This window comes from Chryseobacterium daeguense DSM 19388, assembly GCF_000430825.1.
In the GTDB taxonomy this organism is placed as follows: Bacteria; Bacteroidota; Bacteroidia; order Flavobacteriales; family Weeksellaceae; genus Chryseobacterium; species Chryseobacterium daeguense.
On sequence record NZ_KE387263.1, the window covers coordinates 57,672 to 115,342 of the forward strand.

The 57,671-nt window shown below is 35.7% G+C and carries 61 protein-coding genes (2 of these 61 cut by a window edge); 11 read left to right on the forward strand and 50 right to left on the reverse strand.

The genetic code is table 11. From position 1 onward, the window contains the following. The 34 genes from H560_RS0119675 to H560_RS0119855 all read right to left on the reverse strand — a co-directional run. Positions 1-425, reverse strand: partial view of an MFS transporter gene (locus H560_RS0119675; protein WP_027381558.1) — the 5' end (the start) only. The gene continues 1,060 nt to the left of window position 1, outside the view; the window shows 425 of its 1,485 coding nt (coding positions 1-425); its start codon is at positions 423-425; its stop codon lies beyond the left edge, outside the window. A 211-nt stretch (positions 426-636) separates the two neighbouring features. Then, positions 637-1,818, reverse strand: coding sequence for an acetyl-CoA C-acyltransferase (locus H560_RS0119680; protein ID WP_027381559.1), 1,182 nt, complete (start codon positions 1,816-1,818; stop codon positions 637-639). A 49-nt stretch (positions 1,819-1,867) separates the two neighbouring features. Beyond that, a complete protein-coding gene (locus H560_RS0119685; RefSeq protein WP_027381560.1) occupies positions 1,868-2,317 on the reverse strand; it encodes a hypothetical protein in 450 nt (149 codons plus the stop codon). 12 nt (positions 2,318-2,329) lie between these two features. Next, positions 2,330-2,713 (reverse strand): hypothetical protein, encoded by a 384-nt coding sequence (locus H560_RS0119690; RefSeq protein ID WP_027381561.1) that lies wholly within the window; start codon positions 2,711-2,713, stop codon positions 2,330-2,332. Positions 2,714-2,860: 147 nt separating this feature from the next. Then, a complete protein-coding gene (locus H560_RS0119695; protein ID WP_051289406.1) occupies positions 2,861-3,946 on the reverse strand; it encodes a hypothetical protein in 1,086 nt (361 codons plus the stop codon). A 79-nt stretch (positions 3,947-4,025) separates the two neighbouring features. Then, the gene (locus H560_RS0119700; protein WP_027381563.1) at positions 4,026-4,730 is read right to left on the reverse strand and encodes a hypothetical protein; all 705 of its coding nucleotides are present in this window, start codon (positions 4,728-4,730) and stop codon (positions 4,026-4,028) included. Beyond that, on the reverse strand, positions 4,696-5,247 hold the full coding sequence (locus H560_RS0119705) for an RNA polymerase sigma factor (RefSeq protein ID WP_027381564.1): 552 nt from the start codon (positions 5,245-5,247) through the stop codon (positions 4,696-4,698). Before H560_RS0119705 ends, H560_RS0119700 begins: the two co-directional genes overlap by 35 nt. Before the next feature lie 114 nt (positions 5,248-5,361). After that, the gene (locus tag H560_RS0119715) at positions 5,362-6,744 is read right to left on the reverse strand and encodes a nucleoside permease (protein ID WP_027381565.1); all 1,383 of its coding nucleotides are present in this window, start codon (positions 6,742-6,744) and stop codon (positions 5,362-5,364) included. Positions 6,745-6,767: 23 nt separating this feature from the next. Then, a complete protein-coding gene (locus H560_RS0119720; protein ID WP_027381566.1) occupies positions 6,768-7,367 on the reverse strand; it encodes a bifunctional nuclease family protein in 600 nt (199 codons plus the stop codon). Between the two features lie 200 nt (positions 7,368-7,567). Then, complete coding sequence (locus H560_RS0119725; RefSeq protein ID WP_027381567.1) at positions 7,568-8,515, reverse strand: electron transfer flavoprotein subunit alpha/FixB family protein; 948 nt, start codon at positions 8,513-8,515, stop codon at positions 7,568-7,570. A 100-nt stretch (positions 8,516-8,615) separates the two neighbouring features. Beyond that, complete coding sequence (locus H560_RS0119730; RefSeq protein WP_027381568.1) at positions 8,616-9,362, reverse strand: electron transfer flavoprotein subunit beta/FixA family protein; 747 nt, start codon at positions 9,360-9,362, stop codon at positions 8,616-8,618. 192 nt (positions 9,363-9,554) lie between these two features. Then, positions 9,555-10,262, reverse strand: a complete 708-nt coding sequence (locus H560_RS0119735) for an SDR family oxidoreductase (RefSeq protein WP_027381569.1) — start codon at positions 10,260-10,262, stop codon at positions 9,555-9,557. Positions 10,263-10,667: 405 nt separating this feature from the next. After that, positions 10,668-11,477, reverse strand: a complete 810-nt coding sequence (locus tag H560_RS0119740) for a T9SS-dependent choice-of-anchor J family protein (protein WP_027381570.1) — start codon at positions 11,475-11,477, stop codon at positions 10,668-10,670. Positions 11,478-12,179: 702 nt separating this feature from the next. Then, the gene (locus H560_RS0119745; protein WP_027381571.1) at positions 12,180-13,112 is read right to left on the reverse strand and encodes a T9SS type A sorting domain-containing protein; all 933 of its coding nucleotides are present in this window, start codon (positions 13,110-13,112) and stop codon (positions 12,180-12,182) included. Positions 13,113-13,233: 121 nt separating this feature from the next. Continuing rightward, on the reverse strand, positions 13,234-14,619 hold the full coding sequence (locus H560_RS0119750) for a dipeptidase (protein ID WP_027381572.1): 1,386 nt from the start codon (positions 14,617-14,619) through the stop codon (positions 13,234-13,236). 167 nt (positions 14,620-14,786) lie between these two features. Continuing rightward, positions 14,787-15,080, reverse strand: a complete 294-nt coding sequence (locus H560_RS0119760) for a hypothetical protein (protein ID WP_027381573.1) — start codon at positions 15,078-15,080, stop codon at positions 14,787-14,789. Between the two features lie 55 nt (positions 15,081-15,135). Beyond that, a complete protein-coding gene (locus tag H560_RS0119765; protein ID WP_027381574.1) occupies positions 15,136-16,284 on the reverse strand; it encodes a class I SAM-dependent methyltransferase in 1,149 nt (382 codons plus the stop codon). Positions 16,285-16,327: 43 nt separating this feature from the next. Continuing rightward, positions 16,328-16,708, reverse strand: a complete 381-nt coding sequence (locus tag H560_RS0119770) for a GxxExxY protein (protein WP_027381575.1) — start codon at positions 16,706-16,708, stop codon at positions 16,328-16,330. 124 nt (positions 16,709-16,832) lie between these two features. Beyond that, positions 16,833-17,276, reverse strand: coding sequence for a DinB family protein (locus H560_RS0119775; RefSeq protein ID WP_027381576.1), 444 nt, complete (start codon positions 17,274-17,276; stop codon positions 16,833-16,835). Beyond that, positions 17,276-18,427, reverse strand: a complete 1,152-nt coding sequence (locus tag H560_RS0119780) for a methylmalonyl-CoA mutase family protein (RefSeq protein WP_027381577.1) — start codon at positions 18,425-18,427, stop codon at positions 17,276-17,278. Before H560_RS0119780 ends, H560_RS0119775 begins: the two co-directional genes overlap by 1 nt. 104 nt (positions 18,428-18,531) lie before the next feature. Next, the gene (locus tag H560_RS0119790) at positions 18,532-18,888 is read right to left on the reverse strand and encodes an FtsB family cell division protein (protein WP_027381578.1); all 357 of its coding nucleotides are present in this window, start codon (positions 18,886-18,888) and stop codon (positions 18,532-18,534) included. A 1-nt stretch (position 18,889) separates the two neighbouring features. Then, a complete protein-coding gene (udk, locus tag H560_RS0119795; RefSeq protein WP_027381579.1) occupies positions 18,890-19,504 on the reverse strand; it encodes a uridine kinase in 615 nt (204 codons plus the stop codon). Between the two features lie 119 nt (positions 19,505-19,623). Next, positions 19,624-19,941: a T9SS type A sorting domain-containing protein gene (locus H560_RS22110; protein WP_051289407.1), complete on the reverse strand. Its 318-nt coding sequence runs from the start codon at positions 19,939-19,941 to the stop codon at positions 19,624-19,626. A gap of 39 nt (positions 19,942-19,980) precedes the next feature. Next, positions 19,981-21,441, reverse strand: coding sequence for a M36 family metallopeptidase (locus tag H560_RS22115; RefSeq protein ID WP_081414016.1), 1,461 nt, complete (start codon positions 21,439-21,441; stop codon positions 19,981-19,983). 136 nt (positions 21,442-21,577) lie between these two features. Beyond that, positions 21,578-21,883, reverse strand: coding sequence for an ATP-dependent Clp protease adaptor ClpS (locus H560_RS0119810; protein ID WP_027381580.1), 306 nt, complete (start codon positions 21,881-21,883; stop codon positions 21,578-21,580). Positions 21,884-21,894: 11 nt separating this feature from the next. Beyond that, positions 21,895-23,253, reverse strand: coding sequence for a hemolysin family protein (locus H560_RS0119815; protein ID WP_027381581.1), 1,359 nt, complete (start codon positions 23,251-23,253; stop codon positions 21,895-21,897). Positions 23,254-23,352: 99 nt separating this feature from the next. After that, positions 23,353-24,216, reverse strand: coding sequence for an ATP synthase F1 subunit gamma (gene atpG / locus H560_RS0119820; RefSeq protein WP_027381582.1), 864 nt, complete (start codon positions 24,214-24,216; stop codon positions 23,353-23,355). A 74-nt stretch (positions 24,217-24,290) separates the two neighbouring features. Further along, positions 24,291-25,868: a F0F1 ATP synthase subunit alpha gene (gene atpA / locus H560_RS0119825; protein ID WP_027381583.1), complete on the reverse strand. Its 1,578-nt coding sequence runs from the start codon at positions 25,866-25,868 to the stop codon at positions 24,291-24,293. Positions 25,869-25,884: 16 nt separating this feature from the next. Continuing rightward, a complete protein-coding gene (locus H560_RS0119830; protein WP_027381584.1) occupies positions 25,885-26,316 on the reverse strand; it encodes a hypothetical protein in 432 nt (143 codons plus the stop codon). Position 26,317: 1 nt separating this feature from the next. Then, on the reverse strand, positions 26,318-26,857 hold the full coding sequence (atpH, locus tag H560_RS0119835; RefSeq protein ID WP_027381585.1) for an ATP synthase F1 subunit delta: 540 nt from the start codon (positions 26,855-26,857) through the stop codon (positions 26,318-26,320). Positions 26,858-26,859: 2 nt separating this feature from the next. Continuing rightward, the gene (locus H560_RS0119840; protein WP_027381586.1) at positions 26,860-27,357 is read right to left on the reverse strand and encodes a F0F1 ATP synthase subunit B; all 498 of its coding nucleotides are present in this window, start codon (positions 27,355-27,357) and stop codon (positions 26,860-26,862) included. A gap of 87 nt (positions 27,358-27,444) precedes the next feature. After that, positions 27,445-27,639, reverse strand: a complete 195-nt coding sequence (gene atpE, locus H560_RS0119845) for an ATP synthase F0 subunit C (RefSeq protein WP_002979108.1) — start codon at positions 27,637-27,639, stop codon at positions 27,445-27,447. Between the two features lie 43 nt (positions 27,640-27,682). After that, positions 27,683-28,786, reverse strand: coding sequence for a F0F1 ATP synthase subunit A (atpB, locus tag H560_RS0119850; RefSeq protein ID WP_027381587.1), 1,104 nt, complete (start codon positions 28,784-28,786; stop codon positions 27,683-27,685). Positions 28,787-28,845: 59 nt separating this feature from the next. Continuing rightward, on the reverse strand, positions 28,846-29,217 hold the full coding sequence (locus H560_RS0119855) for a hypothetical protein (protein WP_027381588.1): 372 nt from the start codon (positions 29,215-29,217) through the stop codon (positions 28,846-28,848). 380 nt (positions 29,218-29,597) lie between these two features. On the opposite strand from H560_RS0119855, the gene ffh reads away from it, so the two are divergent. After that, complete coding sequence (gene ffh, locus H560_RS0119860; RefSeq protein ID WP_027381589.1) at positions 29,598-30,959, forward strand: signal recognition particle protein; 1,362 nt, start codon at positions 29,598-29,600, stop codon at positions 30,957-30,959. Between the two features lie 166 nt (positions 30,960-31,125). Here ffh and H560_RS0119865 read toward each other — a convergent pair whose 3' ends face one another. From H560_RS0119865 to H560_RS0119885, 5 genes are all read right to left on the reverse strand, one after another. Next, positions 31,126-31,770, reverse strand: a complete 645-nt coding sequence (locus H560_RS0119865) for an OmpW family outer membrane protein (protein ID WP_027381590.1) — start codon at positions 31,768-31,770, stop codon at positions 31,126-31,128. A 94-nt stretch (positions 31,771-31,864) separates the two neighbouring features. Further along, the gene (locus H560_RS0119870) at positions 31,865-32,521 is read right to left on the reverse strand and encodes an outer membrane beta-barrel protein (RefSeq protein WP_027381591.1); all 657 of its coding nucleotides are present in this window, start codon (positions 32,519-32,521) and stop codon (positions 31,865-31,867) included. Positions 32,522-32,732: 211 nt separating this feature from the next. Next, positions 32,733-33,242: a hypothetical protein gene (locus H560_RS0119875; RefSeq protein WP_027381592.1), complete on the reverse strand. Its 510-nt coding sequence runs from the start codon at positions 33,240-33,242 to the stop codon at positions 32,733-32,735. A gap of 139 nt (positions 33,243-33,381) precedes the next feature. Then, positions 33,382-34,044 carry a porin family protein gene (locus H560_RS0119880; RefSeq protein ID WP_027381593.1) on the reverse strand — a complete coding sequence of 221 codons (663 nt, stop codon included), beginning with the start codon at positions 34,042-34,044 and terminating at the stop codon, positions 33,382-33,384. Positions 34,045-34,189: 145 nt separating this feature from the next. Further along, complete coding sequence (locus H560_RS0119885) at positions 34,190-35,152, reverse strand: PhoH family protein (RefSeq protein ID WP_027381594.1); 963 nt, start codon at positions 35,150-35,152, stop codon at positions 34,190-34,192. Between the two features lie 134 nt (positions 35,153-35,286). On the opposite strand from H560_RS0119885, the gene H560_RS0119890 reads away from it, so the two are divergent. The 6 genes from H560_RS0119890 to rplI all read left to right on the forward strand — a co-directional run bounded on the left by H560_RS0119890 (position 35,287) and on the right by rplI (position 40,635). Continuing rightward, positions 35,287-36,114: an SAM hydrolase/SAM-dependent halogenase family protein gene (locus tag H560_RS0119890; RefSeq protein WP_027381595.1), complete on the forward strand. Its 828-nt coding sequence runs from the start codon at positions 35,287-35,289 to the stop codon at positions 36,112-36,114. Positions 36,115-36,177: 63 nt separating this feature from the next. After that, entirely contained in the window at positions 36,178-37,491 is a 1,314-nt protein-coding gene (locus H560_RS0119895; RefSeq protein ID WP_027381596.1) for a dihydrolipoamide acetyltransferase family protein, read from the forward strand. Positions 37,492-37,805: 314 nt separating this feature from the next. Continuing rightward, positions 37,806-39,164 (forward strand): chloride channel protein, encoded by a 1,359-nt coding sequence (locus H560_RS22120; protein ID WP_034753386.1) that lies wholly within the window; start codon positions 37,806-37,808, stop codon positions 39,162-39,164. Between the two features lie 100 nt (positions 39,165-39,264). Then, the gene (gene rpsF / locus H560_RS0119905; protein WP_027381597.1) at positions 39,265-39,606 is read left to right on the forward strand and encodes a 30S ribosomal protein S6; all 342 of its coding nucleotides are present in this window, start codon (positions 39,265-39,267) and stop codon (positions 39,604-39,606) included. A 31-nt stretch (positions 39,607-39,637) separates the two neighbouring features. Beyond that, a complete protein-coding gene (rpsR, locus tag H560_RS0119910; RefSeq protein ID WP_002979091.1) occupies positions 39,638-39,940 on the forward strand; it encodes a 30S ribosomal protein S18 in 303 nt (100 codons plus the stop codon). Between the two features lie 179 nt (positions 39,941-40,119). Continuing rightward, a complete protein-coding gene (gene rplI, locus H560_RS0119915) occupies positions 40,120-40,635 on the forward strand; it encodes a 50S ribosomal protein L9 (RefSeq protein ID WP_027381598.1) in 516 nt (171 codons plus the stop codon). A gap of 94 nt (positions 40,636-40,729) precedes the next feature. Here the strand turns inward: rplI and H560_RS0119920 are convergent, their stop codons facing one another. After that, on the reverse strand, positions 40,730-41,299 hold the full coding sequence (locus H560_RS0119920; RefSeq protein ID WP_027381599.1) for a thioredoxin family protein: 570 nt from the start codon (positions 41,297-41,299) through the stop codon (positions 40,730-40,732). A 79-nt stretch (positions 41,300-41,378) separates the two neighbouring features. On the opposite strand from H560_RS0119920, the gene H560_RS0119925 reads away from it, so the two are divergent. From H560_RS0119925 to H560_RS0119935, 3 genes are read left to right on the forward strand one after another with little or no spacing between them, the layout of a single operon-like run. Further along, positions 41,379-42,263 carry a lysophospholipid acyltransferase family protein gene (locus H560_RS0119925; protein WP_027381600.1) on the forward strand — a complete coding sequence of 295 codons (885 nt, stop codon included), beginning with the start codon at positions 41,379-41,381 and terminating at the stop codon, positions 42,261-42,263. Positions 42,264-42,269: 6 nt separating this feature from the next. Then, positions 42,270-43,241 carry a glycosyltransferase family 2 protein gene (locus H560_RS0119930; protein WP_027381601.1) on the forward strand — a complete coding sequence of 324 codons (972 nt, stop codon included), beginning with the start codon at positions 42,270-42,272 and terminating at the stop codon, positions 43,239-43,241. A 59-nt stretch (positions 43,242-43,300) separates the two neighbouring features. Beyond that, the gene (locus H560_RS0119935; protein ID WP_027381602.1) at positions 43,301-43,855 is read left to right on the forward strand and encodes a 3'-5' exonuclease; all 555 of its coding nucleotides are present in this window, start codon (positions 43,301-43,303) and stop codon (positions 43,853-43,855) included. 93 nt (positions 43,856-43,948) lie between these two features. Here H560_RS0119935 and apaG read toward each other — a convergent pair whose 3' ends face one another. The 7 genes from apaG to H560_RS0119970 all read right to left on the reverse strand — a co-directional run bounded on the left by apaG (position 43,949) and on the right by H560_RS0119970 (position 53,153). Next, positions 43,949-44,338 carry a Co2+/Mg2+ efflux protein ApaG gene (gene apaG, locus H560_RS0119940; protein WP_034753389.1) on the reverse strand — a complete coding sequence of 130 codons (390 nt, stop codon included), beginning with the start codon at positions 44,336-44,338 and terminating at the stop codon, positions 43,949-43,951. A gap of 80 nt (positions 44,339-44,418) precedes the next feature. Next, the gene (odhB, locus tag H560_RS0119945) at positions 44,419-45,681 is read right to left on the reverse strand and encodes a 2-oxoglutarate dehydrogenase complex dihydrolipoyllysine-residue succinyltransferase (protein WP_027381604.1); all 1,263 of its coding nucleotides are present in this window, start codon (positions 45,679-45,681) and stop codon (positions 44,419-44,421) included. A gap of 99 nt (positions 45,682-45,780) precedes the next feature. After that, a complete protein-coding gene (locus tag H560_RS0119950; RefSeq protein ID WP_027381605.1) occupies positions 45,781-48,597 on the reverse strand; it encodes a 2-oxoglutarate dehydrogenase E1 component in 2,817 nt (938 codons plus the stop codon). A gap of 124 nt (positions 48,598-48,721) precedes the next feature. Beyond that, positions 48,722-49,762 carry an SRPBCC domain-containing protein gene (locus H560_RS0119955; RefSeq protein WP_027381606.1) on the reverse strand — a complete coding sequence of 347 codons (1,041 nt, stop codon included), beginning with the start codon at positions 49,760-49,762 and terminating at the stop codon, positions 48,722-48,724. A 60-nt stretch (positions 49,763-49,822) separates the two neighbouring features. Continuing rightward, entirely contained in the window at positions 49,823-50,962 is a 1,140-nt protein-coding gene (locus H560_RS0119960; protein WP_027381607.1) for a hypothetical protein, read from the reverse strand. Between the two features lie 39 nt (positions 50,963-51,001). Then, positions 51,002-51,586 carry a DUF6705 family protein gene (locus H560_RS0119965; protein WP_027381608.1) on the reverse strand — a complete coding sequence of 195 codons (585 nt, stop codon included), beginning with the start codon at positions 51,584-51,586 and terminating at the stop codon, positions 51,002-51,004. A gap of 10 nt (positions 51,587-51,596) precedes the next feature. Continuing rightward, the gene (locus H560_RS0119970; protein WP_027381609.1) at positions 51,597-53,153 is read right to left on the reverse strand and encodes a hypothetical protein; all 1,557 of its coding nucleotides are present in this window, start codon (positions 53,151-53,153) and stop codon (positions 51,597-51,599) included. A gap of 117 nt (positions 53,154-53,270) precedes the next feature. On the opposite strand from H560_RS0119970, the gene H560_RS22125 reads away from it, so the two are divergent. Beyond that, positions 53,271-53,501 (forward strand): helix-turn-helix domain-containing protein, encoded by a 231-nt coding sequence (locus H560_RS22125; RefSeq protein WP_051289409.1) that lies wholly within the window; start codon positions 53,271-53,273, stop codon positions 53,499-53,501. A 3-nt stretch (positions 53,502-53,504) separates the two neighbouring features. On the opposite strand, the gene H560_RS0119980 is transcribed toward H560_RS22125, so the two are convergent. From H560_RS0119980 to glgB, 3 genes are all read right to left on the reverse strand, one after another. Further along, positions 53,505-54,773: a glucose-1-phosphate adenylyltransferase gene (locus H560_RS0119980; RefSeq protein ID WP_027381610.1), complete on the reverse strand. Its 1,269-nt coding sequence runs from the start codon at positions 54,771-54,773 to the stop codon at positions 53,505-53,507. Positions 54,774-54,944: 171 nt separating this feature from the next. After that, on the reverse strand, positions 54,945-56,351 hold the full coding sequence (locus tag H560_RS0119985) for a glycogen synthase (protein ID WP_027381611.1): 1,407 nt from the start codon (positions 56,349-56,351) through the stop codon (positions 54,945-54,947). A 7-nt stretch (positions 56,352-56,358) separates the two neighbouring features. Then, positions 56,359-57,671 carry the 3' portion of a 1,4-alpha-glucan branching protein GlgB gene (gene glgB / locus H560_RS0119990; RefSeq protein WP_027381612.1) on the reverse strand. It continues 634 nt past the right edge of the window, so the window shows 1,313 of its 1,947 coding nt (coding positions 635-1,947); its start codon lies beyond the right edge, outside the window — the gene reads right to left on this strand; the stop codon is at positions 56,359-56,361.

Consider the following 57,671-nt stretch of genomic DNA (forward strand, 5'->3'; position numbering starts at 1 on the left):
AAAACATTGTGCATTCCCGTAAACATGGCCAATCCCATACACGAAGTAGCTCCCAAGTAGCAGAAAAACTGCAGGAAAGATTTTTTGTTTCCAATAGTATCCGCAAGAGAAGATAAAAAGGGAGACAATAAAACCACTATAAAAAAGGAGATCGTTAAAGAATATCCGTAAACCGCATCGGGCTGGTATTCTTTTCCGAAAATCTTAATCATGTGACGTACAGGAACATCTATCCAGGATTTTGTTTCCGCGACATATTCCTTCTTTTCGTAGGCCGTTGTAAGAATGGAATAATAAATCGGGAAAATGGTAGATGTAATTACCAGAGAATATACAGAATTTGCCCAGTCATAAACCGCCCAGGCTTTCATGATCTTTGGATTGTTCTTTATATTTTGAGGTTGTTGATTCTCAATTTCAGACATTTCAAATAAATATTAGTAGCACAAAAATAAAAAAACCATTGAATATTCGGCTGTTTTTATTTTCTTTCGATGAAATTTTATTGTTTTGTTAATTTTAAAATCTTTTTAAGACAAGAGGCGGCTTGAATCAAACCTGTTAGGTTTCTAGCGTGAAAATTACTAAAAAATCCGAAAGCAGAACTTCCGGATTTTGATATTTATTTAAAAAATATTATTGCATATTTTCAATAACAATGGCTGAAGCACCGCCACCACCGTTACAGATGGCTGCAGCTCCTAATTTTCCGTTATTTTGTTTCAAAACATTGATTAAAGTAACGATAATTCTCGAACCAGAACTTCCCAGCGGGTGGCCAATAGCCACTGCTCCACCGTTTACATTCACTTTAGAAGCGTCTAATCCTAAGATTTTATTATTTGCTAATCCTACAACAGAGAAAGCTTCATTAAACTCGAAGAAATCTATATCTGTAAGTTCCAATCCTGCTTTTTTAAGGGCGATCGGCAATGCTTTTGAAGGCGCTGTCGTGAAATCTTCCGGTGCCTGAGCAGCATCAGCATAAGAAATGATTTTTGCTAATGGCTTAAGCCCTAATTCTTCCATTTTTTCTTTAGAAACAAGGATCAACGCAGAAGCTCCGTCATTCAAGGTAGAAGCATTTGCTGCTGTTACCGTTCCTTCTTCTTTTTTGAAAACTGTAGGAAGAGTCGGGATTCTGTCGAAATTTACCGCTTTATATTCTTCATCTTCAGCGAAAACTACCGGATCCCCTTTTCTCTGAGGAATAGATACAGGAACAACTTCTTCAGCAAATTTCCCTTCACTCCAGGCTTTTGCGGCTCTTTTATAAGATTCAATAGCGAAATTATCCTGCTCTTCTCTTGAAATGCTGTAGTCAGTGGCACATTTCTCAGCACAAACTCCCATGTGAACTTTGTTGTAAACGTCTGTAAGACCGTCTAAAACCATTCCATCCTGCATTTTTATGTCACCTAATTTGGTAGCATTTCTTGCATTATAATAGTGAGGAACGGAAGACATATTTTCCATACCTCCAGCAACGATTACATCTGCATCACCAGCTTTAATAGCCTGTGCAGCCATCGTAACAGCCTTCATCCCTGAAGCACAAACTTTATTTACCGTAGTGGAAGGCGTTTCATTGGAAAGCCCCGCCCCCAAAGCTACCTGACGGGCCGGAGCCTGTCCTTCTCCCGCCTGTAAAACGTTCCCCATATAGATTTCCTGAACCAATTTCGGATCAAGACCGATTTTATCTAATGCTCCCTTTACGGCAACAGAACCCAACTTAGTCGCAGGAACCGTTGATAAACTTCCCATAAAACTTCCCATCGGAGTTCTTACTGCGGAAACTATGAATACTTCTTTCATGTTATACTTTAATTTTAATTTGAAAGCCTTCCGGCTTTACCTTATATTTCTATTTTTTGTTTTCTTTTGCTTTAACTAAAATCAAATCGTAGTTATCTCCTTTTACCTTTGTTTGTAATTTAATATAATTGTCTTGAGTGGCAACAATTTTATTTGTAAAAACGTCATCCACTTTTATACGGTCATTTCCTTTTACTTCAAGAACAATGGCTTTATAATTACAATCATCAAGGAAAATCATGTTTGATTTTACATAACCTTTACCATCATTGTAAAATTCCGTCTGCACATTATCCTTTACGGTCATATACCAAAGGTTTTTAGGATAATTGGTGCGTAAAAATGTCCCTTCTTTAATATTGCTGCATTTTGTAGGATTATCTACAGCCTTTTGTTGAGGAACTGTTTTCTTTTGAACAGTCTCTGTCTTTTTTTGAGCATTGAATTGGGAAGCTCCTAAAAATAATACCGCTACTGAAAATAGTTTAAAAAAGTTCATATCTGTGTTGATTTATTTATTGTTATTTTTTACAAAGATAATAATGAAAGCACCCAGAAATTCTACAATCCAGCCCCATTTCAGCTTTACAATTCCGGCCAGCTTTTCCTGCCATGATTTAAATGGTAAAAAGCTGAAGTACTGAAAAGCCTGAACCTTCACAGCAAATAAGGTAAAGATAAACAGCAGAACTAAAAGAATTCCAAAAATTTTTGCTGTTTTTGCACTGTTATTCACAATTCCGGTAAGAGCGCCTGCAGAAAAGATCCAGCAGGTAATGGCCAGATAATGGTCAAGCTTCCAGTAGTTCCAGTTTCCGATAACAGGAACATGAACCAATGGCAGGAAACTTCCTACAACCACTAATAATAAACCTAATAACTGAATATTTTTCATATTTCTAAAGTACCAAAATACAAAAAAAAACACACTTAAAATCAGTGTGTTTTAAAAATTGAATTTTATAGACAATCAATTATTTATATTAAAAAATCAATAATAATTTTAAAAATTTCGTAAGATATCATTAACATTATTACTAAATTAAAAATTGACATTTGCTATTTCGATACCTATCTGGAGTCCGTATTTCTTCTTCAGCATGGCATTATCATTGAAAGCGGGAGTAAAATCTTTTTGGATGAATAAATTGAGCCCTCCGTACCCGATTCCCAGCTTAGCACCGAAAATAAGATCATTTACTCCATGCATCAGCCTTTGGCGTTCTGTAATTCTTTTTGTAAACTCAGTAGAATACTTATTATATATCACACTTCCAGCTCTTACACCACCGTAAATACCTGCAATAATACTCAGCTGGCTTTTCCTGTTGTCTAAATATTTCACACCTTCATAGTCAGTATATTTAGGATTTAATACAAATCTGAGATCTACAGGAATGTAAATGTAAGTGTTATTCAGACGGGTATCGCGGAGATTTCCCCGGGTAAAATCTGTTACCTCCAGCTTGTTGTTTTCCTGAGTAAAAACTTTATTATATTTTGGTCTGAAGTTATCTGAGCGTACACCAAGTCCTATTTTATAAAAAACCGGACTTCTGAAGCCCCCCAACTGATATTCATAAGTAAAAGCAAAGCTATAGGAATTATAAACCGTAGTTCTTACATCAGAATCTTTGCTGTAAAACCTGAAAGGTTCATTTTTGGAAGTGAGGTTGGCACCAATAAAGCTGATGGTTAAATCCCGAACGGTAAGGTAATCTTTTGGAGTTTTTTTATCGGCATTAAGTTTCATTTTTACGCCGCCTAATCCCAGCTGCAATTGGTTTTTTCCTTTTTCTTTTATAGAATCATTTGCTCCCAGAACTGCATTTTTCACCATTACTTTTGTAGCATCTTCAAGCTCAGACTGCTGCCCGTCTACCTTTTCATTAATAATTTGCTCATATTTAGAAGCAATTTCGGATCTTTTTTGCTGTTTCTCTTGTGCAGTTATTTTTTTATCCTTAAAATTCCGGTCTACTTCATCCAGCTCAGCATTCATTTTTAATTTTTCTGAAACCACAATGCTGTCGATCCTTTTGGAATAGGTTTCCAGATGTGGATTTTCCTGTGCAAAAGTGTAGGAAAAAGCCATTACAGCGGTTATTAAAGTAATTTTCTTTTTCATATTTTAGATTTAAATTTTAGACAATATTTTACCTCTGTCCGTTTTCAGAACAGTCTTATTTACGTTAAAGAATTAAGATTTATTTTGAATCCAAAGAATCGGAAAACACCGTCATTCCAAGAATTTTGAAAGAATTGGGACTTTTAATTTTGATTTTATCCATATCCAAAACACCAAAGCTTCTGCCATGATTCCGGCTTTCTTCACGGGTCTTTTCGAACTCCCTTCCCAGCAGCAAATCGTCCGCTTTGATGTAGCTTGATCTTTTCTTTTCAGTTATTGCCGGTTTTTCAGTATGCTGAGTAATTACTTCCTGAATTTCAGGATTTTTATTAATTTCAGCTACTTTTTCCTCTTCATTCATAATTAACTGATTAATAGTTACCTGCAAAGGATGATATTGGATTATTTCTATTTTCCTCTCCCGCTTTTCTTCACTGATTTCGGTGGAAGAAATTGTATTATTTTCGGGCTGATTTATATTTGAATTAATAATTTCTATTTTCCGGACAGTTTTCTTTATATTTTTAATTGCGCCTGTTTTGTTTACTGCAATTGCATTTTTTTTATCAAAATTTTCATTTGAACTAAAATAAAAAACAGCTCCAAAAGAAATTAACAGCAATACGACCGCAGCATATTTCATCCACTCAAAAGACTTTTTAGAGCTCAAAACAGGCTTATTATTAAGCTCAAGCTCCATTCTGTCCCACAGATCGGCGGAGGGCTTTATTTCAAGCTTATCATAATCAGATTTTAACTGATTCAGTATTTCTTTTTTCATTTTCTTTCGTTTTTAAATAGTCCGCGATCCATTTTTTAGCTTTACTGAGCTGGCTTTTACTCGTGCCTTCAGAAATGTTAAGAATTTCCGCAATTTCCTGATGCTTTTTCTCTTCAAATACATACAGATTAAAAATCAACCTATAGCCAATCGGCATTTGAGAAAAAATTTCTTCGATATTAACCTCATCAAAATTCGCATTAAAATCATCATCTGAATAATCTGCAATTTCCACATCCACATACAGCAGGTTTTTATTCTTCCGGATAAAGTTTATCGCATCGTTCACCACTATTTTTCTGAGCCAGAAAGGAAAGCTTTTCCACTCCCTGCATTCATCAATCTTTGTGAAACATTTCATGAATGAATTCATTAAAATATCTTCCGCATCCTGAAGATTGTTTGTATAAGAATTTGCAATCGCGAGCATTTTTGCCGAAAACATATCGTAAAGAGCCTTTTGCCCTTTCCGATCCTGCCTTTTTGCTAATTTAAAATACTCTTCTAAATGCCTCATGTATCAGTTTCTATCTATAAGACGGAATAATTTTCAAATGGTTGCCTGGAAAACAAAAAAATTGCACTTTTTTTTGAAAGTGCAATTTAATATTTTAAAAATCATTAAATAATATTAATGTTTTACATCCGAAACTTCGTTAGGGTCATGCTTATGCTGAAACAGAATAGCAAAAAGTACAGCCAGAACCAAAGCATAGGCTGCAAAAGAAAGCCAGATATTCGGCCAGTCTTTTACCATTACAATGGATGAAAGCGTTCCGTCTGGATTTACCGCAGCATTGAAACTCTTTTTAAGAATTTTCAAAAATATAGGATTATCTGGCGTAGTTTCAAGATATGTAGATAAGGATGAAGCTGTTGTAAACTGATGCGTGAAGAATTTATCAATTGCCCAACCTGCAATATAACTACCGAAAACCGCTCCGAAACCGTTCGTCATCATCATAAATAAGCCCTGAGCTGAAGAACGAATCTTCTTATCTGTAGTAGTTTCCACAAAAAGAGACCCGGAAATATTGAAGAAATCGAATGCCATTCCGTAAACGATACAAGACAGGATAATAAGGCTTAATCCCCAACCATCCGGAACTCCATAGGCAAAAAATCCGAACCTTAATACCCAGGCCAGCATGGATATCAACATTACTTTTTTAATCCCAAACTTCTTTAAAAAGAATGGAATGGCCAAGATGAATAATGTCTCGGAAACCTGTGAGATAGACATGATTATTGTAGATCTCTGCACCACAAAAGAATCTGCGTATTTAGGAAAATGCTCAAATTCGCTTAAGAAAACATCTCCGTATGCATTCGTAAGCTGTAAAGCCGCACCCAGCAACATTGAGAATAAGAAAAATAAGGCAGTCTTATAACTTTTAAAAAGTTTAAAAGCATTTAAGCCCAATTGCTCAGATAAAGGAGCCTGTTTATCAATTAATTTTTGCGGAGGGCATTTTGGCAGCGTCAAAGCATAAATACCCAAGAAAACAGCCATTGCTCCTGCAATATAAAACTGCCCTTCCGTGGCCTTGCTACCTGTAAGATTGGTAATCCACATGGCTACAATAAAACCTACCGTTCCCCAAACACGAATCGGAGGAAAATCTTTTATCACATCCAGATTGCTGTTTTTAAGAATGGTATAAGAAATAGAATTACACAGGGCAATAGTAGGCATGTAACAGCACATGGCAATGAGCATTACATAAAAGAAGGAATTAGGATCTGCGGAATTCGGTAAAACAAAAAGTACGATTCCGTAAAGAATATGCAAAACCGCAAAAATCCTTTCAGCATTCACCCATCGGTCCGCAATAATTCCCGTAATGGTCGGCATAAAAATGGAAGCAATCCCCATTGTTCCAAAAACAGCACCAAACTGTGCACTGTCCCAGTGTTTTGTCCCGAACCAAAAATTAGCCATCGTAATCAGCCATGCTCCCCAGACGAAAAACTGGAGAAAACTGAGGATGGTAAGTCGTAATTTTAAATTCATAGTTATTATTAAATATCTCTACTTTAATCAATTCTTTTTTTCCTTCTTTTGATTTCCTCCTGAATCTCCAGAGCAGTGTCGTAATCTTCTTCTTTTACGGCTTCTTCAAGTAATTTCTGAAGCTCTTCCATAGAAACAGATTTCAGATTATCTTCTGCAGGAACAGATTCTGAAAACGGCTCTTCCTCTTTTGAAACATCTTCCAGCTCTAGTAAGATCCCTGCTTCATTCAGTACCTGCTGGGTAGTGAAAATAGGTGCATCAAATCTTACTGCCATAGCGACAGCATCTGAAGTTCTTGCATCAAGAATCAGCTCTTCGTCGTTACTTTTATTTTTAAAATTGATATTAGAAAAGAAAACGCCGTCTACAATCTGATAGATGATCACAGAGACCAGCTCATAATTGGCAGAAACTATAAATTTTGTGAATAAATCGTGGGTAAGAGGACGGGGCGGATGAATATCTTTCTCAAGCCCCAGAGAAATGGATTGAGCCTCGAAGTTTCCTATAACAACAGGCAATTTAATATGTGTCTCTTCATGTTCCAATAATAATGCGTACGCTCCTGATTGTGTTTGGCTGTACGATATCCCTCGAATGATTAGCTGTTTATAATCCATAGCTACAAATATAGATTAAATTTTTGTTGTGTTTTCACTTTTTTAGACAAAAATAAAAGCCCGAAATGGGGCTTTTATATGTGAATTGTATGATTTGTGAATTGTGAATATATTTCATAAGTGATTTTTGCTTTGCAAGTGAATTTTTAGATAAATTAATTAACAAGCGAAGCGGATTAACCATTCACAATTTACTTTTCTTATCCTTTAATTGCTTTGATTTTCTCTGTAAGCGCAGGAATAATCTGGAAAGCATCTCCTACTACCCCATAATCTGCAGACTTGAAGAATGGAGATTCCGGGTCATTATTGATCACAACAATCGTTTTAGAAGAGTTTACCCCAGCCAGATGCTGAATAGCTCCGGAAATACCTACCGCGATGTAAAGGTTTGGTGAAATTGCTTTACCAGTCTGCCCTACGTGCTCTGTGTGAGGTCTCCATCCTATATCCGAAACCGGCTTAGAACAAGCTGTTGCAGCGCCTAATACGTTTGCCAGCTCTTCGATCATACCCCAGTTTTCAGGACCTTTCATCCCTCTTCCTGCAGAAACTACAATCTCAGCCTCTTTTAAATCTAATTTTCCTGAGCTTTGCTCATGAGAAATCACCTTAGTATCTTCATTGGCCACAGATAGATTTTTCACTTCTTCTGAACCTGAAACCGTATTTTCTTTAACACCGAAAGCATTTTGAGAAACTGTGATGATCACGCCGTTTCCTTCTGCTTTTGCAAGCATAAAACCTTTTCCGGAGAACGCTTTTCTTTTGATCTGAATCGGAGAAAGGCTTTCCGGTGCCGCCAATACATTGGTGATTAATGAATAGTTTTTCATTACTGCCAACATGGGAGCAATGGATGAAGCGTCTGTAGTGTGAGGGAAAACGATGATGTTTCCGTCTGCCACTTCATTTACAGCCTGAGCGAATGCCTTAGCCGAGAAATTTTTAAGACCTTCATCTTTAATATTGATTACATTGGATGCTCCATATTTATATAATAAATCTGAAGAATCTGTAGGGTTTACCGCAATTGCAGTTACTGTTTCACCAGCCTGATCTGCCACAGCTTTAGCATAAGAAACTGCTTCAAAAGCCGCTTTTTTGTAAACTCCGTTTATATTTTCTGCGTATACGAATACTGCCATTTGTTTTAAATTTAAAAATTAAAAGATTTAATGATTAAAAGATTAAAGTGGATTTAGATGTCGGATTAAACTTCCGTTTTCTGACCTCCAACTCCAGCTTTTAAATTACTTTTGCTTCTTCGTGAAGTAATCTTACCAATTCATCCAGATTATCAGGAGAAACTAGCTTAACAGCTGCTCTTGGAGGTACACTGTCGTAAGAAACTCCCTGAACTTTCACTTCAGAAGATGAAGGTTCTACTACCTGCAAAGGTTTTGTTCTTGCAGACATAATCCCTCTCATATTTGGAATAATAAGATCTTTTTCGTCCACCAACCCTTTCTGACCAGCGATTACAGCAGGTAATTTTACAGAAATGGTTTCTTTACCACCTTCAATTTCTCTTACCGCAGTAGCCTCGCTTCCATTCACGTCAAGACCTACGGATGCGTTTACGAAAGGCTGGTTCAGCAGCTGAGCCACCATTCCCGGAACAGATCCTCCATTATAATCGATAGATTCTTTACCACAAAGTATTAAATCATATCCTCCGTTTTGAGCCACAGCAGCAATTTCTTTTGCTGTAGAATAGCTGTCTTTCGGGTCAAGATTTACTCTTACCGCGTCATTTGCTCCTATTGCCAATGCTTTTCTGATCACAGGCTCTGTTACAGCATCACCTACATTGATTACCGTTACAGTAGCACCCTGAGATTCCTGAAGTTTAATCGCTTTTGTTAACGCAAATTCATCTAACGGGTTGATTACCCACTGAATTCCGTTTTTGTCGAAAGCAGATTTATCTGCCGTAAAGTTAATTTTGGAAGTAGTATCCGGAACACTACTGATACAAACTAATATTTTCATATGTTGTTCTTATTGTTTTAATGGTCATACGCAACCTTTCGGTTACATGTGTACTATTTATTATTCGTTTTGTATAAAATTAGGGTTATTTTATACGGAGATTTTGTTTAATTAATTTTTGCTAATATAATTAAAAAATATATTATGCATGCATAATACTTATTAATTTACTATTCAGCGCATTAGATGTGTTTATTTGCCTGGTTGTGATGCCCTAAACTCAATCTTGCTTGGTAAAACACGGGGATTCATTTTTAAAATATCCAAAACGAGATTCCCCATATCCTCCGGCTGAATCTTCCATGCGTCTTTTTCCGAAGGTATATTTCCGTTGAAGTTTGTCGCTACCGAACCCGGCATGATCACAGTGGACTTAATATTATATTTTCTCAGGTCAATCATAGCGGCCTGAGTGAAGACTACTACCCCGAATTTTGATGCATTGTATCCTGTCCCGTTTTCAAAGAAATTGGCTCCTGCAAGGCTTGAAATGGTGATATAATACCCTTCCGTCTTTTTTAATTCTTCTACTGAGGCTTTTAAAGTATAGAAAACGCCGGTTAAATTAGTTTCAATCATATCATTCCACTCTTCGGCTGAAAGCTGATCTACAGGTTTGAAAATCCCCAGACCTGCATTAGCAATTACAAAATCCAGCCTCCCGAATTTCTGGATGATGTACTTTACGGCTTCTTCTTCGCTTTCCAGGCTTCTTACATCAGAAACAATTCCCAGTACATTTTGAGAATACTGCTTTAATTCCTGTTCAGCTTTTTCCACATCATCTCTTTTTCTTCCCGAAAATGCTACCGAAATATTATTTTGAAGTAAAATTTTCGCAATTCCGAATCCTATTCCTTTTGTTCCTCCTGTAATATAGGCAACTTTATTATCAATCATAGCTTTAGAATTAAAGCTTTAAAGATAACAAAAAGCCCTGTTATATTTTTTATTTATAAGCTAAGATTTATCATTCCGGACAATAAAAAAAGCGTTCCCAAAAAAGAGAACGCTAAAAAAATTTAAATTTAACTTGCTGATGATATTGAATATTAAAAAATAATTCAACAAACTGGGATAACAAATTTCTTACTAAATCTAATTAAATCAAAAATTAATTGATGAAAAAACATTTTAAACCTTAAAATATGCTTATAATTAAACTTTTAACAATAATTTTTAACCTATATCGCAAATTTTATTTATGTTTTACATAGCCTGATTTTCAATTAATCATTTAATAAGAAATAAGCACTCCCAAATGGGAGCGCCTAAAAAATATTAATCCAGTATATTTTTATTTTATTATTTCTTTATAAACTTAGTGGAAGTCTTGCCTTCTTTTGTATTTACATTCAAAATATAATTACCCGGCTTAAGATTTCTTACGTTTACATTTTTCCCCTGCTGATTGTCTAGTTTTCTTCCGGAAAGATCATAAATTTCTGTACTAATGACATCTGATTTTGATTTCACCGTCAAGGATTCTGTAGCAGGATTAGGATAAATACCAACCTGTTCTTTTGTAAGCGTTTCAGCAGTTCCTAATACAGTAGGAGCCATTACTTTTACGTCATCTAAGAGTACAATTACGGCTGTACTGTTAAAATGCCTAAAATAAAGTTTAATGTTTTGTCCCTGATAAGCAGTAAGGCTAATTGTTTTAGCTAGTGCAGTATCATCTGTAGCAGTTGTTTCTTCAAGTATCGGAGTTTCAGTTCCTGTGAAAGTACTTGTTGAGGGAAGTGCATATACTGCATAGTGAGCGTTACCAGGAGACATACTTCCTCCTGTAAATGTTCCTATTTTAAATGATAAAACGGATGCCCCGCCTGATGGCAAGCTGATAGCAGGAGAAATAAGCAAGTCCGCAGGATTTGAGGAATCTAAAAAAGATACAGCCACCTGACCCGAAAATCCCATAGATAGAGTAAGATCATTTGCATTAGTCATGCTAGTATACCATTTCTGATCTGTATCAGGAGATGACCATCCAGCTGGCAGGCTTTGATCATCTGCTGCTATAGTAAATGTTTCGTTTAAAAGTGTAGTCTGAGCATTCATGTTAACAGCTGCAGCTGCTAATGCTCCCAAAAGTAAAAATGATTTCATCATAATGTATTGATTAAAAGATTAAGTAAATTAATAATTCATAAAAAACAGAAAATAAAAGTCTTTGACTTTAATAAATTCCTACTTCTATTATTTAATTCGCAATGCAAATTTATTTTAGGACAATGTAAAAACAAATTTTTAATTCAAAAAAAAGTGACATTATTGTAAATCCGTTATTATACAAAAAATATGTAGTTTTTTTTTAACCTTTCCTTTTTCTTTTAATTGAAAAAATAAATAAAAAGCGCTCTATTTTTTGGAGCGCTTTTCATAGGATTGTCTATTTTTTAATGATTTTCCAAAGGTTTTACCTTGCTTAGTATTTATATTCAGAATATAGTTTCCGGACTGCAAGCTTCTAATATTTACTGTATTACCTTTTTGCTGGCTTCCTACCTTTCTTCCATTATATCATAAATTTCGATACTTATTATTTCAGATGCCGTTTTTTAATTCAAGAAAAAGGAGAATTTTTTTGAATCTTCAGTTTTCACAAAATAGTGTAGGCTTATTTTAACCCTTTCATTTTATTTTATTTTAATTAAAAAATAAACAGAGCAGTCTGTATCCTAATTGTTTACAATTCCATATCTTTTAAAAGAACTTTTATTTAATCAGATTTATGGAATTAAATACTTTGGAAAATAGTATATAAAAAAAACGCCCCGGTTGGAGCGTTTAAATTATTGTAAAATGATATATTTATTTCTTAATGAATTTTTCCGAATAATTTCTTCCTTCAGTCAATACATTTAATAAATAAGAACCGACAGGAAGATCACGTACGTCTACTTTATCTCCTTTCAGCTCAGCATTCATTTTTCTTCCTGAGATATCAAATACTTCAATACCTTTGATTTTAGAAGAAGATTTAATGTTGATAACTTCTGTTGTAGGGTTTGGATAGATCGTGATTTCTTTATTTGTTAATTCTACATTTTCTTGAACAGCTAATACAGTCTCATTGTTTATCGCTATTCTGTCAATATATGCACTTCCTGAGAAATTATCATGAACAAAACGTAATTCAGTGAATGGATAATTTTGGAAGAAATTCCCTGTGTATATCTGGGTTCCATTTAGATAATAAGTTAATCCCGTTGCTGAACCTACGATTTTAACTCTGTACCACGTATTTGGACTCCAAGTCCCGGTAGTAGTGGCAAAATTAGATGTAGCTCCTGTAGTTTGTGCAGCTAAAATAGTACCCGTTTCTGTAAATCTAAGACGTATCACATACACCCCTCCGGTAGGACCTGTTCCTACAGTTTGGAATTCATAAAGGGAAGAATTGGCAGTCTGCTCCGTGATTTTAATATCAAAAGATAAAGTAAAATTATTATACGGAATTGAAGAGCCTATTTGCTTAAACGCTCCTACAATTGGATTAGCCTGGCCTGGAAAAGCTGTCTCCCTCGTTATTTTAAGAGATCGTGTTCCACCCACTGCCTGTTCTGTAGACACCACTTGGTTTGCAATATTAGGCTGGCCTGTCGCAGTTCCTGTTGTTGTCCATCCTTGCTGCCCGTCAATATTCGCAGCTGTATATCCCTCGCTTGTCTCAAAAGAAATTAGCTGTTGAGAAAAGGCTAATTGAGACAATCCCAATAAAATAGAAAATAAAACTTTTTTCATAAAATTTAATTATTATAATGATATAAATATAATAAAGTTTTAGATTACTAAAAAATTTTAACCATTAAAAAAGTCCTCAAGAAAAAAATTCTTAAGGACTTTATATAATTTGAATATTTTTTTACATTAATTTACTGTAATTCTCAAAAAACAAAGGTATACTCTCAATCCCTTTATAGAAATTGAATAATCCGTAATGTTCATTCGGTGAGTGAATAGCGTCAGAATCTAACCCGAACCCTATTAAAACAGATTTCGCCCCCAAAACTTGCTCAAACATGGCTGTAATAGGAATGCTTCCACCGCCTCTGTACGGAAGAACCTCCTTCCCGAATGCTGTTTCCATTGCTTTTTTTGCAGCCAGAAACTCTTTTGTATCCGTTGGCAAAACATAAGGCATACCTCCATGGTGAGGCGTAACTTTTACTTTTACATTCTGTGGAGCAATTTTCTTAAAATAGGCTGTGAATTTCTCAGTAATTTCCTCAGGAGTCTGATATGGAACCAGACGCATAGAAATTTTAGCAAAAGCTTTTGAAGGAATTACCGTTTTTGCGCCTTCCCCTGTATATCCACCCCAGATTCCGTTACAGTCAAGAGTTGGACGAATAGATGTTCTTTCAAGAGTCGTATAGCCTTCTTCACCTTCCACTCCACTCAGCCCGATTGATTTTTTAAATTCTTCAGGATTGTCCTTTAGCTTGTTCATTTCAGCTCTTTCTTCGTCTGAAACATCTTCTACATTGTCATAGAAACCATCAATAGTGATCTGCCCGTCTTCATCAATAAGCTTGGCGATCATTCTTGAAAGTACGTGGATCGGGTTTGGAACAGCTCCTCCGTAAAGCCCGGAATGCAAGTCTCTGTTTGGGCCCTCCACCTCTACTTCCACATAGCTTAAGCCTCTCAAACCTGTTGTAACAGTAGGCTGCTCATTGCTGTAAATATGAGTATCTGAAATTAAAATGCAATCGCAAGATAATTTTTCTTTATTTTCATTAACAAAATCCCCAAGGCTCACGGAACCTACCTCTTCTTCTCCTTCCAGAATAAATTTTACATTACAAGGCAGGGAATTCGTTTTCATCATTGCTTCAAATGCCTTCAAATGCATAAAAAACTGTCCTTTATCATCTGCAGAACCTCTTGCAAAGATAGCTCCGTCCGGATGAAGCTCAGTTTTTTCAATATAAGGCTCGAAAGGAGGTTTTGTCCATAATTCCAAAGGATCGGCAGGCTGAACATCATAATGGCCATATACCAATACCGTCGGCAGGCTTTTATCTAAAAACTTTTCCCCGAAAACAATAGGATATCCTTTTGTCTGGCAGATTTCCACATTATCAGCTCCTGCATTTTTAAGGAAGCCCGCTACCACATCCGCACACTTCAATACGTCATCTTTATAGGCCGGATCGGCAGAAATAGAAGGAATTCTCAATAATTCGAATAATTCATCCACGAAACGCTGTTTGTTTTCGTTAATGTAGTTTAATGTCTCTTGCATTATAAATTTTGTTTCGTTAAAAGTAAAAAAAATGACCTGCAGGAACAAACAAAAACATATAATTTTCCTCAGGTTTATTATCAACTGAAAATTAATTCTTTATCCGGTTTATTCCATAAAAAAATGCCCTACAGCGTTTGCAGGGCATTTTTATATTGTTCAGATAATTAGTGTTCAGCTTTTGGAGTCTGAGCTTCCGCCGGTTTTACTTCACCTTCTGCATGTGCAGCTTCATGTTTTGCAGCAGCAGCCGTATCTGTTTTTGCAGGCGCTTCATGTCCTCCATGAGCATCTCCTCTGTATTCAGAAAGCTTGTCCTGCTCTCCGCTGGTCTGCTCATCATCAGAGTATCTTTCTACTCCTTCTTCCAGCTTCAATGTACCTTTATTACCACCAGCCTGAATTTTTTTGCAGCTTACAGCAACAGTAGCAACAGCTAAACATATAATTAATTTTCTCATGCTTAAATTTTTGATTGCCCAAAATTAAGAAATCCTACATTTTTCGGCAACATTTTTATACTGATTTTAAAATTATTTTACCTTTTTTGGATTGTGTAAAAATAAGATAGCTTTCTCCGCCGTCTTTTAAGCCATATTTCTTTTTGATTTCATCCGGTTTCAGCGGATAGTTTTTTGAAATAATATTGTACTGGGTTTTCTTTTTAATCTGTTTAGCATCAATTACTTCCGTCTCAAACATTCTGCCCGGAAAATTTTCCATCCTTTTTTCCGAAGTGTAAATATGAGTATTGGGGTGCAGTTTTTTCACACCAAATTTTTCTGAAACTAAATTAAAGCTCCCCGCCTTTAAAATCGAATTATTCGGAATATAGATGAACTTTTCCGGTTCAGAATATTCCGGACAGGCATTTTCTTCTTCTCCAAAAGCAAAACTAAAAGCCGGTTCTTCAGTTTCAAGATTCACACAATTGCATGTAATTTCACCCGAATTTTGGTTTGATAAAAACACAACTACCTCTTTTACATCATTTTTTATCGCAATAATCTCAATTCTTGAAATATTTTTTACCACCGAAACAAGATATTTTAAATCGATCAGCGGTGAAAGCTTGATCACCACTTCTTTCGATATGGACAGCAGCTTTTCCTGAATTTCAAGAATATTGGGCGAAAGATCTTCGAGAAGGAAAACTTTGTTTTTATTTTGGTCTCTCCTCGCCGGATCAAGGTAAATTACATCAAATGTCTCTTTATTTTCGTCAAGAAAATTTTCAAGTTTTTCATTGATGAATCTTGCTTTTCTACCTAAAATATTCCAATTATGCGCTACAATTTCCAACAGCTCAGCGTTCTGCTCAATTAAAGTAATTTCATTAAAATTTTGAGATAAATAATAGGCATCAATCCCGAAACCACTGGTAAGGTCGATAAACTTTTCACCTTTTAGAATTCCGGATTTATAAGCCGCTGTTTTTTCAGATGAAGATTGCTCCAGATTGAGTTGGGGAGGAAAAATAATTTCTTCCTTCAATAAAAAAGGAAATTTTTTCTGTGCAATAAGCCTTCCTTTGATCTGTTGTACAATTTCCTGCATGGAAACTTCGGGAAATGGGGATTTTTTTAATAATAAAGTATGCAAATCTGTGTTTAGATTTGCTTTGATGTATTCTTGAATTTTTGCTTTTAGAATTTCTTTGACCACAGATTTTCTCAGATTTACACAGATGATTTCTTTTATTTATCAGCTATAAATATCCATTTATTTTTCTAAAAATACTTTTATCAATATAATCAGTATTAAAATTTACCAAAATACCTAATTTTAAACCTGTTAATTTTAGATAGGTCAATAACTGCTGATGGTGAATATTTTTAATTTCTGATACAGCTTTAACTTCAATGATAACTTTATTTTCCACAATAATATCTGCAATAAAACTTGAATCAATAAAAATTTCTTTATATTTAACTTTCATCGGAACCTGAGCTTTTACATTCAGCCCGTTGGTTTGCAGTTCGTGAATTAAAACATTCTCATAAACCTTCTCTAATAAGCCAGGTCCAAGTTCATTGTAAACAGAAAATATTGATTTTCTGACATAAAAGCTTATCTCATTTTCTTTCATCTTAAGTGTGTTTTTATTTAATTATGCTCTGTTCCAGCACAGTCATCTGTGTAAATCTGAGAAAATCTGTGGTTTTAACTTTTGACCACAGATTTTCTCAGATTTACAGATATTAATCCTTCATTTATCTTTTATAAAAAATATAATCTGTCAATATTGGGTTAATACCGGTTTGCTTTAAAAGCGAATTGATCTGCCCGCGGTGATAGGTTGAGTGATTGATCGCCTGAAACAGCATTTCAAAAATACTGTTTTCAAATTTTGTCCCTCTTAAATTATGATATTCAATTCTTTGATCAAGATCAAAATCCTGAACAATTTTAATGCTTTTCTCAAAGTTTTGTTTATTAATTTCTTCCAGAGCTTCAAAAGGGTTAATCTGCCACACCTCAAACGTCGGTTCTTCACCCAAAATTCTGGCATTCCAGATTTGCTGTGCGTTTAAAGTATGATTAATCAAACTCATTGTTTTTTCATCAACTTTTTCTAAGTTTTCAGAGATGAGCTTTATCATCTCTTTATTGAAGTGATAAGTATATTCAAATAAATCAACTAGCTTTTCTTCCATTATTCAAACATTTCAGCCCAGCGAACCGCTTTAATTTCTTTCTCGTTGTATAATTCCTCGACAGACTTTTTAACGTCTAATTTCGGATATAAATTAACTCCGATCAGCTTTATTCTCCCTTCTTCCACCCATTTTTGCTCTTCAATGGCATGATCGTAGATTTTTTTCTGAATAATTCCCTTTTTTAAAAGCTCAAGATAACCTCCGGCTTCTTCAATTTCAACAAATAATGCCCAGGACTTTTCAGCGATCTGCTGGGTAATATCTTCTACATAATAGCTTCCGTTTGAGGCATCTTCAAAAACATTGATAATACTTTCATAAGCCAGGACAATCTGTTGTTTAAAGGAGATTTCTTCAGAATTTTCCGTGCTTCTGTCTACAAGATAATTGTTGCTGAAAACCGCATCAGCACCGCCAATCATTGCGGAAGCCAACTCTAAAGTAGAACGAATCAGGTTATTTTCATTGTCAGAAATTGCTTTATTTCTTAAAGAAGTTTCTGCAAAAATATATGGAATCTGGTCTGAATTATATTCTTTTGAGAGCTGGTTAAATACAATTTTAAAAGCCCTCAATTTTGCCATTTCGAAGAAATAATTTCCTCCAACAGCAATTCTGAAAATAAGTTTGTTCAAAATCCCTTCACCATAAACCTCCACCAGTTCTTTTGTTTTTGCCAAAGCAATTCCCAACTGCTGATAAATGGCCGCCCCTGCATTCTGGTGAAGTGAAATATCTACACAAATATTTCTTCTGAACTGTTTAGCCAGTAATTCTTTCACTAATTGATCATTAATTACGGCCTCTTTTTCGTCAAAAACATCAATTAATGAAAAATATTGATCTTCTTCTTTCGGGCTGATATGCCCTGCTAAATCTACATTGTCAACAAAAATAGTTTTCTGCTCAAGGTTTTCTACATTGTGATTCAAGATAAATGCAAAAACATCTTCTTCCAGGCTTTCATGATATCTCGCCACCAAATGCGTATTCTCTTCCACTTTCGGCAGATTGGCCAAAGGTTTTAAAACCGTATTGTAAAAAGGCTTTACTTCAATTCCTTCAAGATTTTCTTTTTTAAGGATTGCGTAAATATCGTCTGTTTTAAGTTGTTTCTGTACTAAATTTTCCCAGGCTGTATGTGACATAGTTTTATTTTGAGTTGTGAATTGTGAATAGTCAATCCGCTTTGCTTGTCAATTTAAAATTCATTTGCGAAGCAAAATTTACAATTGCCCCATTCACTTTAAAATTATTTTTTAGCCACATTCGTGCTATCGGCTACCAAGATGAAAATCTCTTCATTTGGTTTTTTCATGAAATAATTTTCTCGGGCGTATTTTTCTTTTTCAGATTTATTATTCATCAGTTTTTTATAAAACGCATCATTTTTTTCGTATTCGGTTTTATAATATTGAAGCTGTTCTTCATATTTGTTGATCTCACCATTCAGTTCATTGATCACCAAAAACGAAGTTTTATCAAAGAAAATCATCCAAACCAGGAATAAACATATAGTAATGGTATATTTATTCAAAACATACTTCTGAATTAGTCTTAAAGTCTCAGACTTTGGCTGGATATCTTTAATAAGCTTATTTTCTTTCATTTTAATGTTTTTTCAACGAGTTTCTGATAACAGTAGTTAAAAAATCAATCGCCACGGAATTTTGCCTCATATTTGGGATGATAAGATCCGCATCGTTTTTGGAAGGCTCTATAAATTCCTGATGCATCGGCTTGAGAGTAGTCTGGTAACGGTGCAGAACTTCGTTAAGATCCCGGCCTCTTTCCTGGGTATCTCTTTTAATTCTTCTGATCAGTCTTTCATCTGAATCAGCGTGTACAAAAACTTTTAAATCAAATTCCTTCAAAAGTTCCTTGTTGGTAAGCACCAAAATCCCCTCTACTACCAATACATTTTTAGGTTCTACAGTGACATGGTCTCCGGTTCTGGAATGGGTTACAAAGCTATAAATCGGCTGTTCTATCGGCTCATTTCTTTTCAGAGCTTTTACATGTTTTATCAATAGATCAAAATCGATGGATTTTGGATGATCATAATTTAAAGCTTCTCTTTCTGTAAGCGTAAGGTTATGATTATCATGATAATAATTATCCTGCGATAATATGTTCATTCCTTCGATATCGAGCTGCTGAATAATCTTATCAACAACCGTAGTTTTGCCGGATCCGGTACCTCCTGCAATTCCTATTACAAGCATTCTTTTTTTGTTTCTTTATAGTTTTTACAAATATACTATTTTAGATGAATGCAAATAAAATATAAAGATCGATTTTATTCTCACAAAAAAATCCGATGTAGAAACACCGGATTTAATTTTTATTTTTTGATGAATTTCGTAGACAGTTCCAGGCCTTTTATCTTTAAGATATAATCTCCGACCTGCAAATGTGAAACACTGATTGTATTTTTTCCTTTATCTATCGTTGTTTCCATTACTTTTCGTCCTTCCATATTGTAGATTTCCACTTTTTCTTCTTTGCTGATTTTCATGGAAATATTTAAAATATCAGATACCGGGTTAGGATAAATGGCAATTATTTCCTTTTTATAGGCAGGCAAAACATAGCCTGTTGCAGTAAATTCCTGTGTAATCTGTGTAATGTCATTACAGTTGAAACCGAAAGTTCCCAACATATCAATTGCCGCCTGTCTTACTGCGATTGCCGCCTGCTGCTAATTGGTAGCTGAGCTGGTCATGCTTAAGCCTTCCAAAAACGCTCTGTCTGTCTTTTCTTTACCGATTTTGTTGTAAATCCTCATTAAAGCGGTTGCCCAGATCTGTCCGTTTGAGTGTATGCTTGAAGTAAGCCCTCCCGGATACGTTGCTGAATAATTTGTAGTTCTTCCGGCCCAATATTGGTTATGCCCATCCCAGCTGAACATCCAATGGTAAGCCGGTGCAGATGATGGCCACTGATTAAGGCTTCTGCTATAAGACTGAGCCCAATAATCTCCACATCCTTCACTCAGTCCCTGAACCTGAGACAGATTCCCGCCTGTAAGCCAGTCATGAATTCCGTGGCCTAATTCGTGCAGAATAACATCAGCATCTTCTGCATCATCCACCCCTCCTTCTCCGAAAACTAATCTGCCGTTGCTGTAGTAAGAATTATCATCGCCATCCAATCCGTGCGGATCAAACCATAAAATTCCGGCATTTGTTAATGGTATACATGCAATTCCCAATGTCTGATTAATGTATCTAAAGCTGTTATCAATATGCCAGTAAGCATTTACAGCTTCAAATCCCTGGTCATTTCTATTAAATAAGAACTGATTAGTTGCCTGTGTAAAAAGACCGGTAGAAGGTGTTTCTAAGTCTTTAATCTCGGCATAAGAGCCTTTTAATTTGTAAACTCCTCCGCTAAAATCTACTTCCGGGATGGTAACTAATGTTCTCGCAGCATCAAAGCTTGCATTATTAATATCATTATTATCAACATACTGCCCGGAATAAGCTACCTGCATTTTCGAAAGAGGGTCCGGATTGAAAATATATCCAGAGCCTGTAACCAATACTTTCTTAGTCTCCTTTTTCTCTACAGATTTTTTTTTAGGTTTCGGATTTTCTTTTGTTTTATGGTGATAAACTGCAATATCCTTTACGCTGATTACGTTTCCGGTTTGTGCATCTATTATAGTCTCCCAGTTTCCGGGATTATCAAAAGAGCTTGTCAATATTCTGTAAACCAGTTTTGTTTCGTTCTGGTCCGTAACATAAACAAAAAGTTTATTTTCTTCATAAGTAACCTCTCCTTTTGAATTTGATGCAGAATGAGCCTTTTTCAATGCTTCAGCAGACGAAAAAGAAGGAATGGTATTTATTTCTGCGATATTTCTTTTTAAGCTTTCTGTGGAAGTATGGGTAATCTTACCTTCTCTATTAAAATGTACTACGATTTCAGACTGAAAAACAGGTACATTTTTCATCATTTGCTGAAAACGTAATGTTTCCCCCGCATTTCCTTTTTTTACAAAATTTAATTTAAGATTTGTAAAATTCTGAACTCCAAGATTTCTGGAATTTTCTGTAATCCATTTTCTTGCAGGATTTTCAAAGGAAGATTCCTGACCCATGAGCGCAGAACATGACAATACGCAGCCAAGAAATAACGAAGTAATTTTAATTTTCATACAATATTATTTTTAATACATAAAAGTATTAAAACAATATTAAAGTATCAAAAAAAATTAAATAATTTCAAATACAATTAAGTGAAAAGTGAAAATATATTAATAAAAAAGCTCCAACTATTGTCAGAGCTTTAAATTATACTATTTCGCTTGTTAATTCCCTTGAAAGCAATTTTTCATGCATCGGCTTGAGAAGTTCCATTGAGCCGGTTTTTACTGTGCACTTACCTTTAAAATGTACTAAAATGGTACATTGTTCCGCTTGCTCAAGCGTATGTTTGCAAATTTCTATCAGACAGTCGATCACATAATCAAAGGTGTGGACATCATCATTATGTAAAACCAGCTTGTAAACTTCATCAGTATCATCCATGACAAGTACTTCTTCCTCATACTGCCGTTTTGGATCTTCGTAATCTTTTATATTGTTATAAAAAATCATTGTTAAATGTTTTAAACTTCGCCTAATTTTTCTGCTAAGTCATTGATATTATTTGGCTGTTCGTAAACCAATTCCACGAGCTCAACGCTTTTATTATTCATTTTTAAAATCTTAAAATGATAATTTTCAAGGTCAAATTCATCATTTTCTTCCGGGATGTCTTCCAATTCGTGAAGAATGAATCCGGCTAAAGTATGATATTCACTATCTTCAGGAAGAGGCAGTTTTTTAGGTAGAAATTCATTAATCTCATCCAAAGGCTGTGTTGCCTGCACCCAATAAGTGTTTTCTGCAATTTTATCTACCACCTTGTCTTCATCATCTTCTTCATCCTGTATCTCTCCCACCAGTTCTTCCAGAATATCTTCAAGCGTGATAATTCCTTCTGTACCTCCAAATTCATCAATTACAATCGCTAAATGCTGTTTTTTCTGCTGGAAAGTTTTCAATAAATCTGATATCTTTTTACTTCCAACCACAAAAAAGGTATCCCTCATCAATTCTTTAAGATCCTCATGGTTAAGCTCTCCTTTTCTTTTAACGAATTCTCTTATAATTTCTTTTGTATATAAAACACCAATTACATTATCAATGGAATTTACATAAACAGGAATTCTGGAATATCCGCTGTCCATAATTTTATTGATAATTTCATTGATATCTTGTTCAAAATCAATGGATGTAATATTCTGACGTGGAACCATGATCTGTTTTGCAGAATGATCTGTAAAATCGAACGCATTTTTAATGATCTCATAGTTTTCCTCTTCAATTTCACCGCTGTCTGCACTTTGTTTTACCAAAAGCTGCAGTTCTTCAGTAGAATGGATTTCCTGCTCGGATGCCGGATGAATTTTAATTAATCTTAAAAAACCGTTTGACATTAAATTCATGAGCCAGATAAATGGCTTGAATACAGTATAAAAAACCCTCAGAGGAACCGCAGTTGCCATGGTGGTGGATTCTGATTTCCTGATCGCTATTGATTTAGGGATAAGCTCACCGAATACGATATGCATTACTGTAATAATCAGAAAGCTAAGAACCAATGAAATAGTAGTAACCGTTGCTTCGCTAAAGCTGAGATTTAGAGAATGGAAAATATTATCAATTACATGATGCATTGCACTCTCTCCCACCCAACCTAATGCCAGGGAAGCCAATGTAATACCAAGCTGTGTTGCAGATAAATATTCATCAAGATGCTTAATAATGTGCTCTGCCTGCTTTGCCATAGAATTTCCTTCTGCGGCTTTTAGCTGTATTTGCGAGTAACGAACTTTAACAATTGAAAATTCTGCGGCTACGAAAAAGCCATTAAGTAAAACAAGTAATACGGCTAGCAAAAGCCTGACTATGTCCGAGTCCATTTAGAAGTGTAAATTTATTTACTACAAATATATACAAAATAAAAATAACAAAAAAAGCATCGTGGTATGCGATGCTTTAATATTATGTTAAAATAATTCTTACGAATTTTTCAAGGCTTCAGCTCCGGAAACGATTTCAAGGATCTCGTTTGTAATGGCAGCCTGTCTTGCTTTGTTGTAGAAGATTACAAGGTCATTCTTCAAAGCCTGTGCATTGTCTGTAGCTTTGTGCATTGCAGTCATTCTCGCTCCGTGCTCAGATGCTACTGAATCAAGGATTGCTTTAAAAACCTGAGTTTTGATAGATTTTGGAATCAGATTATCTAAGATTTCCGTTCTGTTTGGTTCAAAAATATAATCTGTTTCTACCTGAGGCTCCGTAGTTTCAGGCATTGAAATAGGAAGAAGCTGTTCTGTAGTAACTTCCTGAGTAGCAGCATTAACGAATTTATTATAAATTAAATAAACTTCATCAAACTTACCTTCTCTGAAGCTGGTCATTACTCCTTCTGTAACGTTTGCCACCACATCAAAGTTCAGGTTATCATACACAGAGCTTGCATTGGTGTACACTGTACGATTTCTTCTTACAGCATCAAAAGCCTTTTTACCAACAGGAAGAACCTCAATTTCATATTGAGAATTATTCTGAAACTGTAGATTAAGCTCTTTTACAATAGAAGAGTTGAAAGCACCTGCCAAACCTCTGTTTGAAGTAATAGCGATGAAAAGTACTTTTTTAACCTCTCTTTTTTGAGCATAAACAGAAACCTGATCAGGATCAGAGCTAGAATTTACATTTTGGATAAGCTCCTGTAATTTCTCAGAATAAGGTCTTAGCATTACGATGGCATCCTGTGCTTTTTTAAGTTTCGCTGCGGAAACCATTTTCATAGCACGTGTAATCTGCATCGTAGATGAAATTGACGTAATTCTACCTCGTATTTCTTTTAAGTTTGCCATTATTTTGGTTCAAGGTTTAAGGTCTAAAGTTTAAGGTTTAAAACACAGATTCTAAACCTTAAACATTGAATTTTTTAGTTATATTTTGCAGCTAAATCGTTAGCAGCCTGCTTAAGAACGCCAGTAATTGAATCATCAATTTTTCCAGCTTTGATAGCAGCCATTGTATCCGGGTGCTTAGATCTTAAGAACTCGATATACTCGATTTGGAATTCTTTTACTTTTCTGATAGGAACGTTTCTCAACAAGTTCTCTGTTCCAGCGTAGATCATCGCCACCTGGCTGTCTACAGGAAGTGGAGAGTTTACCGGCTGCTTAAGAATTTCCACGTTTCTTTCCCCTTTAGAGATAACTGCTAAAGTAGAAGCATCAAGGTCTGAACCAAATTTTGCGAACGCTTCCAATTCTTTATACTGAGCCTGGTCTAATTTAAGAGTACCAGATACTTTTTTCATTGATTTGATCTGAGCGTTACCTCCTACCCTTGATACAGAGATACCTACGTTGATCGCAGGACGAACCCCTGAGTTGAACAAGTCAGACTCCAAGAAGATCTGTCCATCTGTAATAGAGATTACGTTTGTAGGGATATACGCAGAAACGTCACCTGCCTGAGTTTCGATGATTGGAAGGGCTGTCAATGAACCACCACCTTTCACGATTGGTCTTAAAGACTCTGGTAAATCGTTCATCTGGCTTGCGATATTATCATCAGCGATAACTTTCGCAGCTCTTTCCAATAATCTTGAGTGAAGATAGAAAACGTCTCCAGGATAAGCTTCACGGCCCGGTGGTCTTCTCAATAGTAGAGAAAGCTCACGGTAAGCAACCGCCTGTTTAGATAAATCATCATAAACGATAAGTGCCGGTCTTCCGGTGTCTCTGAAAAACTCACCGATAGATGCTCCTGCCATTGCAGAATATACCTGCATCGGAACCGGATCTGATGCGTTAGCAGCAACGATTACAGTATATGCTAAAGCTCCTTTATCAGAAAGTGTTTTAACGATTTGTGCTACAGTAGACGCTTTTTGTCCGATAGCTACATATATACAATATACAGGCTTCCCTGCATCATAAAATTCTTTTTGGTTGATGATCGTATCGATCGCAACAGTAGTTTTACCTGTCTGTCTGTCACCAATGATAAGCTCTCTCTGTCCTCTTCCTACAGGAATCATAGAGTCGATCGCAACGATACCTGTTTGTAAAGGCTCAGTTACCGGCTGTCTGTAGATAACTCCGGGAGCTTTTCTTTCCAATGGCATTTCGTATAAATCCCCAGTAATAGGACCTTTACCATCGATAGGGTTACCAAGAGTATCCACTACTCTTCCTAACATTCCTTCTCCTACTTTGATAGAAGAGATTCTGTTTGTTCTTCTTACTGTATCACCTTCTTTTACTAATTTACTTTCACCAAGTAGAGCAACACCTACGTTGTCTTCTTCAAGGTTAAGTACAATACCTTCTACATCACTAGAAAATTTCACCAACTCTCCGTATTGTACGTTTTCTAACCCGTATACACGAGCAATACCATCACCGATGGTTAAAACTGTACCTACTTCCTCAACGTTTGATTGAGTATCGAAGTTGGCCAATTGCTGTTTTAAGATCGCAGATACTTCTGCCGGATTTATTTCTGCCATTGTATGGTTGTTTTTCTTATTTAAAAAGTTTTAATTTTAGATCTTCATTAGAATATTTAGCGATGAATAGATCGATTTTTGATTCGTCTGCATTACCGTTTTCATCAAAAATGCCAGACTTATAAATATTTTTAATAATATCTTTATCATCTAAATCTGTAACAAGTTCTTTATTATATTTTAAAAATCTTACCGTATAGATAACCCTTGTCCAGTATGGAGATTCATTAGGATAAATTGGCGGGGTTTTACGAACCTGATAAGTAGATCCCACGGCCGAAATAATTTCATTATCCTTTATATCTGATAAAATAAAGTTAAAATCATTCTTTTCAATATGATAGGTCACTTTGTCATCGATAAAAACTTTATCTTTTTTAATCTTAACTTTTTGACCAAAAGCTAAAAATGAAAAAGAAAGTATCGATATATATAAAACCTTTTTCATATTAATTTAAGCTAAAATCTTTTTTAACCTGATTAAGCTTGGACTTTACAGATGCATCTACCTGCTGGTCTCCAACTCTTAAAACGTAACCTCCTAAAATTTCAGGTTTTACATTTACTTTTAAGTCGAAGTTTGAGTTTACATTTACCAGGTTTGTAGATTTCAGGATCTGATCAAGGTTTTCTTTTGAAAGCTGAGTTGCAGTTGTAAGCGTTACTCTCTGTATTCCGTTAATATCCTCAACTTTATTGATGAATTCCTGAGCGATATTTTTCAGCTGGTTTTCTCTTCCCTGTCTGATAATCAAAGTAATCAAATTCTGTGAAGAAGGTGATAAACTCTTGAAAATCTCTTTTGCTACCTCTATTTTCTTTTTAGAATCAATGTAAGGGGTCATGAAGAATTTATTCAAATCCTGAGATTCTTTCATGATTTTCACTACATCTTTCATTTCAGAAAATACAGTAGCCGTTTGCCCTGATTCGTTTGTGAAATCAAGTAAACCTTGTGCGTATCTTTTAGCTACTTTAGATGTAAGCATTCTTAGTTAAGGTTTGATTTGTTTAAATAATTCTGAACTAATTCATTTTGAGCTTCACTGTTGTCAAGCTTTTGTTTCAGGATAGACTCAGCGATGTTTACTGATAAAGTTCCGATCTGAGATTTGATATCTGCCATGGCAGCATTTTTCTCAGCATTGATCATTTGTTTAGCAGCTTCAATCATTTTGTCTCCTTCAGCTTTAGCAGCATCTTTAGCTTCACCTACGATCCTTTCCTTAATTTCTCTTGCTTCTTTAAGGATAGCATCTCTTTCTACTTTAGCCTCACGAATGATTCTTTCGTTATCCTCTTTTAAAGTTTCCATTTCTTTTCTAGCCAATGTAGCTTGATTAAGAGCATCAACAATAGAAGTTTCTCTGTCGTTAATAGATTTTAAAATAGGCTTCCAAGCAAATTTACCTAACAAAAATAGCAATGCTAGAAAAATAATAGTTTGGATAATAAATAGTCCTGATGAAAACTGGTGAATTAATTCCATTATATTAATGTATAAATAATTATTACTTTTTTTCTTAAATAACCACTATCTGTAACCAACCGTTACGGATAGTGGCTTTAGTTTTAATTAGTTTACTGCGAATAGAGCAGCAAACGCAACACCTTCTACAAGTGCAGCTGCAATAAGCATAGCTGTTTGGATCTTTCCAGATTGTTCCGGTTGTCTAGCGATAGCCTCAAGAGCAGCAGCTCCGATTTTACCAAGACCGATACCTACACCTAGTACTACGATACCAGCACCTACAATTTTAGGGATTTCCATAATATATAATTTTAAAAAATTTGTTTCAATTTAATTTCTTTAATTAGTGAGCAGCGTGGTGTTCGTGCTCGTGCTCCTGTACTGCCATTCCGATAAACAAAGCTGATAACATGGTAAAGATATAAGCCTGTAAGAATGCAACCAGCACTTCCAATAAATAAATCACTAATGTTAAGAACGGGAATGCAACACCTGCAATAACATTCTTAAATACGTAGATCAACCCGATCAAACTCATTACTACAATGTGTCCTGCAGTCATATTTGCAAAAAGACGGATCATCAATGCGAAAGGCTTGGTGATTGTTCCTAATAACTCGATTGGCAGCATGATCAATTTCATTGGCACAGGTACTCCTGGCATCCAGAAGATATGCTTCCAGTAATCTTTGTTTGCAGAGAATGTAGTAATTAAATAAGTAAGGATCGCTAAGAAGAATGTCATGGTAATATTACCTGTAACATTGATTCCGAAAGGCATTAATCCTAATACGTTTAAAAATAAGATAAAGAAAAATACCGTTAATAAATAACCGATAAATCTTTTATACTTGTGCCCGATATTCGGGATAGCGATTTCGTCTCTTACGAAGATTACCAACGGCTCCAAAAATTTCGCTGCGCCTGTAGGAACCTGAGATTTTTTGTATGATCTTGCCATTCCTGTGAATAATAAGAACATGAAGATTGACGTTAATAAGATAATTAAAACACTCTTCGTAATCGATAAGTCTAATACTTTTTCTGAAGTAGCGTGTCCTTTTTCATCGAATGTTAAAGTTCCGGCTGCATCAGTTTTATAGATCTTTTCGTGGTGAAGCTTGTAAAAATTTCCATCAACTTCAGTTGGCTCTCCATGCATAAAACCTTCTTTAGCATTACTCATGAAAGCGTGGATACCGTTGTCATAGAAAATAACAGGAAGAGGAAAACCGATGTGGTGACCTTCTTTGTCTACCATCAATGTAAAGTCGTGAGCATCTAACAAGTGATGTTCGATGAACTCTTTGTTTTCTTTACTTACTTTGTCTTTCTCTGAAAGCTCTGTTGTAGCAGAACCTGCCTCAGCAGTAGCCTCACCGTGCTGTGCAGACACTAAGTTTAATACAAAAATACTGTAGAATAAAACTGCGAATTTCTTAAACATTGATAGGTTTTTTTCGTTGTGCAAAAATATAATATTTTTTCTAGTTTCAATAAATAATTTTACTGTTTTTTGTCATGATTAATTAGCTTAATCGCATAGTATGTAAGGAGCGTTGTCAGGACAAAATAAGGCATGATAAAATGAAATTTATAGCCAGGAATCACTTCAAAGTTTAATTTTTTCCTGATTAAATACATTAAACCGAATTTTAATAATATCAATCCGATAACAGACAACCCTAAAAACTCAGGAGCCACTTTGTTAATTAAAACAATAAGCGTGATCATCAGCATAAACATCACACTTAAGAATAAATAAAATTTCACGATTACGATTTCATCCAGATGAAAAACAAATTTCCACAGAGAAAAATGAACGAGAAACGTTAAAAAAAACAATACCGTAACCAGAATATTGGGATTAGCTTTCATTTTAAATCTATTTTACCCTAGCGTTTATTAGGCTAATTTTAATTTATGGCAAAAATAGACTTTTTCTATCGGATTATACTATGATTTGATTTTTATCATCCCGATTAACCCAACTTTGATTACATTTTGAGATTGCTTCGCTTTGCTCTCAATGACTGATCCTGAAAAAAGACTTCCATCCTAGCCCCGATTGAAACGGCATCCTTTTGGTTGCGGCTGGAGCGAAGCGGAAGCCGTAATCAAAAGATACAGTGGAAAGCGGGATTAAGCTTCAAATAAAATCCAGCAATATTAATTTACATATATATAATATTACGTACCAAAGTCTTTAGATATACTAAAAATTCCTTATTTTTGCAGACCTATAATTTACAATACATATGTTTAATAGTTTACAGGATAAATTAGACAAGGCGCTTCATAATATTTCCGGGAGAGGAAAAATCACGGAGATCAACGTTGCGGAAACCGTAAAAGAAATTCGTAGAGCATTGGTAGATGCCGATGTTAATTATAAAGTTGCAAAGGATCTTACCAAAAGAGTTCAGGATAAGGCATTAGGACAAAACGTTCTTACATCGCTTACTCCGGGACAGCTGATGACGAAAATTGTTCATGATGAGCTGGTAGATCTTATGGGTGGTTCCCAGGAAGGTATTAATCTTTCAGGAAAGCCGTCTGTAATCCTTATTGCCGGCCTTCAGGGTTCGGGTAAGACTACTTTTTCCGGAAAATTAGCCAATTATTTAAAGACAAAAAGAAATAAAAAACCTCTATTGGTAGCGTGTGACGTTTATCGTCCTGCTGCGATTGATCAGCTTAAAGTTTTAGGAGGACAAATTGGGGTTCCTGTTTTCACGGAAGAAGGTTCGATGGATCCTTCAAGCATCTCTCAAAATGCTATCAATTTTGCTAAATCTAATGGCCATGATGTTGTAATCGTGGATACGGCTGGTCGTTTGGCGATTGATGAGCAGATGATGAAAGAGATTAAAACGGTTCACTCTGTTATTACACCTAATGAAACTCTTTTCGTTGTTGATTCCATGACAGGTCAGGATGCTGTGAATACGGCTAAAGCCTTTAACGATACTTTGAACTTTGACGGGGTTGTTTTAACCAAATTAGACGGTGATACGCGTGGTGGAGCTGCCTTGACGATCCGCTCGGTAGTTGAAAAGCCAATTAAATTCATTTCTACAGGTGAGAAAATGGAGGCTTTAGACCTTTTCTATCCGGAAAGGATGGCGGACAGAATCCTGGGAATGGGAGACGTTGTTTCCTTAGTAGAAAGAGCTCAGGAGCAGTTTGATGAAGAGGAAGCTAAAAAACTTCACAAGAAAATCGCTAAAAACGAGTTCGGTTTTGATGATTTCTTAAAGCAAATCAATCAAATCAAGAAAATGGGTAACATGAAAGATTTGATGGGGATGATCCCGGGCGTTGGAAAAGCAATTAAGGATGTGGAAATCAGCGATGATGCGTTCAAACATATTGAAGCCATTATTTATTCTATGACGCCGGAAGAAAGAAGAAGACCTTCAATCATCAATACTCAGAGAAAAAACAGAATTGCAAAGGGTGCGGGAAGAAAAATTGAAGATGTAAACCAATTGATGAAACAATTCGACCAGATGGGTAAAATGATGAAGATGATGCAGGGCCCACAAGGAAAGCAGATGATGCAGATGATGAGCAAAATGCCAAATATGCCGGGAATGGGTGGAATGTTTGGAAAATAAATTAACCTGACTAGTACTAATAATAAACCTAACAGGTTTTTAAAAACCTGTTAGGTTTGGAAAATAATTTAATTCAATTTTAAAAATAAAAATCCGACTCAAAACTGAGCCGGATTTTTTTCAGCACTTTGTCAAAGTTTAAAATCTTTTACAAAGTTTTTAATTTTTATTTATCAGATTTCTGAGCTTTTCCTTTAATGAAATAAGAGAAACCAACGTTTACACCGAAAGTTTTTACGTTAGTTTTAACATCTGTATTCATAATCGTTTCTTTGTTTGAAAACTGATCGTAAGATACTCCTAAGTTGATACCCAAAGACTGAGTAGCCATGTAAGTACCCCCTCCTTTCACTTTCCATGCAAGACCGTCTGAAGTAGTTTCCTGAGACATAAAAATAGGATCAATTACAGCATCATTGAAGCTGTATTTCACTTTGTTTGAAGCATATCCGATACCTGCTCCCAAGAATGGAACAAACTTGCTTCCTGTCTGGAAATAATAAGTTGCAGTAGGCATTACAGAGAATGAAGAAACAGTAACTTTATCACCATCCTGTTTTGTAGTTGTGTTGCTGTATCCTAAATCAATACCTACAGCCAATCCGTCCATTACGAAATACCCTACTGAAGGTGTGATAGAGAAAGTGCTTACTTTAGGGCCGTCTTCAGACTGGCTTCCTACTTTTACAGTTGTGTTTACGCTGTTGAAACCCATACCTGTGTTTCCGCTGATTACCCAGTCACCTTTAGTCATCTGAGCGTTTGAAAGTCCGAAAAGTGCTACTGCACCTGCAAGTAATAGTTTTTTCATGATTTTTTAATTTTAAGTTAAATGTTTAATTTGTATTATATGCAAGAAAAGCCCTGAGCAGACTCAGGACTTTTATTTTTTTATGCTTTGTTAATTATTTAGCAAAAACATATTTTACTCCGAAAGTAACTGATGATAAGTTCAACCCAAAGCTGTAGTTGTTCGTAGCATCACCATCTTTTGGCTTGTAATTGTTATAACCGAACTCACCGATTGTAGCTTCGATAGACCAGTTTTTGTTTAAGAAATAATCTAAACCTGGCTTCACAGTAACACCTACCTGAGTGTATTTAGCTTCAGAAGATGTAGAGTTTGTAACTGTAGTAGATCCAGTAGTAGCTACTGTATTGCTTTCAGTTTCAGTTTTTCCAAACTGCATTGGTACTGCTAATTGTCCGAAGATGTATAACTTGTCAGATAAAGTCCAGTATTTTCTTACGAAAGGCTCTACTACAAAAGCAGGGTTTTTAGTAATATCCTCGCTTACAACTGTAGTTCCTGGCAATAAAGTTGTAGTAGTTTCAGTAGTTTTTGAAGTCTGATAACCTACACCTAATCCTACTGCTAAGTTTGTTCCTACAAAATATCCAACTCTTGGTAATACGTTAAAGTCTTCTTTTTTATAGTTTCCGTTGTTTGTTTCTTCTTGAGCATACCCTACAGATCCTGAAAGATAAGCAGTTCCTTTAGCGATTTGAGCATTAGATAAACCGAAAAGTGCAACAGCACCAGCTAATAATACCTTTTTCATTTTTTTAAATATTTTAATACTTTCTGAAGGCAAATTTACAGTGGTATCCCCTAATATTAAAATTTGTTAACGTGATTAATATCATTGATAAATATTAGCAATTTTCAACAATAAACCGTACTAAATTAACCGTTTTGACTTTTTCACAAAATTTTGAATGAAAAAACTCCAATCTTTCAATCGGAGCTTGATTTGTTTATTGTAAAAGAATTTACTTAAGGAAGAAGTTCACCCCGAAATTAACGGCTCCGAAGTTGAATCTATCATCATTATACCAGTATCCATTATGGTTTTTACGTTTGCTTCCTATATTTTGGAACCCAATGTACAATTCTGTGCTTTTCATCTGGTATCCTACTCTTGGCGCTACATATAAGCCGCTGTTGATATAATCTCTGGTAGAAATTGCCGCTCCTAAATCTAGTCCTACAAAAAGAGGAATTTTATCAAATTTATATTTTCCTGAAGCCGCGATCGGAATAAAACCGAAATCATCTATATTATCTTTCCCGAAAAAATGAGAATATCCTGTAGTAACCCCGATGTCCAGCCCTTTTGTGATATTCCACATATAAGCAGCATCTATACCCAGTGTTACACTTGCCGCATCAGAAGCATCCCCTAGCGGAGCCCCAACGTGACCACCTAATCTGAATCCTTCCTGCGCCTGCATTGCACCTCCTAAGAATGCAAAAGCACCTAGTAATAATAGTTTTTTCATTTTAATAATTTTAAAATTTTCGGCTCAAAAATAGTAAATATTTTCTTTTATACCACAAATTCAACTAATAACATTCTCTACTTCAAACAAAAAGCGGAACAATAGTTTGTCCCGCCTCTTCATTTTTATGGATAAAATCTTAGTTACCACCAAATTTGAATCCTACACCTATTTGAGCAAAGCTGTTTGTAACTTTACCTCCACTTCCATCATTTGATAAATTAGAAACACCTAGATTATATCTTGCATCGAAAAACAATCCGTTTTCTAACATATATTCTACACCTACAAATGGAGCCAGGTTTAATGATTTGATATCATCTTTAATATCCTGCTCACCTTCTCCTCCTTCAATCTCAAAATCGATAGGAAGATTTGTTCCGATAACAGTTTTTTGTTTTGCAGAAAGAATAATCCCGAAATTTACACCAGCGGCAACAGAAAAACCTTCTGTAATAAAATATTTTGCCGAAACAGGTACTAATAAAGTTCCAAAAGTCACTTTTGTTTGTTCCCCAACATAAACACCACCTTCACTTTCTTCAATTTGCTCTTTTCCTCCAAGTTGAGAATATAAAACCTCTCCTTGGAATCCAAATTTATCACTGATTTTGTATTCTGCCATACCTCCTATATAGAAAGTATATTTAGGATCCATTTTTCTTTTGTATAAATCATCTTGTTTATCATCAACTTTGATAGTTGACATTGCGAAACCAGCTTTAGGACCAAACCTAAACTCCTGAGCATTCACGCTCATTCCCATAACAGCAACTGCTGCAAGAAGTAATAATTTCTTCATGTTTAATAGTTTTTTATTAATTCGATGGCAAAAATAGTATTTTTTTTTAGATAATAAAGAATGTGGTACTTTATATTCTTTTAATATCAAAAAAAGCAGGATAAAATTAATTTACCCTGCTTTTTATTTTATAGCTATAGCCTACTTAGTCGTCGTTTCTCATCCTTTTTTCTTCATCATTGTATGCCAGGATGATTTTTCTTACCACCGGATGTCTCACTACGTCTTCTTCCGTAAGGTGTACAAAACCGATCTCTTTTACATCCTTCAAAATTCTCATTGCTTCTTTTAAGCCTGACTGTTGTCTCGGCGGTAAATCTACCTGACTTGGGTCTCCGGTAATAATAAATTTCGCGTTCATCCCCATTCTGGTTAAAAACATTTTCATCTGCGAATGCGTTGTATTCTGAGCTTCGTCCAAAATTACAAAAGCCTCATCCAGCGTTCTTCCTCTCATAAAAGCCAACGGCGCCACTTCTATGACTTTCTTCTCAATAAAACCTTCCAGCTTTTCATGAGGAATCATATCCCTGAGCGCATCATATAAAGGCTGCAAATAGGGATCAAGCTTCTCTTTAAGGTCACCCGGCAAAAAGCCAAGGCTCTCCCCTGCTTCCACGGCCGGTCTTGTAAGGATAATCCTTTTTACTTCCTTATCTCTTAAAGCTTTTGCCGCCAATGCAACACTGGTGTATGTTTTTCCGGTTCCTGCAGGACCGATGGCAAAAACCATATCTTTTTTCTCGGTTTCTTTTACTAGTTTTTTGAGATTTGTGGTTTTGGCTTTAATTACTTTACCATTTACACCCTTTACAATAATATCCTGGTCAAAAACTAATTGCTTTTCGTTTTCATCCTTCAGATTAAGGATATTTTCCACGTCTTTCAGATCAATAGAATTATTTTTAGAAATAAATTTTACTATATCATTAAGTTTTTGTTTGAGAATATCAAGTGCTTCCTGATTGCCCATTGCAAAAATAAAATGATCTCTTCCAGTGATTTTCAGTGTCGGAAAACTTGATTTTATTAGGTTGAAATATTGGTTATTAACGCCATAGAAGATTTTTACATCCACATCTTCCAGATCATATGTCAATTCAAACATGCAGTATTCGTATTTATTTTAGATTTTAAATTTAAACCTTTTTTTCAAATTTATATCAAATTCTTTTCCACAATCGTTCGGGCTTTCCTTTATTTTTAAATAAATTTGCAGCACGATCATTTCTAGAACTACTCATGTCAATTATTACCCTTACTTCTGATTTCGGAAATTTAGATTACAGAGTTTCTGCTGTAAAAGGCAAAATCCTGTCCCTAAAGCCTGAGGTGAATATTGTTGACATCTCTCACGACACACAGGCTTTTAATCTCATTCAGACGTCCTACATTGTAAGGAACGCTTATAAATATTTCCCAAAAGGCACCATCCACATTCTTTCTGTGGACAGCTTTCACCATAAATCAAGGAAAAATATCCTGTACAAGGCGGACGGGCATTACTTTCTGGCAGCAGATAACGGACTTCTGAGCCTTATTTTTTTCGATATAAAGCCTGAAGCTATTTACGAAATTACCTTAAATAACAGGTTTGATGACATTGTAAACTTTACTTCTACGGATGTTTTTGTTCCGGCAGCGGTACATTTGGCCAATGGCGGACTTCCCGAAGTTATCGGCAGAAAAATAAAGCACGTCAAGGAACTGATGTTCCCGAAACCGGTTTATAATGAGCCGGAAAAAATGATCATTGGAGAAGTAACTTACATTGATAATTTCGGAAATATTATTTCAAATATCAGCAAAGATTTTTTTGAAACTACAGGCAGAGGATACGAAAATTTTACGATAAAATTCAGGAATTTAAGTCTTTCCAGAATCTTTTCCAGCCATACGGAAGTGGTTTCAGACTGGTCCAGGGAGACGGAATTCCACGGGCAGTCTGCGGCAATTTTCAATGACAGTCAGCTTTTAGAGCTTACAATTTATAAGGGAAGCAGGAAAAACGGTGCAAAAAGTTTATTCGGATTGAATGTTGGCGAAAATATTTACATCGAATTTTTCTAAAATTAAATATTTCATAAAAAAAACGATTTTTTTTATATATTTGTCAAAATCTAAAAATTAAAAATGGCAGAATACAAATTATTGCTTCCTTCCATGGGAGAAGGTGTTATGGAAGCGACAATTATCACTTGGTTGTTCAACGAAGGTGATAGTGTAAAAGAAGATGATTCCGTAGTAGAAATTGCAACAGATAAGGTAGATTCAGACGTTCCGACACCAGTTTCGGGGAAAATCGTAAAGATTTTAAAGCAGAAAGACGAAGTTGCAAAAGTAGGTGAAGCCATTGCTATTTTAGAAATTGAAGGTGAAGGCGGAAATACGGCTTCAGAAGAACTAAAAACAGAAGCTGCACCTGCTCCGGATGCAGAAACTTTAAAAACAATAGAACAGCCACTTCAGCCGGCTGCTTCCGCACAAGAATTCTCAGGAGACCTTTATTTATCTCCTCTTGTAAAATCAATTGCACAACAGGAAAATATTTCAGAGTCTGAACTTAAATCCATTAAAGGAAGCGGTTTGGAAGGAAGAATTACCAAAGAAGATATTTTAGCTTACGTAAAAAACAGAGGAAGCCAGCCGGCTCCACAGGCAGCTCCGGTACAGCAGGATGTTTCTGCTCCACAACCGGTTGCCACATCAGCTCCGGCTTCTACAATCACTGTAGCGGCGGGTGATGAGATCATTCCTATGGACAGAATGAGAAAAATCATTGCGGAAAACATGGTGAAAGCCAAGCAGATTGCACCGCATGTAACTTCTTTCATTGAAACAGACGTTACCAACGTTGTAAAATGGAGAAACAAAAACAAAGCTGTTTTTGAAAAACGTGAGGGAGAAAAACTGACTTTCATGCCTATTTTCGTAAGAGCGGTTGTAAAAGCAATCCAAGATTTCCCAATGATCAACGTTTCTGTAAACGGTGAAAATATTATCAAGAAGAAAAACATCAATATCGGTATGGCTACAGCTTTACCGGACGGAAATCTTATTGTTCCCGTAATCAAAAATGCAGACCAATTATCTCTTTCAGGATTAGCAAAAGCGATTAATGACCTTGCATACAGAGCCAGAAATAAAAAATTAAGACCGGAAGATACTCAGGGAGCAACTTACACTATTTCAAATGTAGGAAGCTTTGGAAACTTAATGGGAACGCCTATTATTCCCCAGCCTCAGGTTGCCATCTTAGCCATCGGAGCTATCGTTAAAAAACCTGCAGTTCTTGAAACACCGGACGGAGATGTCATTGCGATCAGAAACTTAATGTTCATGTCTCACTCGTACGATCACAGAGTGGTAGACGGATCTCTGGGCGGAATGATGCTGAAGCATGTTCACGATTACCTTGAAAACTGGGATTTGAACACGGAAATATAATGTATAAGTAATGAGTAATTGGTAATGAGTAATTTGCCAGTCTCAGTATATATAAACCTTCGATTTTTTCGGAGGTTTTTTTATTATCCTATATAAACCTAACAGTTTTATAAAACCTGTTAGGTTTGCCTACAATAACCTTTTAATCAACTTTATACAAAGTTGTCACAATAATTTATTTCATTAATCTAAATAAACTTTGTATAAATGAACAAACTCACTTTTATCCAAATTAATTACAGATTTCGAAATTTTTAAAAGATATTTAATTCATTTTTTTTCATTTTAATAAAAATTAGATTAAATTTGAGGGTATGTTGAAAATATTATCCCTTGCAAGAAAAAGCCTTAAAAAATCATTTGACAATATCCGAAACGAACAGCTGAAGCATAATCTTCTTCAGGCCATTCCTTTCTGGATCGGATCCGTGATTACCGGCTTCTTTGCGGTGATGTATGCTAAAATATTTGCGTGGGGAGAAAATCTTTTACACTTTATCATGAACTGGCATGCGTGGATGATCTTTATTATCGCACCGATAGGCTTTGTATTATCTTGGTGGCTGGTAAAATTTGCCCCTAATGCCAAAGGAAGCGGAATTCCACAGGTAATGGCAGCCGTAGAGCTTGCAAACCCGAAAGAACACAGAAAAATCAGAAGTCTTTTAAGCTTAAAAATTATTGTTTTTAAAATAATATCATCCGTTGTACTTGTTATCGGAGGTGGAGCGGTAGGTCGTGAAGGTCCTACCATCCAGATTGCAGGTTCTGTTTTCAGAAAGGTAAACGAATATCTTCCCGACTGGTGGCCGAAAATTTCAAAGAAAAACATGATTATGACGGGTGCGGCAGCCGGACTGGCAGCCGCTTTCAACACCCCGCTTGGAGGAATTGTTTTTGCGGTGGAAGAACTTTCAAAAACGCATATCAATTATTTTAAAACAGCTTTATTCACAGCGGTGATCATTGCCGGTCTTACTGCTCAGACACTGGCAGGATCCTATTTATACCTGGGTTATCCGAAAACCAATGATGTTTCGCTCATGGTAATGTTCCCTATTATTCTTGTTGCAGGAATTGCAGGAATCATGGCCAGCCAGCTTTCAGTAATCATGCTCAAAATGAGTGACTGGAAAAAAAGAAAGCTGAAAACAGATAAGGCCAATGTTATATTTTTAGTAATATGTGCTTTGGTTATTGCTTCTATTGCTTTTTTTCTTAACCGGGAAATTCTGGGTTCCGGAAAAGAAATTATGGAACGGGTTCTTTTTACAGAGAACAAGCATGAAGACTGGTACGTCCCTATTTTAAGAATGCTGGGCCCTGCTCTTTCCTTTACTTCCGGAGGTGCGGGAGGTATTTTTGCGCCTGCTTTAACGGCCGGAGCAAGTATCGGCTCCGTAATTTCGGGTGCTATTAATTTAACCCCGAATGAAACCAACGTAGTAGTTCTTGGAGGAATGGTTGCTTTTCTTACAGGAATTACAAGGGCGCCGTTTACATCAGCCATTATTGTTCTGGAAATGACCGACAGGCATTCATTGATCTTTCATTTAATGCTTGCAGGGATGGTTTCATCCATTGCTTCAATCCTGGTGAGCAGACATTCTTTGTATGATGTGATTAAAGCAAATTTCTTAACCGAGATAAGAAGTGAGGAACATAAAGACTAAAACTGTCTTTTATCTTGTTTATTCCCAATAAATTCTTGCATATTATAAATATAATGTATACTTTTGCACCTCGAAATAATTAACAAATTCATTTAACATTATGAACAATTACGAAACTGTTTTCATTTTAACTCCCGTTCTATCTGACGCACAGGTGGAGGAAGCAGTGAAAAAATTTGAAGATCTTATCAAAGAAAAGAACTGCGAAATCGTTGCTAAAGAAAACTGGGGCTTAAAAAAATTAGCTTATCCAATCCAATTGAAAAAGAACGGATTTTATACTTTAATCGAATTTAAAGGAGAAGGTTCTGTAGTAGCTGATCTTGAATTAGCTTTCAAACGTGACGAGAGAGTAATCCGTTACCTTACTACAAAACTAGACAAGCATGCTATTGATTATGCTATCACTAGAAGAACTAAAGTAAAAACAGCTAAAGCTTAATTATTAACCCTATTTTTTAAAAAGACAAGACATGGCAATAGACGAAATGGCTAAACAAGCCTCAGCTGGAGGAGAATCTGAAGTAAAATTCCTTACTCCGCTTGATATCAATACAAAATCTGAAAAGAAATATTGTAGATTCAAAAAATACGGAATTAAGCACGTTGATTACAAAGATGCTGATTTCTTATTACAATTCGTGAACGAACAAGGTAAAATTTTACCAAGAAGATATACTGGAACTTCTTTAAAATACCAAAGAAAAGTTTCTGCTGCTATCAAAAGAGCAAGACACCTTGCTTTACTACCATACGTAGCTGACTTATTAAAGTAAGAAATAAAGAAACAAGAAAAAAGAGTAAAGATTCCGGTCTTTTTCTCTTTTTTTAAGTTGCTGAATAATAATTAATTCTAACGATTTTTAGATTAAAGAAAAGAAATAATTTCTAAGACTCCTGTCTTTTTTCTTCTTTCTTTGTTCTTTTCTCTAAAACTAAAAAACGGACAACAACAATGGAAATTATCCTAAAAAAAGACGTAGAAAACTTAGGACTTGAGTTTGATACAGTAAACGTAAAGCCAGGTTATGCTAGAAACTTCTTAATTCCTCAGGGAATTGCTCTTTTAGCTACACCTAAAAACAAAGCTGCTTTAGAAGCTACATTAGAAGCTAGAAAAGAAGAAGAAGCTAAATTAGTTGCTGCTGCAAACGCTGTAGTAGAACAATTGAAGAAAACTTCTGTTACAATCCCTGCAAAAGTAGGTTCTGGTGACAAATTATTCGGATCTATCAACAATGCAGACCTTTCTGCTGCTCTTGAAAAAGCTGGAGTTTCTGTAGAGAAGAAATACATCAAAATCCCAGGAAACACTATTAAGAGAACTGGTAAAGTAACTGCAAACATCAGATTACACAGAAACGTAGAATATAACTTCGAATTTGACATCGTATCTGATGCTCCGGTAGAAGCTCCTAAACCAGCTGCTCCAAAAGCAAAAGTAGAAGAAACTCCTTCTGAAGAAGCTTAAGAAGACGAGATTTCTCAAAAATATAAACCACTTCAGATTGAAGTGGTTTTTTTATGCTGACTAATTTTAAATTGTCATTAAATTGTTTCGTCGGTTACGACTTCGGAGCCCACTGATTAAAGAATTCCTTTACTTTTTCAAGGCTGTATCCCTTCCCTTCTTCCAAAACTTCACTATTCTGAACATGGATCATCTTCCCGTCACTGTCTAAAACAATAAAAACAGGATACCCGAACTTATCTCCCGGATTTCCGTACTGGCCGAAAATTTTCTCATTTTTATTTTCCGGGGAATAATTCAAATGATAATATTCGAAGTTTTTATCTGCAATAGCTTTCAGCTCGGGAGTTGTCTGTACAAACTGGTTAAACCTCAGACACCAGATACACCAGTTACCACCCGCCTGAATCATGATATTTTTCTTTTCCTTTTTTGCTTTAGCAATCAGGTTTTGAATATCTTTTTCCGCATCTGCTTTAGGATTGTATGGCTTTGGCAGCTTGCCTTTTTCTTCGGCAGCTTTTTTCTTTGCATCCAGCTCAGCATGGTCTGTTTTTACCAATAAAGCTTTATCCGTTTCTTTTGCATTTGGTTTATCTTTCAGCTCCTGAGAAAAAGCGAAAAAACTTAATCCCAAACACGCTGCTAAAATTGACTTTTTCATACCATAAAAATAAAAAAATAATACTTATTTGAAGCAAAAATAGAACCATAATTTTATTATCCGTAAATTTGCATGTTTTATGAATTTCCTGATCAAAATATTATATTTAATATCCAAGCTGCCACTGAAAATTTTGTATATATTTTCAGATATTATATTTTTTTTAAACTATTACATTGTAGGATATAGGAAAAATGTAATCACGCAGAACCTTAAGAACTCCTTTCCTGAAAAGTCGGATAATGAAATCGCTGAGATCAGAAAAAAATTCTATCTTAATTTTTCTGATTATTTGGTGGAAACCATTAAATCCTTCAGTATTTCTGAAACCGAATCCCGGGTAAGGATGCAGCACATCAATCAGGAACTTTTCCATGAAGCAAAAGAGGAAGGAAAAAACATAATTTTATTGGCCGGGCACGTATTTAACTGGGAATGGATCAATGCTCTGGCGAAAGTAATTCCACAGGATCACTGCCATCCCGTTTACAGGAAAGTAAACAGTGATTTCTGGGAAAATCAGATGAAAAAGGTCCGGAATAAGTTCGGAAACGAAGCCCTAGAAGCCAAGGAAGTGATTTTAAATATCGTACGATCAAAAAATGACGGAAGCTCTGCCTATATGTTTGTAGCGGATCAGACACCGCATTTTGCCCATATTACCTACGGTCTGGAGTTCCTCAACCAGAGAACACCCGTTTTTACCGGATATGACAGATTAGCAACCAGAATGGACCTTATTTTTATTTATTGTGAAATGAAAAAGGTGAAGCGTGGTTTTTATCAGGTAAATTATCACAGAATTTATCCTGACGGAGAAAAATTCACAGAAAATGAAGTGGTAAAAAAATTCCATAAATTATTGGAAAACACTTTAAATAAACGTCCTGACAATTATCTTTGGTCACATAGAAAATGGAAATATCAGGATTCCATTAAAAATTTTGATTCGGAAAAAATATAGGTTCTCATGTTGAAGAAATTAGCTGTTGTCATATTAAACTGGAACGGGAAAAACTGGCTTGAAAAGTTTCTTCCCGATGTGGTAGAATTCTCCCACAATGCCGATATTTATGTGATTGACAACCTGTCTACAGACGATTCTATCCTATTTTTACAGAATAATTTCCCTTCCGTAAAGATTATCAGAAATGATAAAAACTATGGTTTCGCAGGAGGCTACAATGAAGGATTAAAGGGAATAAAAAACGAATATTACTGTCTTCTTAACTCTGATGTAGAAGTTACCGAAAACTGGATCGAACCAGTCTTAAATTTATTTGAAAAAGATTCTTCCATTTCAGCAATTCAACCTAAAATTTTATCTTTTCATCAAAAGAATTATTTCGAATTTGCAGGAGCTGCCGGCGGTATGATTGATAACTTAGGATATCCTTACTGCAGAGGAAGAATTTTTGATGATCTGGAAGAAGATAAAGGCCAATATGATGATGAAACGGAGATTTTCTGGGCTTCAGGATGCTGCTTTTTTATCCGTTCAAAAGATTTTTGGGAACAGCAGGGTTTTGATGAAAGATTTTTTGCACATCAGGAGGAAATTGATCTTTGCTGGAGATTGATTAATTCCGGGAAGAAAATTTTTTACACCGGAAAATCAAAAGTTTATCATGTAGGCGGCGGAACTTTGAATAAACAAAGCCCACAAAAAACTTATTTAAACATAAGAAATAACCTTTCCATGATGCTGAAAAATCTACCATTCCCAAGACTTATATGGATAATTTTTTTCAGACTTTGTCTTGACGGGATTGCTTCTTTCTATTTTGCATATAAAAATGGGTTTTCCCATCTGTGGGCAGTAGCAAGGGCACATTTTGGGTTTTATGCACAGGCTGCAGAAACTTGGAAACGTCGACAGAAATATCAGAAAGATGATTTTTATCAGATGAAATGGTTGATTTTTAAACATTTTTTTAGATAATAGGATTTAGGGATTAGGGGTTAGGCATACTTTAAATCCAAAACATTAAACAATTTTAAATGGATTTTTGTGCAATAGACTTTGAAACAGCCACACACGAGCGAAATTCTGCTTGTGAATTAGGCGTTTGTATTGTGCAGGACTCTAAAATTATTGAAACTAAAACATGGCTTATAAAACCGCCAAGCTTTCCTTATTTTAATCCTTATAATGTAGACGTTCATGGTATCCTTCCGGATCATGTGAAAGATTCTCCTACGTTTGATGAAATCTGGTATGAAGTTGAGGAAATGATGTACGGAACATTAATGATTGCCCACAATGCAGGGTTTGATGCCGGAGTTTTAAGAGGCTGCCTGAATCATTACGGAATGTTTACCCCGAAAATAAATTACCTGTGCAGCATCCAGCTTGCAAAAAAATCATGGAATTATCTTCCAAAATACGGGCTGAAACATCTGGCCGAATATCATCAGATTAAGTTCAATCACCACAGGGCGGGTGATGATGCGGAAGTCTGTGCAAAGATTTCTTTACTGGCTTTTGAAAAGCTGTTTCTTACCAGCAATGAAGAGGTTTCTGATTATATGAAGATGAAGATTAAGAAACTGTAATTTTGAAGAATAATTTTCTTGCTGATTTACGCAGATTTATGAAAATATTATGAATTCTTCGTTTATAGCTAATTTGCTTTTCTTTGGCTTCAATCAATTACTTAAAACTTCTGATAGTAGATTGAATTTTGGAATGTCTATTTCAAAACTTTCCTGGGTTTCCATGTTTTTTACCAGGTATTTTCCGCTCATATTCCCTACTCCGGAACGAAGCATCACATTTGAGAAATAAGCAAAGCTTTCGCCATTAGGTATCTCAGGTGTCAAACCTATTACCCCATCACCGATTATCTCCGTATAACCAAAACCAACATCAAAAATCAACCACTTTCTTTTAAGAATTTTTATAGGAAAATTTTCAAGGTTTTCGATCGTTATATTGTATTTGAAAACGTATCTGTTTTCAGATGGATAACTGTTTTTACTATCATATTCAGGTACTACTGAAACTCTGATATTAGAAGTCATTTTTGAGAACATCATCTTAGTATTTCTTGAATAGATACAAAAATCTCGCCTTTTTCAAGGCGAGATTAGAAATTTATATTATAATTTATCAAAATTTATAATCCAAGACCTTTTCTTTCGTCTCCACCTAGTAAGATTTCAACAGGATTGTCAATACCTTCTTTTACTGCAACAAGGAATCCTACAGACTCTTTACCATCAATAATTCTATGGTCATAAGACATTGCAACATACATCATTGGACGAATTACCACCTGCCCGTCAACCGCTACCGGTCTCTGGATGATATTGTGCATACCAAGAATTGCAGATTGAGGAGGGTTAATGATTGGTGTGGACATCATAGACCCGAAAGTACCCCCGTTTGTAATAGTGAAAGTACCACCAGTCATCTCATCTACAGTGATTTTACCGTCTCTTACTTTAGTAGCAAGATCTTTAATATTTGCTTCAACGCTAGCAAAAGACATATTTTCAGCGTTTCTCAATACAGGAACCATAAGTCCTTTAGGACCTGAAACCGCAATTGAGATATCGCAGAAATCATAGTTTACTTTAAAATCTCCGTCGATAGATGCATTTACATCCGGATACATCTGTAATGCTCTTGTAACCGCTTTTGTGAAGAAAGACATGAAACCAAGTCCTACTCCGTGTCTCTGAGCAAATTCATCCTTATATAGTTTTCTTAATCTAAAGATTTCAGACATGTCAACTTCATTGAAAGTCGTTAACATCGCTGTTTCATTCTTTACAGAAACTAATCTCTGAGCGATTTTTCTTCTAAGAACTGAAAGTTTTGTAGTGGTTGTAGATCTTGAACCTGTAGCAGAAACAGGGTTTCCTCCCAATGCAGGAACAGCCGCTAATTCAGCATCAGATTTAGAGATTCTTCCGTCTCTACCGGAACCTGAAACCTGAGAAGCATCAATTCCTTTTTCGTCAAGGATTTTCTTAGCTGCCGGAGACGGAGCACCCGTTGCATACGTTTGAGTTGCAGCAGCTACCGGTTGAGCAGCAGGTTTTGGAGCCTCCTGTTTTGCAGGTTCAGCAGCTTTTGGAGCTTCTTCCTTTTTTGGAGCTTCAGCAGCCGGCGCAGTACCACCCGCAGGTTTTGCAGCATCCATATCAATAAGGCAAACTACCTGTCCTACCTGTACAACGTCACCTTCCTCAGCTTTCAAAGTAATAACACCACTTTCTTCCGCAGGCAATTCAAGAGTCGCTTTATCTGAATCTACTTCAGCGATTGGTTGATCTTTTTCTACGTAATCACCATCTTTCACAAGCCAGGTTGCAATTTCAACTTCTGTTATTGATTCGCCCGGTGAAGGAACTTTCATTTCTAAAACTGACATATCGTATTTTTTATTTTTTTATTTATTATTTTTTTGGACTTTAAGAAAATAGACAAAAGACAAATTTCTAACTTCTAATCTCTAATTTCTAAATTTAATTTAAGCTGTTACAGGTCTTTTTACAGGAGCATCATCTCTGTCGAATACCCTGTTGATAACTGCATTTTGGTTTTTCTCAAACATTTTGTGACTTCCGGGAGCCGGAGCACCACTTGGAACCGGAGCAATTACCTGAATTCCCGTATCTCTAAAATTTCTTAAGATATAAGACCAAGCACCCATATTTTCAGGTTCTTCCTGAGCCCAAATGATTGATTTTTTATTTTCATATTTGCTGAATACTGCTTCAATAGCATCTGCCTGAAGCGGATACAATTGCTCGAATCTTACCAAAGCAATATTTTCAGCATTCAATTCCTCTTTTTTAGCTAAAAGCTCGAAGTATAATTTACCAGAACACAGAACTAATTTCTCTACTTTTTTAGGATCGGCCGTAGGATCGTCCAAGATAGGCTGGAAGCCTCCTGTTGCAAAATCTTCTAATGGAGAAACCACTTTCGGATGTCTTAGCAATGATTTCGGGCTCATAACAATTAATGGTTTTCTGAATGACCATTTCAATTGTCTTCTTAATAAATGGAAATAGTTGGCAGGAGAAGTAATATTCGCCACTACCATATTTTCATTAGCACAAAGCGTTAAGAATCTTTCCAGTCTTGCTGAAGAGTGTTCTGCACCCTGCCCTTCCGAACCGTGCGGCAATAACATTACCAGTCCGTCCTGAATTTTCCATTTTTCTTCTGCCGCCGCTAAATATTGGTCAACAATAATTTGAGCACCATTTACGAAATCCCCGAACTGAGCTTCCCAAATCGTCAATGTATTAGGAGAAGCCATTGCGTAACCATAATCAAACCCTAAAACACCATATTCCGAAAGGTGAGAATTGTATACATCAAATCTGCTTTCCGAAACATGTCTTAACGGGATATATTCTTCCTCTGTATCTTCAGTTTTCACAACAGCGTGTCTGTGTGAGAATGTTCCTCTTTCCACATCTTCACCGGAAATTCTTACGTTGTGACCTTCTACAAGAAGTGTAGCGTAAGCCAGCCATTCTCCAAGAGCCCAGTCTAAAGAATTTGCTTCAATAGCCTTGATTCTGTTTTCGAAAAGTCTTGTAATTTTATTAATAAACTTTTTATCAGCAGGAAGTGTTGACATTTTAATTGCCAGCTCTTTCAGCTTATTTAAGTCGTATTTAGTATCCACAGGCTGCTGAACGGCTCCTCTTTTTCCGATAGGATAATTCGTCCAGTCCTCTGCCATGAAAACATCCATTACGTTTTTCTCAATTTCTTTGGAAGCATCGAAATCCTTATCCAAAAGACCTTTGAAATCTGCCTCCATTTTAGCAATAACATCGTTTGATGTAACGCTGTCCTTCAGTAATTTATCTTTATAAATTTCTCTTGGATTCGGGTGTTTTGAAATTAATTTATACAAATTAGGCTGTGTGAATCTAGGTTCATCACCTTCGTTGTGGCCATATTTTCTGTATCCTAATAAGTCGATATAAACATCTTTTCCAAACTTCGCTCTGAAATCAGCTGCAAAATGAATCGCATGAACCACCGCTTCTGCATCATCTGCATTCACGTGCATTACAGGAGATTCCGTTACTTTTGCGATATCTGTACAATAGGTGGAAGACCTTGCATCCATATAGTTTGTTGTAAATGAAACCTGGTTATTCACAACAATATGCACTGTACCACCCGTTCTGTATCCTTCTAAAGTCATCATCTGAGCAACTTCATAGGCTATACCCTGACCAGCGATAGCACCGTCTCCGTGGATTACGATAGGTAAAATTTTAGAATAATCCCCTTTATATTTATCATCCACTTTTGCACGGCAGATCCCTTCTACAAGGGCTGCAACCGTTTCCAGGTGGGACGGGTTCGGTGTTAAGTTGATTGAAACTTCTTCTCCTGAAGCAGTCTTGATCTTTTTAGAAGAACCCAAGTGATATTTCACGTCACCAGAGAATACATCTTCTTCAAACTCTTTCCCTTCAAATTCTGAGAAAATCTGCTTGTAAGATTTCCCGAAAATATTAGTTAAAACATTCAGCCTTCCTCTGTGCGCCATTCCTAAAACAACTTCATCAACACCAAGCTGGGAAGATCTTGAAATCAGCTGATCCAAAGCAGGGATCAACGTTTCACCACCTTCTAATGAGAATCTTTTCTGACCCACAAATTTTGTATGAAGATAATTTTCAAACGCAACAGCCTGATTCAGCTTTAATAAAATTTCCGTTTTTTCATTAGCCGAAAGGCTTGGATGATTTTCGTTCACCTGAAGCCATCTTTTGATGAAATCTTTTTCTTCAACATTGTTGATATGCATGTATTCAACCCCGATAGAATCGCAGTAAATCGTCTGCAGACGGTTAACAATTTCCTGTAAAGTTGCAGGTTCTTTGAAACCGATTTCTACCGCCCCGTTGAATTTTGTATTTAAATCCGCACTGCTCAGTCCGAAATTTTCGATATCTAAAGTAGGTGTATAATGTCTTCTTTCTCTAACCGGGTTTGTTTTCGTAAACAGGTGTCCTCTCGTTCTGTAAGCCTCAATAAGATTTACTACCTTGAATTCTTTTTTGATGTGCTCAGGAACCTCCCCGTTTGATGCTGCCTGAGTTGCCTGCTGTACTGCAGGAGCCGAAGCTGCCGAAGTTGGAATATATTGGCCGTTATCATCATCACCATAGGTCTCCAAAGCAAAATCGAAACCTTGAAAGAAGGCTTTCCATGATGGTTCTAAAGAGTCCGGGAATTTTAAATACTGTTGGTATAAATCCTCAATTAACTGAGAATGAGCTGCGTTTAGGAATGAAAATCTGTCCATTATTACAGTTTATCTATTATTAAAATTTATTTGTAGAATTAATCTTCAAATTTAATAAAAAAAACCGAGGTGGAACAGCCCTAAACCATTAAAAATAACTATGAAAGAAATAATTTTCGGTAATCTACTTGTACACCGACAGGGATAGCTTTATATTCACGTTCTGACCTTCCGTCGGGCGTTCCAGGAAAGTCTGCCGGATATCTCCAAAACGCATTTCGTCTTTTTTTGCTTTCTGGATTAGCTGCTGGATTGCTTTTACCCTTCCTTCATAGGTTCCCTTGTAATACATGACGTAATCCTGTGAAGCATTTATTGTTCTGAAACTGAAATTATTATCTGTAACCCCAAACTTTTTGGAAAGTGGAATTCCAAGGTAATAAGATACTTCCTTATCCTTGTAATTGTCGGCATCGGTAATCAATGTCGGGAACCCGAATTCATCGTCTCTTTTGCCTAAATCCATGGTAGTATAATTGTAAATTTTATTATAATTCATTACAATATTTCTGAAAAGGGCGTCTTTTTTATTCGATGTGCTTACGTTGATTCCCAATAATAGTTTGGATTCTTCATTTTCCACCATCAGGCTGTCGTATTTTATGGCGGCCATCTGGTTGTCTTTTTCTACTTTATTACCCAGAACATTTTTAAGATTCACCATACTTTTATCGATATTTTCTGCAAAACGGTCTTCTGTCCAGAAATTTTCAACCCGTCGCAGAACAGATAATTTCGGAGTCTGAACAATCCAGGTAATTTTCGTTTTTGTGGGTGAAACGGCTTTGAACTTTACGTCCACCAAAGTAGGACTTTCATTTCTGTCTTCGAAAAGCTGATACCTCAACGTTCTGTTTGGATTTTCATATCGGATAAACATTTCCCCGTCCGTATCATTTTTAGGGTCTACGTAGCTGATAGAGCTTCCCTGCCCTTCGTACGGCGTATAATAATCAATATCAATAGATTGGGAGCTTGTAAAAAAATTATTCCAGCGTGTAAAATTCTGCAGGTTATTAAACTGTCCGAAAACTTTCTCAACAGGATAATCAATCTCCTTTTCAATCTTGAAATCTTTGCTTTCATCCACAAAATAGTACATAGAACCCGCATAGGCCCCAACCAGCAAAATAATAAATACCGCAATAATCTTTATAAAACGCATCGCACAAATGTATTGAAAATAACAAAAGTGACCAATATGTTGATCACTATGATGGGGAAATTATTTATAATATTCAATTTTTCTAATCCACTTATATAAATCTTTTCCATTTACATTTTTAATAATTTCTGTCCAGTTTTTTTGCTTGTCAAAGGTATATTTGAAGTTAATTATTGAAGGTTCTTTTTTATCATACTTATCTAAATAAAGTACTTTGGTTATATAATTATTTTTATATTCGAAGCTTGTATCATACCAAACTTTTTCATTGTAATACATTATTCTCCTCTCTAATTTTTGATCTTTAGAATAAGTGTAAACTATATATGAAGTCTTTCCAGCATTATCTTTTTTTTCTTCTTTTATAATTTTCCCATTTCTAGAAATAATATAAGAATAAAGATTTCCGTCTGAAAAATTAATTTCTTTTATTACATTTCCAAAATTATCATACTCATATTTAAGATGTCTATCTAAATAAATTTTTCTGTTTTGGAAATCGCTTTCATATTTGAAAAACTTATCTTCGATTACTTTATAATGATTATCGTAAGTCTTTACCCTCGTTAATTTCTTGTAATAAATTGAATCTTTAACTTGAATATATCCTTTATCTATTTTTTTCCAAATATCATTAGTAATGGTAAAAATACTGTCTGTTTTTGAAATTGTATCAAACTTCGTAACAATTAAAGGCTTAAAGCTTTCATAATTATTTACAAATTTTTTCAAGGGTCCATCCTTACTTTTGAAATAAGCTTCTACAAATTTCGCTGTTTTATTATTTCCTTCGTAAAAATAGCGATATGCTTTTTCTGAGTATCCCTTAACTTTTTCTAAAACTAATCTATTCAAATTATCATAGGTGTAATCATAATCATCAACAATTTTCCCTGATTTATAATACCATATTTGTTTCGTAATATTCCGGTTTTTATCGTAATATGTTTCATTATTGATATAACGGCAAAAATCTGTTTCAAACCATGTATCTCTCATACTTTCCCTTAAAATTTCGGGTTCCATAATTGTCGCGTGGCCATATTCATCATCTCCTTTCATGAAAGTAAATGGTCCCGAATCATTAAGAAAAATAACATATTCTTTCACATATTTAGGTCGTCCTAAAATTGAGTCTTTGATAACCTGAGAATTAAAAAGTGTGGATAAAAGAATTAAAAAAAATAATATTTGTTTCATATCTCATCATTTGAAAAGCCTCTTTTCAGAGGCTTTGTTTTATTGCTTAGTAAAAATTAAATCCTTTGTCTCAGGAAGATAAATGGTTGTATTTGTTCCCGTTGGACATTTACTGCTATCTATAATTGTACTATTTGGAATATATTCCCATGAAATTTGGGTTGTATTGAGTTTTTTCAAACGTATACTTCCCCAGCCGACTCCACAGTTCGTACCACCATACGATAGCATCACTAAATTGTGATAAGGATTAATTATTGTACTATAAATTGTATGTTGAATCTGATTAGATTGAAAGTTCATATTTTGAGTATCTTGTAAAATTGCTTGTGAGGAATTTTTAACAGTAAACCTGATAGATAAAACATCTCGGTAAAATTTCTGGCCAACATAGTCTATTAATTTATGAACCTCTTTAGTAATAAATAAAGTAATTTCTTTTCCGTTATAATTAGCTTTATAAATTCCAATATAAGGATTCAGCTCATTATTTGTATCCTTTAAATATGAATAATTTGGAATATTTCTAAAATCAGTATTTAATGGATATTCCTGCGCTTTACATGATAAGAAGCTTATAAAAAAGCTAAGAAGTATTATTGTTTTAAATTTTATTGTTTTCATCTTTATATTTTTATTGACAATCCATTGGTATTGGTTGATTATTATTATCTAAATTAATATTTTTTATTTGGTTATTCTCTATTCTTTGAAGATTAACCTTTCCATCTAATCCCATCTCTTTTAAGGTATAAAAAAATAATGCTTCAAGACCTTTGGCATTAAGTTTTAAATGATCAATGGAGTATTGGGAATCCAATAACATAACATCATGAATATTCTGACACTTAATTTTATAATTATCCAAGTCTTCCTGAGAGAAAGTTTTAATTGCATCTTGATAAGTTCCACTAAACCAAATAACATAATGCATACCATAAGGAGCTATTACTCCTAAGTAAGAATTATTTACATTTGAGGGATTAGAAGTTGGCTGTGCTTTTGCAAATCCTAATAATTGATCTATATCCGGTGGTGAAAAGATTGGTATTCCGGCTACAGTATGATTATGGTAACCTCCGGCATAACCTGTTTTATCGCCAAAATTTACACTATGATCCTCCCCTATAATTGTTGCAGAAGGTGTTCCGTCTGTTTTAAATTTTATCCCCCTTTCTCCATAATTGGGATCGTCTTCAGGAAGTTGAGATTGATTTTTTAATTCGTTAAAACCCGCCTGCATTTTAGGATTATTTACAATACTTTTTGTTTTCTCGCAGGGGGTGGTGTATTTAGGATTTCCACCTAGATTCGGCAATGTGGGAGTACCTATGGCACATCCATTCTCATCTGTTAATGTAGTCTGCAATGAGGTAGAAGGCACCACAATACAAGGTGGGTCTTCCGGCTGCGGGTCAGGATTTGGAATTATTCCGCCTCCTCCTGTACTTCCTCCTCCTACAGGAGCTGTAGAATCATCGATAGGGTCAGGATCTCCTGTACAAACCATTGCAACAACTGTGTAATGCACCGGGGGATAACCCCCTTCCGCACTCTGCCAGTTACAGCCTCCCCAGGTGCTTTCATTTCCCGCATGATGATCTCCTGTGTAGCAGGCGAAATAAACATCCACGTCCTGATAGCCGCAGTTCTGCTTACCCAGAGGATTTCCATAGGTTCCTTTTTTAAGCTCTGTAACTTCTACTTTTCCATTCCTGTTGACATCTCCACCGGAAAGCAAAATCTGCTTTTCCTGCTGAGTAAACTTATAGGTTACCAGAAACTCCCTGTATGTTCCGTCAGGAAGGGGAGTAAGCAATAAGTTTTCGACCGGAGCATCTGCAGGGGCGTTCTCCCTGTGGATTTTAAAAGTGTAGGTATGGTAATTGGATCCGTTTTCAATATAGATCACATGATCCGTGTCTATTGAAACTCCGTTTCCATAGTTCACTACTTTCCCGGAAATATTGGTTTTAAATGTTTTAAAAGCCTGTTCTGCTTTTTGCAGTTCTGTTGAAAGTTTGTCTAAGTGTTTACTTTCCTGTAAAGAAATAGTTCTTGAAGTGAGTTTGAAAGCACTGCTGTTGTTATAAGCTTCATGCTGTTCATTAAGATAGTCGTTCCTGCAGGATTGCAGCATAAGACCAAGAACTGCCATAAACGACAGCCAAGAAAATATTTTTTTCTTCATTTGTTTTGTTGTTTTTTAAAGCTGTAAATATATAATTTTTTCACAAACGTAAGAATAAAATTTTAAGTAGGCAAATTTGCCTACTTAAAATTTACAGCAAAATCTAACCTTTGCCATGTGGAAGATTTAGATTCAATACAATTAAAGAAAATAGGAAACAGGCTTCAGGAACTGCGCCTGCAAAAGAATCTTACACAAAAAGAGCTTGCCTTTTTAGTAGATGTAGAAATTTCTCAAATCACAAGAATAGAACGAGGCATTATCAATACCTCAGTTCTTAATCTTATGAAAGTTGTTAATGCTCTTGAAATTTCAATGAGCGAATTTTTTAAGGATATAGATTTCTGATCATTACCCAATATGCGTTCCCGGAGGCAGCACTGCCCCCTTCTTCACTACAATAATTCCGTCCTGCACAGAATAAGTTCCGTAATCACCGTCTTTGATATGCTTTCCACCGATGATTCTTACATTATCACCGATGTAGCAGTTTTTATCCAAGATAGCTTTTTCTATATAACAGTATTTCCCGATTCCCATATTTGGACGGCCTTCTCTGTCATTCATCACGATTTCTTTGGTGTCCTGATAAAAATCGGCACCCATTACGTAAGCATTTACAATGGTGCTTCCTTTATCAATCCTTGTTCTGTTTCCAATTACGGAATTCTCAATCTTATCTGCCATAATGATACACCCGTCACCAAAAACCGCCTTGCTTACGTAGGAACCGTTGATTTTTGATGGTGGAAGCATCCTCGCTCTTGTATAAATAGGTGAAGAGGAGAAAAGATTAAACTGAGGGAAATCCTGACAAAGATCAAGATTGGCTTCGTAGAAGGATTCTATGGTACCAATGTCTGTCCAGTACCCTTCATACTGATAACTTAATGTTGTGTATTTTCCAATGGAATTAGGGATAATATCTTTTCCGAAATCGTCTCCGGCTCCTTCATCAAACATTTTTTTAAGAATGCTTTTTGTAAAAATATAAATTCCCATAGAAGCAAGATATTCTTTTCCTGCATGCTTGTTTTCCTCAGAAACTTCAGATTTTAAGCCTTCCAGCATATCAAAGCCTGGCTTCTCAACGAATGAAGTGATATTTCCTTCATCATCAGAACTCAAAATACCAAATCCAGTGGCATCTTTAGCATTTACCGGAATGGTTGCAATCGTTACATCTCCTCCTTTTTCAATGTGGAAATCCAGCATTTCTCGGAAATCCATTTGATACAGCTGGTCTCCGGACAGGATTAAAATATAATCATAATCATACTTTTCCAGATGCTTCATGGATTGGCGCACGGCGTCTGCAGTTCCCTGATACCAGCTGTCGTTTTCCACATTCTGTTCTGCAGCAAGAATGTCTACGAAACCTTTGCTGAAAATATCGAAATGATAAGAGTTTTTGATATGGGAATTCAAAGAAGCGGAATTGAACTGCGTCAACACTAAGATTTTATTTAATCCTGAATTTAAGCAGTTTGAAATCGGAATATCCACCAATCTGTACTTTCCGGCGATGGGAACCGCTGGTTTTGATCTTGAATATGTTAAAGGAAACAATCTCGTTCCTCTACCTCCTCCTAAAACAATGGAAATTACATTGCGTTTCATAAATTATCTTGCGTTTTTATTTATTATATTTTAGTGTAAAGAATTTTATTATACCCTTCGAGAACTCAGAGTGACACAGCTAATATTAAACTTTAATTGCCACTGTCAGGCTGAGGTTCTCGAAGCCTTCTTTATTATTTAATACAAATTTTAACTTTGCTAAAATTCAATTTAGTTTTGATATAAAGCTATATACTTCTGTGCCGATTTTTCCCACGCAAAATCAAAATTCATATTCGCCTGAATCAGATTCTCCATTTCATCTTTCTGATTATAAACCAGCAGTGCCCTGTTCATTGCATGAATAATATCATCCACTCCGGGATAGGTAAAATTGATCCCTGCACCTCCGGTTGATATATCTTCTACTGTATCCCTCAAACCTCCGGTATATCGCACAATCGGGATTGTCCCGTACCTCATGGAATACATCTGGTTTAGTCCGCATGGCTCTACCCTTGAAGGCATAAACAAAAAGTCAGCCGAAGCGTATATTTTATGCGAAAGATGTTCTTTATATCCCAAATCCAATGCAAAATTGGTGTAGGTATAGTCATATTCTTTCAGCTTATTTTCAATATAAGAATTTCCTGAACCCAAAATCATAATATTCAAAGCGCCATAACTCTGCTTAATGCTTCTCCAGACAACATCGGGAAGGAAATCCGCCCCTTTTTCCGTTGCAAATCGCCCGATAAAGGCAAATAAAGGGAGCTCAGGCCTTAAACCATATTCTTTACAAAGCTTCTCCTTATTTTTTTTCTTTTGAGCAATGGCATTTTTAACTGTATAATTAAAATCCAGCATCGGATCCGTTTCCGGGTTCCAGACTTCAGTATCAATTCCGTTGATAATTCCGTAAGCTTTTCCAAACTCATCCCGAACCAGGCTTTCAAGTCCCCTGAAGCTTATATAAAGCTCTTCAAGATATCCTTGCGAAACCGTTGTAAAAGCACTTGAACATTTAATCATGCTTGCCAGAGGATTGATTAATCCGTTCCAGTCCATCATTCCCCATTTGTACTGATCAAAAGACGGCATATAATTCGCCATTTCCCAGCTCATCATTCCCTGATATTCACCGTTATGAATGGTTCCAATGGTTTTTACCCCTTTTAGAAACGAAAACTCCGGACAATACTCAATCATAAAAGGAACCAATCCTGTATGATAATCGTGACAGTGAAGAATATCCGGCCGTATTCCCATTGCACTCAGCCAATGCAGCGCACCGTGCTGAAATGCCAGAAACTGAAAGCTTTCATCCTGATATCCGTAAGGATTATCCCGATCTAAAAGCCCGGGAATTTTTACCATATACAGTTCAAATCCCAAAACGTTGGTTTTCTCCTTTAAAACCTGTACCTGAAGCATATTCGGCCCCTGATGAATGAAGCCATTAAAAACTATGTCAAACTCGTGATCATATACAAAAGATTTGTTGTACCAAGGCATAACTACTTTCGCGTCAATGTCTTTAATTTTATTCTGATACTTAGGTAAAGCTCCAACTACATCGGCCAAACCTCCTACTTTTGCTACCGGATAACATTCCGTACTTAGATGATAAATTACCATTTTCGTCTTATCTTTTGTGTTGCTTGATTCTGTTTTGTCTGTATTTTTTATCTTTCTTCTTTAAAATAATTCCGGCCAGCGGCGGCAATTTTAAGGTGATAGACTTCTGATGCCCCATATAGTCTTCAAACTGTTCATTAAGTATTTCAGCCTCTACTCCGCTTCCTGCATATTTCCTGTCATCAGAATTGAGGACTACCTCCCAGTGGCTTCCGGCACCTACCCCAATTTTATAATCTAAAACTCTTGGAGTAAGGTTTAAAACCACCATAAAAACATCATCCTTTCTTTTCCCTTTCCTTAAATAAATGTAAACCGAATTATCCGCATCATCCGCCTGCACCCATTCGAACCCGTAATGATTGAACTGATTTTCGTAAAAAGCAGTTTCATATCTGTATATCTGATTTAAATCCTTAACTAAAGTCTGCAAACCTTTATGAACAGGGAATTGGAGCAAATGCCAGTCCAGGCTCTGGGTAAAATTCCATTCACTGGTCTGCCCGAATTCATCCCCCATGAAGAGCAGTTTTGCGCCCGGATGCGTAAACATATATACATATAAGGCCCGGAGATTGGCAAATTTCTGCCTTTCATCGCCTTTCATTTTATAAATCAAACTCGCTTTTCCATGCACTACTTCATCGTGAGAGAGAGGCATCATATAATTTTCATTATACATATACATAGAAGCAAAAGTGAGCTTATGATGATGAAATTTCCTGCCGATAGGATCTACCTTAAAATAATCCAGCGTATCATGCATCCAGCCCATCATCCATTTCATACCAAATCCCACACCACCATCGTGAACAGGTTTTGTAAGCATAGGAAAATCTGAGCTTTCTTCTGCAATTGTAATGATATTATCCCCAAATTCTTTATAAACAGCCGTATTGAACTCCTGCAAAAAAGTTTTTGCTTCAAGGTTCACATTTCCTCCGTAAATATTAGGTTCCCATTCCCCTTCATTTCTTGAATAATCAAGATGAAGCATGGAAGTGACAGCATCCACACGAAGTCCGTCAATATGATAACGCTCCAGCCAGAACATTGCATTAGAAATCAAAAAAGATTTCACTTCATTTCTTCCGTAATTAAAAATATATGATTTCCAGTCGGGATGAAAGCCTTTCCTCGGATCTTCGTGTTCGTAAAGATAAGAACCGTCAAAACGGTGTAAACCATTCGCATCACCCGGAAAATGAGAAGGAACCCAATCCAGAATAACTCCAATATCGTTCTTATGAAGCTCATCAATTAAAAACATAAGATCCTGCGGAGACCCGAACCTTGATGTAGCCGCATAAAATCCTGTAA

Excerpts from the sequence above, each read along its gene's own strand:
- H560_RS0119680 (WP_027381559.1), bottom strand. The coding sequence starts at position 1,818 with ATGAAAGAAGTATTCATAGTTTCCGCAGTAAGAACTCCGATGGGAAGT.
- H560_RS0119685 (WP_027381560.1), bottom strand. The coding sequence starts at position 2,317 with ATGAACTTTTTTAAACTATTTTCAGTAGCGGTATTATTTTTAGGAGCT.
- H560_RS0119690 (WP_027381561.1), bottom strand. The coding sequence starts at position 2,713 with ATGAAAAATATTCAGTTATTAGGTTTATTATTAGTGGTTGTAGGAAGT.
- H560_RS0119695 (WP_051289406.1), bottom strand. The coding sequence starts at position 3,946 with ATGAAAAAGAAAATTACTTTAATAACCGCTGTAATGGCTTTTTCCTAC.
- H560_RS0119700 (WP_027381563.1), bottom strand. The coding sequence starts at position 4,730 with ATGAAAAAAGAAATACTGAATCAGTTAAAATCTGATTATGATAAGCTT.
- H560_RS0119705 (WP_027381564.1), bottom strand. The coding sequence starts at position 5,247 with ATGAGGCATTTAGAAGAGTATTTTAAATTAGCAAAAAGGCAGGATCGG.
- H560_RS0119715 (WP_027381565.1), bottom strand. The coding sequence starts at position 6,744 with ATGAATTTAAAATTACGACTTACCATCCTCAGTTTTCTCCAGTTTTTC.
- H560_RS0119720 (WP_027381566.1), bottom strand. The coding sequence starts at position 7,367 with ATGGATTATAAACAGCTAATCATTCGAGGGATATCGTACAGCCAAACA.
- H560_RS0119725 (WP_027381567.1), bottom strand. The coding sequence starts at position 8,515 with ATGGCAGTATTCGTATACGCAGAAAATATAAACGGAGTTTACAAAAAA.
- H560_RS0119730 (WP_027381568.1), bottom strand. The coding sequence starts at position 9,362 with ATGAAAATATTAGTTTGTATCAGTAGTGTTCCGGATACTACTTCCAAA.
- H560_RS0119735 (WP_027381569.1), bottom strand. The coding sequence starts at position 10,262 with ATGATTGATAATAAAGTTGCCTATATTACAGGAGGAACAAAAGGAATA.
- H560_RS0119740 (WP_027381570.1), bottom strand. The coding sequence starts at position 11,477 with ATGATGAAATCATTTTTACTTTTGGGAGCATTAGCAGCTGCAGCTGTT.
- H560_RS0119745 (WP_027381571.1), bottom strand. The coding sequence starts at position 13,112 with ATGAAAAAAGTTTTATTTTCTATTTTATTGGGATTGTCTCAATTAGCC.
- H560_RS0119750 (WP_027381572.1), bottom strand. The coding sequence starts at position 14,619 with ATGCAAGAGACATTAAACTACATTAACGAAAACAAACAGCGTTTCGTG.
- H560_RS0119760 (WP_027381573.1), bottom strand. The coding sequence starts at position 15,080 with ATGAGAAAATTAATTATATGTTTAGCTGTTGCTACTGTTGCTGTAAGC.
- H560_RS0119770 (WP_027381575.1), bottom strand. The coding sequence starts at position 16,708 with ATGAAAGAAAATGAGATAAGCTTTTATGTCAGAAAATCAATATTTTCT.
- H560_RS0119775 (WP_027381576.1), bottom strand. The coding sequence starts at position 17,276 with ATGGAAGAAAAGCTAGTTGATTTATTTGAATATACTTATCACTTCAAT.
- H560_RS0119780 (WP_027381577.1), bottom strand. The coding sequence starts at position 18,427 with ATGTCACATACAGCCTGGGAAAATTTAGTACAGAAACAACTTAAAACA.
- H560_RS0119790 (WP_027381578.1), bottom strand. The coding sequence starts at position 18,888 with ATGAAAGAAAATAAGCTTATTAAAGATATCCAGCCAAAGTCTGAGACT.
- udk (WP_027381579.1), bottom strand. The coding sequence starts at position 19,504 with ATGCTTGTAATAGGAATTGCAGGAGGTACCGGATCCGGCAAAACTACG.
- H560_RS22110 (WP_051289407.1), bottom strand. The coding sequence starts at position 19,941 with ATGTTGGGAACTTTCGGTTTCAACTGTAATGACATTACACAGATTACA.
- H560_RS22115 (WP_081414016.1), bottom strand. The coding sequence starts at position 21,441 with ATGAAAATTAAAATTACTTCGTTATTTCTTGGCTGCGTATTGTCATGT.
- H560_RS0119810 (WP_027381580.1), bottom strand. The coding sequence starts at position 21,883 with ATGATTTTTTATAACAATATAAAAGATTACGAAGATCCAAAACGGCAG.
- H560_RS0119815 (WP_027381581.1), bottom strand. The coding sequence starts at position 23,253 with ATGGACTCGGACATAGTCAGGCTTTTGCTAGCCGTATTACTTGTTTTA.
- atpG (WP_027381582.1), bottom strand. The coding sequence starts at position 24,216 with ATGGCAAACTTAAAAGAAATACGAGGTAGAATTACGTCAATTTCATCT.
- atpA (WP_027381583.1), bottom strand. The coding sequence starts at position 25,868 with ATGGCAGAAATAAATCCGGCAGAAGTATCTGCGATCTTAAAACAGCAA.
- H560_RS0119830 (WP_027381584.1), bottom strand. The coding sequence starts at position 26,316 with ATGAAAAAGGTTTTATATATATCGATACTTTCTTTTTCATTTTTAGCT.
- atpH (WP_027381585.1), bottom strand. The coding sequence starts at position 26,857 with ATGCTTACATCTAAAGTAGCTAAAAGATACGCACAAGGTTTACTTGAT.
- H560_RS0119840 (WP_027381586.1), bottom strand. The coding sequence starts at position 27,357 with ATGGAATTAATTCACCAGTTTTCATCAGGACTATTTATTATCCAAACT.
- atpE (WP_002979108.1), bottom strand. The coding sequence starts at position 27,639 with ATGGAAATCCCTAAAATTGTAGGTGCTGGTATCGTAGTACTAGGTGTA.
- atpB (WP_027381587.1), bottom strand. The coding sequence starts at position 28,786 with ATGTTTAAGAAATTCGCAGTTTTATTCTACAGTATTTTTGTATTAAAC.
- H560_RS0119855 (WP_027381588.1), bottom strand. The coding sequence starts at position 29,217 with ATGAAAGCTAATCCCAATATTCTGGTTACGGTATTGTTTTTTTTAACG.
- ffh (WP_027381589.1), top strand. The coding sequence starts at position 29,598 with ATGTTTAATAGTTTACAGGATAAATTAGACAAGGCGCTTCATAATATT.
- H560_RS0119865 (WP_027381590.1), bottom strand. The coding sequence starts at position 31,770 with ATGAAAAAACTATTACTTGCAGGTGCAGTAGCACTTTTCGGACTTTCA.
- H560_RS0119870 (WP_027381591.1), bottom strand. The coding sequence starts at position 32,521 with ATGAAAAAGGTATTATTAGCTGGTGCTGTTGCACTTTTCGGTTTATCT.
- H560_RS0119875 (WP_027381592.1), bottom strand. The coding sequence starts at position 33,242 with ATGAAAAAACTATTATTACTAGGTGCTTTTGCATTCTTAGGAGGTGCA.
- H560_RS0119880 (WP_027381593.1), bottom strand. The coding sequence starts at position 34,044 with ATGAAGAAATTATTACTTCTTGCAGCAGTTGCTGTTATGGGAATGAGC.
- H560_RS0119885 (WP_027381594.1), bottom strand. The coding sequence starts at position 35,152 with ATGTTTGAATTGACATATGATCTGGAAGATGTGGATGTAAAAATCTTC.
- H560_RS0119890 (WP_027381595.1), top strand. The coding sequence starts at position 35,287 with ATGTCAATTATTACCCTTACTTCTGATTTCGGAAATTTAGATTACAGA.
- H560_RS0119895 (WP_027381596.1), top strand. The coding sequence starts at position 36,178 with ATGGCAGAATACAAATTATTGCTTCCTTCCATGGGAGAAGGTGTTATG.
- H560_RS22120 (WP_034753386.1), top strand. The coding sequence starts at position 37,806 with ATGTTGAAAATATTATCCCTTGCAAGAAAAAGCCTTAAAAAATCATTT.
- rpsF (WP_027381597.1), top strand. The coding sequence starts at position 39,265 with ATGAACAATTACGAAACTGTTTTCATTTTAACTCCCGTTCTATCTGAC.
- rpsR (WP_002979091.1), top strand. The coding sequence starts at position 39,638 with ATGGCAATAGACGAAATGGCTAAACAAGCCTCAGCTGGAGGAGAATCT.
- rplI (WP_027381598.1), top strand. The coding sequence starts at position 40,120 with ATGGAAATTATCCTAAAAAAAGACGTAGAAAACTTAGGACTTGAGTTT.
- H560_RS0119920 (WP_027381599.1), bottom strand. The coding sequence starts at position 41,299 with ATGAAAAAGTCAATTTTAGCAGCGTGTTTGGGATTAAGTTTTTTCGCT.
- H560_RS0119925 (WP_027381600.1), top strand. The coding sequence starts at position 41,379 with ATGAATTTCCTGATCAAAATATTATATTTAATATCCAAGCTGCCACTG.
- H560_RS0119930 (WP_027381601.1), top strand. The coding sequence starts at position 42,270 with ATGTTGAAGAAATTAGCTGTTGTCATATTAAACTGGAACGGGAAAAAC.
- H560_RS0119935 (WP_027381602.1), top strand. The coding sequence starts at position 43,301 with ATGGATTTTTGTGCAATAGACTTTGAAACAGCCACACACGAGCGAAAT.
- apaG (WP_034753389.1), bottom strand. The coding sequence starts at position 44,338 with ATGATGTTCTCAAAAATGACTTCTAATATCAGAGTTTCAGTAGTACCT.
- odhB (WP_027381604.1), bottom strand. The coding sequence starts at position 45,681 with ATGTCAGTTTTAGAAATGAAAGTTCCTTCACCGGGCGAATCAATAACA.
- H560_RS0119950 (WP_027381605.1), bottom strand. The coding sequence starts at position 48,597 with ATGGACAGATTTTCATTCCTAAACGCAGCTCATTCTCAGTTAATTGAG.
- H560_RS0119955 (WP_027381606.1), bottom strand. The coding sequence starts at position 49,762 with ATGCGTTTTATAAAGATTATTGCGGTATTTATTATTTTGCTGGTTGGG.
- H560_RS0119960 (WP_027381607.1), bottom strand. The coding sequence starts at position 50,962 with ATGAAACAAATATTATTTTTTTTAATTCTTTTATCCACACTTTTTAAT.
- H560_RS0119965 (WP_027381608.1), bottom strand. The coding sequence starts at position 51,586 with ATGAAAACAATAAAATTTAAAACAATAATACTTCTTAGCTTTTTTATA.
- H560_RS0119970 (WP_027381609.1), bottom strand. The coding sequence starts at position 53,153 with ATGAAGAAAAAAATATTTTCTTGGCTGTCGTTTATGGCAGTTCTTGGT.
- H560_RS0119980 (WP_027381610.1), bottom strand. The coding sequence starts at position 54,773 with ATGAAACGCAATGTAATTTCCATTGTTTTAGGAGGAGGTAGAGGAACG.
- H560_RS0119985 (WP_027381611.1), bottom strand. The coding sequence starts at position 56,351 with ATGGTAATTTATCATCTAAGTACGGAATGTTATCCGGTAGCAAAAGTA.